At 44.1% G+C, this 57,671-nt stretch carries 43 protein-coding genes and 1 riboswitch (2 of these 44 cut by a window edge); of the genes, 21 read left to right on the top strand and 22 right to left on the bottom strand.

The window, feature by feature from the left end; translation table 11 throughout:
* Window positions 1–217, top strand: partial view of a methylenetetrahydrofolate reductase [NAD(P)H] gene (metF, locus tag QZZ41_RS09845; RefSeq protein ID WP_295071204.1) — the final stretch only. It extends 662 nt beyond the left edge of the window; 217 of the gene's 879 nt are visible here — the last part of the coding sequence; its start codon lies beyond the left edge, outside the window; its stop codon occupies window positions 215–217.
* 176 nt (window positions 218–393) lie between these two features.
* On the opposite strand, the gene QZZ41_RS09840 is transcribed toward metF, so the two are convergent.
* The gene (locus QZZ41_RS09840) at window positions 394–1,812 is read right to left on the bottom strand and encodes a GGDEF domain-containing protein (protein ID WP_295071201.1); all 1,419 of its coding nucleotides are present in this window, start codon (window positions 1,810–1,812) and stop codon (window positions 394–396) included.
* A 291-nt stretch (window positions 1,813–2,103) separates the two neighbouring features.
* Between QZZ41_RS09840 and QZZ41_RS09835 the strand changes: the two genes are divergently transcribed.
* The 3 genes from QZZ41_RS09835 (at window position 2,104) to QZZ41_RS09825 (ending at window position 5,946) form a co-directional block, all read left to right on the top strand.
* The gene (locus tag QZZ41_RS09835; RefSeq protein ID WP_295071200.1) at window positions 2,104–3,324 is read left to right on the top strand and encodes a hypothetical protein; all 1,221 of its coding nucleotides are present in this window, start codon (window positions 2,104–2,106) and stop codon (window positions 3,322–3,324) included.
* Entirely contained in the window at window positions 3,324–4,586 is a 1,263-nt protein-coding gene (locus tag QZZ41_RS09830) for an SGNH/GDSL hydrolase family protein (protein WP_295071198.1), read from the top strand. Before QZZ41_RS09835 ends, QZZ41_RS09830 begins: the two co-directional genes overlap by 1 nt.
* 211 nt (window positions 4,587–4,797) lie before the next feature.
* Window positions 4,798–5,946, top strand: coding sequence for a leucine-rich repeat domain-containing protein (locus QZZ41_RS09825; RefSeq protein WP_295071195.1), 1,149 nt, complete (start codon window positions 4,798–4,800; stop codon window positions 5,944–5,946).
* 53 nt (window positions 5,947–5,999) lie between these two features.
* Here the strand turns inward: QZZ41_RS09825 and QZZ41_RS09820 are convergent, their stop codons facing one another.
* The 4 genes from QZZ41_RS09820 to QZZ41_RS09805 form a co-directional block, all read right to left on the bottom strand.
* Window positions 6,000–6,560 (bottom strand): manganese catalase family protein, encoded by a 561-nt coding sequence (locus tag QZZ41_RS09820; RefSeq protein WP_295071192.1) that lies wholly within the window; start codon window positions 6,558–6,560, stop codon window positions 6,000–6,002.
* A 3-nt stretch (window positions 6,561–6,563) separates the two neighbouring features.
* Complete coding sequence (locus QZZ41_RS09815) at window positions 6,564–6,812, bottom strand: spore coat protein CotJB (RefSeq protein ID WP_295071170.1); 249 nt, start codon at window positions 6,810–6,812, stop codon at window positions 6,564–6,566.
* Window positions 6,809–7,066, bottom strand: coding sequence for a spore coat associated protein CotJA (locus tag QZZ41_RS09810; RefSeq protein ID WP_295071167.1), 258 nt, complete (start codon window positions 7,064–7,066; stop codon window positions 6,809–6,811). The genes QZZ41_RS09815 and QZZ41_RS09810 overlap by 4 nt, the downstream gene beginning before the upstream one ends.
* Window positions 7,067–7,244: 178 nt before the next feature.
* Window positions 7,245–7,721, bottom strand: coding sequence for a small multi-drug export protein (locus QZZ41_RS09805; RefSeq protein ID WP_295071164.1), 477 nt, complete (start codon window positions 7,719–7,721; stop codon window positions 7,245–7,247).
* A 384-nt stretch (window positions 7,722–8,105) separates the two neighbouring features.
* Between QZZ41_RS09805 and QZZ41_RS09800 the strand changes: the two genes are divergently transcribed.
* The 5 genes from QZZ41_RS09800 (at window position 8,106) to nadE (ending at window position 14,529) form a co-directional block, all read left to right on the top strand.
* Window positions 8,106–9,563, top strand: a complete 1,458-nt coding sequence (locus QZZ41_RS09800; RefSeq protein WP_295071159.1) for a penicillin-binding transpeptidase domain-containing protein — start codon at window positions 8,106–8,108, stop codon at window positions 9,561–9,563.
* 166 nt (window positions 9,564–9,729) lie between these two features.
* On the top strand, window positions 9,730–11,199 hold the full coding sequence (locus tag QZZ41_RS09795; protein WP_295066474.1) for a penicillin-binding transpeptidase domain-containing protein: 1,470 nt from the start codon (window positions 9,730–9,732) through the stop codon (window positions 11,197–11,199).
* A gap of 630 nt (window positions 11,200–11,829) precedes the next feature.
* Window positions 11,830–12,903, top strand: coding sequence for a hypothetical protein (locus QZZ41_RS09790; RefSeq protein WP_295071156.1), 1,074 nt, complete (start codon window positions 11,830–11,832; stop codon window positions 12,901–12,903).
* A gap of 205 nt (window positions 12,904–13,108) precedes the next feature.
* On the top strand, window positions 13,109–13,714 hold the full coding sequence (gene thrH, locus QZZ41_RS09785; protein ID WP_295071153.1) for a bifunctional phosphoserine phosphatase/homoserine phosphotransferase ThrH: 606 nt from the start codon (window positions 13,109–13,111) through the stop codon (window positions 13,712–13,714).
* A 65-nt stretch (window positions 13,715–13,779) separates the two neighbouring features.
* The gene (gene nadE / locus QZZ41_RS09780; protein ID WP_295071149.1) at window positions 13,780–14,529 is read left to right on the top strand and encodes an NAD(+) synthase; all 750 of its coding nucleotides are present in this window, start codon (window positions 13,780–13,782) and stop codon (window positions 14,527–14,529) included.
* A 358-nt stretch (window positions 14,530–14,887) separates the two neighbouring features.
* Here nadE and QZZ41_RS09775 read toward each other — a convergent pair whose 3' ends face one another.
* The 3 genes from QZZ41_RS09775 to QZZ41_RS09765 all read right to left on the bottom strand — a co-directional run bounded on the left by QZZ41_RS09775 (window position 14,888) and on the right by QZZ41_RS09765 (window position 19,007).
* Window positions 14,888–15,346 (bottom strand): leucine-rich repeat domain-containing protein, encoded by a 459-nt coding sequence (locus QZZ41_RS09775; protein WP_295071146.1) that lies wholly within the window; start codon window positions 15,344–15,346, stop codon window positions 14,888–14,890.
* A 216-nt stretch (window positions 15,347–15,562) separates the two neighbouring features.
* On the bottom strand, window positions 15,563–18,298 hold the full coding sequence (locus tag QZZ41_RS09770) for an FtsX-like permease family protein (RefSeq protein WP_295071143.1): 2,736 nt from the start codon (window positions 18,296–18,298) through the stop codon (window positions 15,563–15,565).
* Window positions 18,299–18,302: 4 nt separating this feature from the next.
* Window positions 18,303–19,007: an ABC transporter ATP-binding protein gene (locus QZZ41_RS09765; RefSeq protein WP_295071139.1), complete on the bottom strand. Its 705-nt coding sequence runs from the start codon at window positions 19,005–19,007 to the stop codon at window positions 18,303–18,305.
* A 229-nt stretch (window positions 19,008–19,236) separates the two neighbouring features.
* Between QZZ41_RS09765 and QZZ41_RS09760 the strand changes: the two genes are divergently transcribed.
* Window positions 19,237–21,834, top strand: a complete 2,598-nt coding sequence (locus tag QZZ41_RS09760; RefSeq protein WP_295071134.1) for a discoidin domain-containing protein — start codon at window positions 19,237–19,239, stop codon at window positions 21,832–21,834.
* Window positions 21,835–22,311: 477 nt separating this feature from the next.
* Here QZZ41_RS09760 and QZZ41_RS09755 read toward each other — a convergent pair whose 3' ends face one another.
* Genes QZZ41_RS09755 through rbr form a run of 4 tightly spaced genes read right to left on the bottom strand, consistent with a single transcriptional unit; the run spans window position 22,312 to window position 25,665 of the window.
* Window positions 22,312–23,088 carry a TraX family protein gene (locus QZZ41_RS09755; RefSeq protein ID WP_295071130.1) on the bottom strand — a complete coding sequence of 259 codons (777 nt, stop codon included), beginning with the start codon at window positions 23,086–23,088 and terminating at the stop codon, window positions 22,312–22,314.
* Window positions 23,089–23,105: 17 nt separating this feature from the next.
* A complete protein-coding gene (locus QZZ41_RS09750; RefSeq protein WP_295071126.1) occupies window positions 23,106–23,540 on the bottom strand; it encodes a hypothetical protein in 435 nt (144 codons plus the stop codon).
* Between the two features lie 4 nt (window positions 23,541–23,544).
* The gene (locus tag QZZ41_RS09745; protein WP_295071122.1) at window positions 23,545–24,297 is read right to left on the bottom strand and encodes an EFR1 family ferrodoxin; all 753 of its coding nucleotides are present in this window, start codon (window positions 24,295–24,297) and stop codon (window positions 23,545–23,547) included.
* A gap of 30 nt (window positions 24,298–24,327) precedes the next feature.
* Window positions 24,328–25,665 (bottom strand): rubrerythrin, encoded by a 1,338-nt coding sequence (gene rbr, locus QZZ41_RS09740; RefSeq protein WP_295071118.1) that lies wholly within the window; start codon window positions 25,663–25,665, stop codon window positions 24,328–24,330.
* 143 nt (window positions 25,666–25,808) lie between these two features.
* Window positions 25,809–25,912: riboswitch (TPP riboswitch) on the top strand.
* A 278-nt stretch (window positions 25,913–26,190) separates the two neighbouring features.
* Between rbr and thiD the strand changes: the two genes are divergently transcribed.
* The 5 genes from thiD (at window position 26,191) to QZZ41_RS09715 (ending at window position 32,856) form a co-directional block, all read left to right on the top strand.
* A complete protein-coding gene (gene thiD, locus QZZ41_RS09735) occupies window positions 26,191–26,994 on the top strand; it encodes a bifunctional hydroxymethylpyrimidine kinase/phosphomethylpyrimidine kinase (protein WP_295071115.1) in 804 nt (267 codons plus the stop codon).
* Window positions 26,995–27,029: 35 nt separating this feature from the next.
* On the top strand, window positions 27,030–28,343 hold the full coding sequence (gene thiC, locus QZZ41_RS09730; protein WP_295071112.1) for a phosphomethylpyrimidine synthase ThiC: 1,314 nt from the start codon (window positions 27,030–27,032) through the stop codon (window positions 28,341–28,343).
* 530 nt (window positions 28,344–28,873) lie between these two features.
* Window positions 28,874–30,433: an NAD(P)/FAD-dependent oxidoreductase gene (locus QZZ41_RS09725; protein ID WP_295071100.1), complete on the top strand. Its 1,560-nt coding sequence runs from the start codon at window positions 28,874–28,876 to the stop codon at window positions 30,431–30,433.
* Complete coding sequence (locus QZZ41_RS09720) at window positions 30,433–30,915, top strand: GtrA family protein (protein WP_295071098.1); 483 nt, start codon at window positions 30,433–30,435, stop codon at window positions 30,913–30,915. Before QZZ41_RS09725 ends, QZZ41_RS09720 begins: the two co-directional genes overlap by 1 nt.
* Window positions 30,916–30,963: 48 nt before the next feature.
* The gene (locus tag QZZ41_RS09715) at window positions 30,964–32,856 is read left to right on the top strand and encodes a hypothetical protein (RefSeq protein ID WP_295071094.1); all 1,893 of its coding nucleotides are present in this window, start codon (window positions 30,964–30,966) and stop codon (window positions 32,854–32,856) included.
* Window positions 32,857–33,112: 256 nt separating this feature from the next.
* Here the strand turns inward: QZZ41_RS09715 and QZZ41_RS09710 are convergent, their stop codons facing one another.
* A complete protein-coding gene (locus QZZ41_RS09710; protein WP_028518466.1) occupies window positions 33,113–33,313 on the bottom strand; it encodes a DUF1858 domain-containing protein in 201 nt (66 codons plus the stop codon).
* A gap of 130 nt (window positions 33,314–33,443) precedes the next feature.
* Between QZZ41_RS09710 and QZZ41_RS09705 the strand changes: the two genes are divergently transcribed.
* The gene (locus QZZ41_RS09705; protein ID WP_295071089.1) at window positions 33,444–34,007 is read left to right on the top strand and encodes a TetR/AcrR family transcriptional regulator; all 564 of its coding nucleotides are present in this window, start codon (window positions 33,444–33,446) and stop codon (window positions 34,005–34,007) included.
* A 203-nt stretch (window positions 34,008–34,210) separates the two neighbouring features.
* On the opposite strand, the gene QZZ41_RS09700 is transcribed toward QZZ41_RS09705, so the two are convergent.
* The 6 genes from QZZ41_RS09700 to QZZ41_RS09675 form a co-directional block, all read right to left on the bottom strand.
* Window positions 34,211–34,900 carry an ABC transporter ATP-binding protein gene (locus QZZ41_RS09700; RefSeq protein WP_295071086.1) on the bottom strand — a complete coding sequence of 230 codons (690 nt, stop codon included), beginning with the start codon at window positions 34,898–34,900 and terminating at the stop codon, window positions 34,211–34,213.
* Between the two features lie 13 nt (window positions 34,901–34,913).
* On the bottom strand, window positions 34,914–37,382 hold the full coding sequence (locus QZZ41_RS09695; protein ID WP_295071083.1) for an FtsX-like permease family protein: 2,469 nt from the start codon (window positions 37,380–37,382) through the stop codon (window positions 34,914–34,916).
* A 3-nt stretch (window positions 37,383–37,385) separates the two neighbouring features.
* Window positions 37,386–39,416, bottom strand: a complete 2,031-nt coding sequence (locus QZZ41_RS09690; protein ID WP_295071081.1) for a M13 family metallopeptidase — start codon at window positions 39,414–39,416, stop codon at window positions 37,386–37,388.
* A gap of 186 nt (window positions 39,417–39,602) precedes the next feature.
* Complete coding sequence (locus QZZ41_RS09685) at window positions 39,603–40,328, bottom strand: MerR family transcriptional regulator (protein WP_295071078.1); 726 nt, start codon at window positions 40,326–40,328, stop codon at window positions 39,603–39,605.
* A 107-nt stretch (window positions 40,329–40,435) separates the two neighbouring features.
* Window positions 40,436–41,305, bottom strand: coding sequence for an AraC family transcriptional regulator (locus QZZ41_RS09680; RefSeq protein WP_295071076.1), 870 nt, complete (start codon window positions 41,303–41,305; stop codon window positions 40,436–40,438).
* 77 nt (window positions 41,306–41,382) lie between these two features.
* On the bottom strand, window positions 41,383–42,018 hold the full coding sequence (locus QZZ41_RS09675) for a GyrI-like domain-containing protein (protein WP_295071073.1): 636 nt from the start codon (window positions 42,016–42,018) through the stop codon (window positions 41,383–41,385).
* Window positions 42,019–42,162: 144 nt separating this feature from the next.
* Here QZZ41_RS09675 and QZZ41_RS09670 point away from each other — a divergent pair, with 144 nt between their 5' ends.
* The 3 genes from QZZ41_RS09670 (at window position 42,163) to QZZ41_RS09660 (ending at window position 49,051) form a co-directional block, all read left to right on the top strand.
* Window positions 42,163–42,858 (top strand): GTP pyrophosphokinase family protein, encoded by a 696-nt coding sequence (locus QZZ41_RS09670; protein WP_295071070.1) that lies wholly within the window; start codon window positions 42,163–42,165, stop codon window positions 42,856–42,858.
* Window positions 42,859–43,112: 254 nt separating this feature from the next.
* Window positions 43,113–47,402: a glycoside hydrolase family 2 TIM barrel-domain containing protein gene (locus tag QZZ41_RS09665; protein WP_295071067.1), complete on the top strand. Its 4,290-nt coding sequence runs from the start codon at window positions 43,113–43,115 to the stop codon at window positions 47,400–47,402.
* Window positions 47,403–47,623: 221 nt separating this feature from the next.
* Window positions 47,624–49,051 carry a family 16 glycosylhydrolase gene (locus tag QZZ41_RS09660; protein WP_295071065.1) on the top strand — a complete coding sequence of 476 codons (1,428 nt, stop codon included), beginning with the start codon at window positions 47,624–47,626 and terminating at the stop codon, window positions 49,049–49,051.
* Between the two features lie 86 nt (window positions 49,052–49,137).
* On the opposite strand, the gene QZZ41_RS09655 is transcribed toward QZZ41_RS09660, so the two are convergent.
* A complete protein-coding gene (locus QZZ41_RS09655; protein WP_295071062.1) occupies window positions 49,138–49,572 on the bottom strand; it encodes a thioesterase family protein in 435 nt (144 codons plus the stop codon).
* A gap of 182 nt (window positions 49,573–49,754) precedes the next feature.
* Between QZZ41_RS09655 and cls the strand changes: the two genes are divergently transcribed.
* Window positions 49,755–51,287, top strand: coding sequence for a cardiolipin synthase (cls, locus tag QZZ41_RS09650; protein ID WP_295071060.1), 1,533 nt, complete (start codon window positions 49,755–49,757; stop codon window positions 51,285–51,287).
* A gap of 320 nt (window positions 51,288–51,607) precedes the next feature.
* Here the strand turns inward: cls and QZZ41_RS09645 are convergent, their stop codons facing one another.
* Entirely contained in the window at window positions 51,608–53,503 is a 1,896-nt protein-coding gene (locus QZZ41_RS09645; protein WP_295071057.1) for a GGDEF domain-containing protein, read from the bottom strand.
* A gap of 444 nt (window positions 53,504–53,947) precedes the next feature.
* Complete coding sequence (locus QZZ41_RS09640) at window positions 53,948–57,316, bottom strand: glycoside hydrolase family 97 catalytic domain-containing protein (protein ID WP_295071054.1); 3,369 nt, start codon at window positions 57,314–57,316, stop codon at window positions 53,948–53,950.
* A gap of 216 nt (window positions 57,317–57,532) precedes the next feature.
* Between QZZ41_RS09640 and QZZ41_RS09635 the strand changes: the two genes are divergently transcribed.
* Window positions 57,533–57,671: the beginning of a hypothetical protein gene (locus QZZ41_RS09635; RefSeq protein ID WP_295071051.1), read on the top strand. Its footprint extends 224 nt past the window's final position; 139 of the gene's 363 nt are visible here — the first part of the coding sequence; the start codon lies at window positions 57,533–57,535; its stop codon lies beyond the right edge, outside the window.

Raw genomic sequence — 57,671 nt, 5'->3', positions numbered from 1 at the left:
ACTGCCAAAGAAATTCGTCCGTGTACTTGAAAAGTACGAACACAATGAAACAGCTCTCCGCGATGCAGGCATTGCCTATGCTATCGACCAGATAACCGAGATTATTGCTGAGGGCGTTGACGGTATACACCTCTATACCATGAACAATCCCTACATCGCACATAAAATATTCGATGCGGTACAGTCGCTTATATCTGTTGGCTCACTCAGCAGATGATACCTTTCCATTTTATAACTGACAACTACAACTCCTATTCAACCACAAAAAAGAGATCAGGCTCATAACGACCTGATCTCTTTTTGTATACAGATAATTAGCCTTTAGCCATGAGCCATTAGCCGAAGGCGACACATTTGCTAAGGGCTAACGGCTCATAGCTAAGGGCTTTCAACTTACAGATAATGCCTTCTTCTGTCCTTGTCGGGGTGTTTGCGGTAATACTCCTTCTTATCAATATACATTATCTCATCTGCTTCGTGCATAGCTTTGCGGATATCATATTTTCCCGTACAGAAAACCGTACCTACTGCAAAGCTCACATCTGAGGTACTGTTTGCAAAAGCGCGAAGCTGTGCAGTACACTGATCCAGTTTTTCCTGCGTTATATCCGAACACAGAACTATGAACTCATCACCGCCTGCACGGTATACATCATAGTCACTGTATGCGATCTTTAACAGTGCTGCCGCCTTGCTCAGTACTTTGTCACCTGCAATATGTCCCTCGGTGTCGTTTATGATCTTCAAGCCGTTGAGATCGGCAAAGACCACACCCATTGTCTCAGGCAAATTTTCAGCACCCGAAACGTATTTATCAACACGATTATTCATGGTATTTCTATTATAGACCTGAGTTAACCCGTCAATTGTACTCTTTTCTTCAAGCTTTGATATAAGCTGATAATTGGCTATGACCGCACCGAACAATACAGATGTAAGACCGAGTATCTCCTTTATCTGAAAAAGCCTATCTATATCGAAGTCAGCCGCCCATATAAACCCGACAATATTGAAATTAAAACGGATAGCATACAGAATAATACTGCTTATATTGCTTAAAATTAGAGATTCATACCATACCGGATCACGTTCTCTGATAACACTCAGATCATCCAGCATCAGACAATCGCTGCCGCCAAGATCGTCTTTCCATGCAAGAGCTACCTCATAAGGAGTACGATTCATATCTTTTGCTATTTTTTCAAGTATCTGATTGTTTAAGCCTCCCTCGTTTATGAATGTGCATTTATGATCACTGTTATCGACCATATATATGGAACATAGTCTCGAACCGCAAAGCTTTCTCAGCTCACCCATAGTATCCGCAACTGATTTTATGAAATCCTGCGTCTCATGGAGTTTTAGACTTATACTTATAACTGCTTCAGAAACATCCGACGAACTTTTTGACATTGCGGTAGGATCTATCTCCTTTGAGCGGTTCATTATATACATCAGATATACTGTTCTTTTTTCTTCATCGTAACTTTCGCCTTCTGCTCCATCAGGCGGTGAGATAGGAAGATAAAATCCTTTAATCCAGAATCCGTGAGCATTTACGTAGGAATAGAGGGGAATATTTTCACTGCCGCATTTATAACAGAACTCTTCATGATTAATCTCTGAATAATAAGTACGCCACGGAATTCCTGGATAAAACTCAGGTGCACTCGGATTACTCGCAAGCACCTTCGCATTCCGTTGATTTACCTGCATGATGCGGAGCTCGCTGAAACTGCCGTCAGACAAAATATCAAATGAATATATACTTACTAATCCGTTAAAGCTGTCAATGCCTTTCAGGTATTCCATATCCACATCTCCTTTTCCGATAAATAATATCACTTTTTACTTATTATATCACATTTTGGTTTTCTTTTCAAGCTATTTATATTAAAACAATTCCGAATTACAGATTTTTTCGGCTCATACCTCGCTGATTTTCGGCTATTTTTGCTGATTTAAAAATAAAAATGTCTATTTTCTTAACATTATATCAAACCTTGACAATGGTATATAATTATGATATAATGATAGCATAATTTTTGGTAAATCAGTAAAAATTTTGTTTGCTTTAAACATTTTAGCAAAGGATGAGATATATTGAAGTTAAAAAAAATATCGTTTATTTTGCTTATTTCAGCCGTAATGTTCAACATCTCAGGCTTAAAAACATACGCAGCCGAAAAAACTCAGGACGGCATAAAACTTGTCATATCTGCTGACAAAACAGACTATGACGAAGATGATAAAATAGTCGCAAGTATTACCCTTGAAAACAACAGCGGCAATGATATAACAGATGTTACGCTTGAAGGCGCAGTTCCAGATAAATTTCACCTTTCGGACGAAAGCAAGGCTGTACGCAGAACTACTTACCTGATGTCGGGAGACTCTGTAAGCTATGATATCGAACTAATTCCCGATAAAAAGGAAGCCAAGCCAGCAGACAAAAAAGAGGAAAAAGCTGTCGTTACCGAAAAAAACGAGGTGCAGGAATTAAAAAATCCGGAAAATGCCGCTTTGAACAGTGATAAAGAAAACAGCACCAAAGGTAATAAAAACGCTGTTTCTATGGCTGAGATAATCATAGTGGGCATACTTCTCCTTGCAGTCAGCGGTGCAGTTGTCCTGCTCGTGACCAAAGGCAAACACAAAGGCATTATGATACTGGTCTGCATAACAGCAGCAGGATCTTTAGCTCCAGAGCTAAAGGCAAAAGCCGTTGAGACCGAAAACTATAACTTATCGGTCAGCGAAACTGTAACCGTTGCAGGTAAAAAGTACGAGTTGACCGCAGTGGTGAGATACACTATGTACAAACCCGATATGCAGGCAGCTGTTGAGGAATATTATGAGGACAATTCCGAAGAAATAGTCTCCATTGAAGCTGTTGAAGAAAATGATTCCGTTTTCAGTGAAAAAGAAGCCATAAAATTCATGTTGGAGCGCGGTTTTACCGAATTTCCGCTGAAATATGATTACAACATCGACGGAACATATACCGATGAAACAGAAGCATCTGCTGAATCAGACGAAAAGCACCCTATGTACATGACATATTTCATAGCCGAGGACGGTGCAGTATGGTCGGTATTCATCGTAGGCAGGACTATCGCTGCAAATCCTGCTTCCTACAATCTTGAATCCGATCTTGAGTCACAAGTCCTCGTCTCAGAGACAGATACACTTACAAGCTATACGGAAATGGGCAACAAATTCTATCAAACAATACCGAAAGAATCCGCGGTCACATTAAAGGTCGTGGATCAAATAACAAGCCAAAAACTTAATGATCTAACGTATGAGGAGGTAATCAATTAATGAAAAAAGATCTGATGAAAAGGTTTGTAACAACAGCAATGGCTTCCGTAATGATGTATTCGGTACTGCCCGTAAGTGCATCTGCCAAAGGAACAGACGGTTCAACTATCGTAGTATCTCTTGGCGATTCATATTCATCTGGCGAAGGTATCCCCGAATTCTACGGACAGAACAAGAAATGGGAAGAAAAAGTTTACGATGAGGACTGGCTTGCTCACAGATCAACAAAAAGCTGGCCCGGACTGCTCCAGATCCCGAATATCGCAGGAACACTGAGTAATTATAACGTAAAGGAGAAGAATTCTTCAAAGTGCAAATGGTATTTCGGTGCAGTATCAGGTGCCGAGACAAAGCATTTCAGCAAGGAACGTCAGAAAAAAAGCACATACAAAAGGCTCTCCTTGTTCAAGACATTGAAGACTACATCATATCTGCCAAAGCAGCTCGATGTTTTCAACAAGGTCAGCGGAGATGTTGATTATGTTACTTTGACAGTCGGCGGAAACGATGTTAAATTTGAGGATATAATCACAACTTGTGCAACAGGAAGTACATATCTCCATTTCGGCAATGACAAGCTCAAGATTGAGAAAATGTTTGACGACCTCTGGGCATCATTCGATACCACAAGAGCAAATATCAAGGAAGTATATACCGATATACAGTCCAAGGCAGGTGCTCAGGCTAATATCATCGTAGCAGGCTATCCAAAGCTCCTCGACAAGGACGGCAAGGGCGTTCTTATCAGCGAGAAGGAAGCTACTATCGTAAATCATAACGTTTCAGAGTTCAATAAAGCTATCCGCAGCATCATAAATGAATGCCAGGGACAGGGTATGAATATCCACTTTGTTGACGTTGAGGCTGAATTTGACAAGGACGGCGGACATCAGGCTTACTCCGACAATGCATGGATAAACAAGATAATACTTGTAAAACAGTCAGAGGATCTGGATCAGAGCGGTCTCGGAAGCCATTATTCCGTACATCCTAACGAGGAAGGCGCAAAGGCTTATGCAAGATGCGTAAACGCTAAGATCAGAGAGATTGAGAACAACAAGAACAAGAAAAATACACGCAGTGTTACTACTGCTCCTGTTGTTACTGAGATAACAACTGAGGCAGCACTGACAACTGTAGTAACAACTGCAGCTGAAACTACTGCTGTGATAAGCGAAGAAAATATCGCTGTAACAGAGACAACTGCTGACGAAGCTGAGATCACTACAGAAGCAGCTGAACTTGTTCAAGAAGCAGGCTGATATATAACATTAAACTGTGCCTTTATGAATTAAGGGCACAGTTTTTTCATGTGGGATACTAAGTCAATTAAATCTGTAATCAACTATTTCATAAGCACGGGAATATATTTTGTTGTTAATTAACAAAATATTTGTTGACTTATGAATAAAAATGCGATATAATGATATAAACTCAGAAATAAAATACACGACTGAAAGAAGGCGGATAACAATGTATGTACAGGGTAAATGCTACAAATGCGGCGGATTTCTTGCTGTTGACGATACAGAGGACGCATCTGTCTGCCCGTTCTGCAATAAAGCTTTTATCGTTAAAAAGGCTATAGCCAGCTATAACGAAGATTCAGCGGATAATGCAGATATTGCAAAAACCTCTTATACTTCTGACAACGACTTCGTTGTAGAGAGAAGCGTTCTTATCCGCTATAATGGTTATACAAACAAGGATATACGAATACCTGACGGAATTTCAGTTATCGGAGAAATAGCTTTTCAAGGCATGAACAACATAGAGTCGGTATTTATCCCCGAGGGGGTCGAGATAATAGGTGAAGGAGCTTTCTCAGGCTGTAAAAACCTGCATACTATACATATTTCAGACGGCGTTGAAACTATTGATATAGATGCATTCAACGGCTGTGTAAGTCTGAAGGACATAAAATTCCCCGACAGTGTCAAAAACATCGAAGCAGGTGCTCTTGCAGGCTGCACAAGTCTTGAATCCGTCAATATCCCGAAAGGTCTCGAACTCCTGCCGTGGAGGATATTTGAAGGCTGTACAAGCTTGAAGTTCATAAGTATCCCGCCAAAAGTAAAGACTATTGAGGACTACGCCTTTGCGGAGTGTACAGGACTGGAAAGCGTCAGCTTTGAAAGTATGCACCCTGACGGTGATCCCACAACAGGTCTTAAAAGGATAGGCATGAACGCTTTCAGAAACTGCACGGCTCTCAGCAGCATAAATATCCCCGAAACACTTGAATATATCGGCAATCAGGCTTTCAGAGGCTGCTCGGGAATGAAAAAAATACTTATCCCCGACAGCGTAAAAGCTATATATCCCTACGCTTTTGCCGATTGTACAAGTCTTGAACAGGTCACCTTTGCAGGCGATACCGAGCTTTATAAAGGAAGCAATCCCTATAAATACGGAAAAAATCCTGCTACCTTTTTCAACTGTCCGAAGCTTCTTAACGTTACCTACAGCAAGGTGCAGAAGAATTACTGGGCATTTCCTGCGTATTCCAAATCTCAGGAGCCTAAAAACATGGAAAACGGACTGTGCAGATACTGCGGCGGCGAATTCAAAGGCGTTTTCGATAAAGTCTGCTCTGTATGCAAAGCACGTAAGGATTACTAAGCAGCAATAATATATCCCCTTAAACGAGCAGTATTTGCCGTTTAAGGGGATTTTTACTGTATCGTATTGTTGCAGCATGAACGAAGCGGTTCACCAAACCGCTGGTAATGAACTATCTCACGCTCACGCAAAAAGCGGATAGGGTCACGGACATCAGGATCATCTGCAAGACGAAGTATATTGTCGTATGTGGTGCGGGCTTTCTGTTCAGCTGCCATGTTCTCACTAAGATCGGTTATCACATCGCCTTTTGACTGGAAATATGCCGCCGTAAACGGAGTTCCCGAAGCTGCAACAGGGTATATTCCCGTAGTATGATCCACGAAATAAGTGTCAAAACCGCTTGCCTTTATCTCCTCCATAGAAAGATCCTTTGTAAGCTGATAAAGAATAGCCGATATCATCTCGAAGTGGGCGAGCTCCTCAGTTCCCACATCAGTCAGTAATCCCTTGATCTCACCATAGGGCATGGCGTATCTCTGGTTAAGATATCTCAGCGATGCACTAAGCTCACCGTCAGGACCGCCAAGCTGCGATATAATTATCTTAGCGAGCTTTGCGTTTGGAGTTTTTATATTTACGGGATATTGAAGTTTCTTCTCATACTGCCACATAGTTTATCTCCTTTCCCACGGCCACGGATCATCTATCCACGACCAATGCTGCATATCGTTGTTCTGTTCGGGAGTCAAAGGTCCGAAGCGTCTGTTGTACTCATCAACGGCGTTCTGACGAAGCTCCTTATACTTACTGAACATTGCAAGAGCGCGCTGACAGTTCGGGTGAGTATCGAGATAGAGATTAAGCTCTTTAAGGGTAAAATCGTATTTTTTGATCTTATTAAGAAGTATTCTCCGTTCATTCATATTTTGTCGCCACCTCCCGAAAAAGGCAGGTCAAGGTCAGGAAAAAGAGTTCCCCTGCTCAGAGCCTTGTCATCGTCATAGGTCTCTCCCCACTGCTGAAATGGAACGTATGCCATAGCAAGAGGAGTATTCCTCGGAAAGCGTGATATACCGCCGTTCCCATTGGTATCAGCTCTCATATTCACAGAACTCATGGAAGCTTCACGCTCACGGAGTATCATGCCTTCCATATCGTCAAAAAGATCGAGTTTCATAGTTTAGTCCTCCTTTCTGCTGCGGAGAACCGTGCGAAGGTCCTCCGCACATTTCATAATATGAGATATGCGGCAGCAGTGTTACAAAAAGCCCGAAAGCATTTTCAGCTTTCAGGCTTTATCACAATACAAAAAACCGCAGCATTGTGACGTTCATCAAAATGCCGCGGCATATTTTTTAACTCTTGACTGCTGCAAATGCACCGAAACCAAGAATTGTTGCAATTGTAATAATAATAGCTGCAAGTATAACTCCGAGTGTTACAGCAAGCATTGTCTTTTTGAAGTCAACTTCGAGGAAGCTTGCTGCAAGAGTACCTGTCCATGCACCTGTACCCGGAAGTGGGATACCAACAAAGAGAAGCAGTGCCCAGAATATACCCTTTCCTGCTTTTTCATTGAGCTTTTCGCCGCCGCTGTGTCCCTTTTCAAGACACCATGTAAAGAACTTGCCGATCCCCGGTTTGTCCTTGCCCCATTCAAGTATTTTTCTTGCAAAGAGGTAAATAAACGGCACAGGGATCATATTTCCTATCATACATATGATAACTGCATGATACCACTTTACTCCCATACCAACGCCCAGAGGAATACCGCCTCTCAGCTCCAGAATAGGTACCATTGATAACAGAAATGTAAAAATATATTTTTTCATATCAGATCTCACTTTCTCTAATAATCACATACAGTTTATATTATCTCATATAATTCGGAAATAGTCAAGTATTTTCCAAAGATTTTTTCAAAGCTGTTGACTATCTTAGTACTTTACGATATAATAAATAATTGTAATAATGATTGGATCAGGAAAGTATTATCATAAAACCAAGCCTTTAGCCTTTTGCCCTTAGCTTTTAGCCAATGTGTCGCCTTCGGCGAATAATTTAAATAATGTGAGCGTAAGCGAACACTTTCGGCTAATGCCTAATGGCTAACGGCTCATGGCTTTATTACAAGATTTTTCTTTTCTATCTCAATTTACAGTAAAGCCGTAAGCTGTAAAAAACTGACGGCTCATAATACAATAAGGATTGATATAATGAATAAAAGAAATATGGCAGCACTTGCTGCTTCAATAGCAATGTCCTTTTCATTTGCTTCCTGTTCATCTTCTTCCGTAGGACAGGCAAATATAAGCGACACCACCACTGCCGAGACCACCTCGGCTACAGAAGCTTCTTCTGCGAAAACCACCACATCTGCGACTGAAAAAGCCACAGAGTCAACACCTGCGGCTACTGCCGTAAAGGGCAATATCTACGACTGCAAGGGCAATCTCCTTGCTTCTACGGCTGAGGACGGCAAACGCCGCATCTACGCCGATGCATATGCAGTATCCTTTGCAAATATCCTCACTACCATGTCAGACGGATATGATACAGCCTTTGAGGATATACTCACAACTCCTGCCGATGGAAATATGGGCAAATCCATACAGCTCACCCTTGACGGAGATATACAGAATCAGATATACAGCTACATGGAAAGCAACAATATAGTCGGCGCGGCAGTAGTTCTCCGTACAGACGGCTCAATTATGGCGCAGGTCAACTACCCGTCATACGATCCGCGTACCATTGACGACCAGAAATACGATGAAGAGCTTGCATGGGGCGAAAACGGAAACAAGGCATTCTCCAACTACGAACCTGGTTCGTGCTTCAAGATAATGTCTGAGGTAATTGCAGACAAGCACGGTGTATACTCCCTGCACGATGACGGCACATGGGACTTCGGCAACGACCACCCTATCGTAAACTGGGATCACGAAACAAACAAGGCAAGCTACCCTATGGAGCGTTCTCTCAGCTCAGCATTTATAAATTCCAGCAATATCTTCTTTGCAAAAGCGTTTGATACTATCGGTGAAGAAGCTGTACTCAGCGATCTCCAGACAATTTTCCACTTCGGCAAAGACGACGCATACGATATACACTGCGATTTCGGCGATCTGAGCAACAATATCGAAATAGAGGACATCGACGACCTGCGCAGAAGTGCATTCGGTCAGTCAAAGGTGCTCACCTGCCCTATCTTCCTTGCCGCTCTCGGCAGAGAAGCCGTATTCGGCGATATGGTAACACCTTTCGTACTGAAAGCAACTGTTGATCCTGCTGACGGCAGAACAAAGACAGGCGACGGCTCAAAGGCATATGACGTTATCGCTTCTATCCCTGTTGAATGTCGTGACAATCTCCTCAACGGTATGAGCGGTGTTGCCTCTGATGTAGGCGTATACGCAAATGGTAACTACAATTTCTACGCAAAGACAGGTACAGCCGAGGGCTGGAGAGGTGATTACCTCTATATTACAGGCTGTGCAAAGAACAACAACGGCACAGGCTCGGAGACATACGACAACTATGATAACTACGGCGAAACAGGTTCATATGTACTGGTAATGGAGGTGCAGAATCCACAGGCTCACGGCTTTGAATTTGCATCTCAGTCCGCAGGACTTTACAGCGGTATCCTGAACATCGTTGCAGGAAATTAAAAACGTTTTTTAAGATATTCCCTTTTGTATTTGCAGAAGGGAATTTTTTTATATTCTTTTTTAAAACGTATTGACGAAAAGAGAAAAAAAATGTATAATAAAAAAAGAGAGATTTCCCACTGATTTAAAGTGGAAAAAGCTAATATATACAAGGACGGTAATCATAATGATTTTCAGGGGAAGATGGCTTATTCCGCTGCTTGCAGCAGCGGCGGTATTGTCGTTTCCGTCCTGTTCAGCGGAAGTAGGAAAAGTTACGATAAACCGCGACTCTGATTCAAGCTCACAGCAGGAAAACATCGGGGCACAAGCCGCTACGACAACAGAGGAAACAACAACGACCACTACTACAACAACACTGGTATACAGAGGTAATATCTACGATACTAACTATAACCTTATAACATACGGCACTTACGCCGACGAAAACCAGGATCAGCGTTTTTACGGCGAAGGCTGCGGTTATTCATTCAGCAACTTAATAAGTGCGGCATCGGCAGGCTTAGACGATGTTTTCGGTGATATTCTGCGTACAAATAATCCCACACCCGTTGACGGGAAGGCTAACGTGGGACAGTCGGTACGCCTTACTGTAGACGCAAATGTTCAGAACGCACTTTCAACATATATGGCAAATATGGGCATGGCAGGCTCAATAGTAGTAATGAGAACAGACGGCTCACTGCTGGCTGAGGTATCCTATCCAAACTATGATCCTGAGCTGTTCGATGCCGACCCGTCATACGGCGAATGTCTTATGGGCGGTACTATTGCAAACAAGGCTTTCCAGAACGCTTCACCCGGCTCATGCTTCAAGATAATGTCAGAGGTAATTGCCGACAAAAACGGCATAACCACTCTTTACGATGACGGCACATGGGTAGACAGCGGTGCTACTATAGTCAACTGGGATCACGATACGGGATATTATCCTGTTCCAGAGAGAACTCTGACATCTGCATTCGTAAATTCAAGCAATATATTCTTCGCCAAGGTATTCGACACACTCGGCGCAGAACAGGTGCTTGCAGACCTTAACGATATATTCCATTTCTGCGACCCTATCCAGTGCGATTTCGGACCTATCGAGAACAATATCGAGATATACTGCCTTGATGATCTGCGCAGAAGCGCGTTCGGACAGGCTTATGTCCGCACCTGCCCCATATACCTTGCAGCTCTCGGCAGAGAAGCGGTATTCGGCGATATGGTAAAGCCGTTCATCATGCAGCAGGTGGTGGATACCAACGATCCGTACACCCAGACTGTCAAGGGAAGTACTCCATATGAAGTACTCGGAAGCATACCAGAGAACTGCCGCGGCAATCTTCTTGAGGGTATGCGCGGAGTAGCAAGCAATCTCGGACTTTATGTCCCCGAAAATTATGAGTTTTACGCTAAAACTGGCACTGCTGAAACAGGTGCAGGAGATTATCTGTACATAACAGGCTGCCTTAAAAACATTTATGACCGCACAGGCGAAAAGATCACTTATTCAAACTATGATGAATACAAGGCAAGCGGTTCATACATAATTGTTATGCAGCTGCAAAATCCTGCGGCTTTCGGATTTGATTTTGCCAGCCAGACAGGCTATCTCTATCAGGGTATAATCGACACCGTGCTTGCTTACTGATTATTAAAACGCCATATACAACAAAATAAACCAATATAGACGTATAGCCCCGATGCATTGAACTCCTTCGGGGCTAATTTATTGCATGACTCACCACATAACTTGCTGAGCGTATGAACGGGATTCCAAAGGGACTGTGTTCCTTTGGCGGAGTCCAGAGACGGCGTCTCTGGTCGCTGTTCCCAGCTTTTAAAGAACAGCGAAATAATACGAAGGCGCATCGCAAGGGTGAATTCCGAAAACAATCCAGTGAATTGTTTTCGGAAGAGGGTGACTCCCCACGGGTGGGGAGATGTCGCAACGCGACAGAGGGGACGGACCCGATTAGGGGGCCTTGCAAGAGAAGGCGTCCCTATAATAGGACAGAGGGTACGTGCAGCTGTTAGCTGCGGCGTTCCCTACAACATTCTATTTCCAGTTATTTCATTGTTAACGGGCGGATAATATCCGCCCCTACAATGGAACGATTATGGTGCAAGCGGACTATTGTTAAAAGGTTATACCCCCCGTTAAAAGATAATTATTTCTTTAAACTGTGAGAGCGCTGATATTTTCAAACGTCTAATAAGTGAAAGGCTAAAATGTGCAGCATTTTACAGCTGCCCGTCATTATTAAGAGGAGGTCTTACTATGAAAAAACGTAGATTATTATCGTTTATCTCTGCGCTTACATTAAGTCTGACATCATTGTCATTTACTCCTGCATATGCTGTTGCGGAGGACAAAACCGCTGTAACGCAGACGACTACCACAGTCTCGACTGAAAACACGCAGGACAAGTCATACTGGATATTCTACAAGGATATCGACACAAAGGAGATCGACGAAAGATCCCACGGCAATTACGATTTAAGACTTGAACTCATCAAGGCTGCATATGCCGAAGCCTCGGCAAAGATACTCAAAGAACTGGGAGTAGAAAAAAACTCCGATGTATTCTGCTCAAGCTTTACTGCTACGATAGTATGTCCGCTTACCGATGAGCAGTACGCAAAGGCTCAGAAGTCCGAAAACATCGAGCAGATAACAGTTTTCAGCGACTTCACTCTCGAACCTCAGACAGAACTTACCGACAAAAACAGCATTATCGAATTCTTTACCACAGACAGCGAAGGCAAGCCGTTTTTAGGCGATGATGTAAAGATCGACGCTGTACTTAACAGCGGCAAAAACAAAGATACAGACTATCTTATAATATACGGACTTTCCGACAAGAAGGAGATATCTCCGATAGTAAAAAAGCTGAATACAGACAGCCGTTTTTCATGGGGTACACCTATCGACATTTTCAGCGGCGGTATATTCTATACTACAACCACGAAGCCTGTAAAAAACAATGTGCAGCTCATAGTATTTGTAAATGATACTCTCCCGGGATTTACAGGCTACGATATCGCAAGATATTCCGAGGAAGTTGGATTTGACGCAAGACCGTATATAATAAGCCGCGGCGATACCGACGGCGACTGTAGTATTGATGCCGTTGATGCTTCAAATATCCTTTTGGCATATGCAAGATCACAGGTATCAGACGATTATGCACTCACCGCAGACGAGATAAAGAAAATGGACGTTAACGAAAGCGGCACAGTCGATGCAGTTGATGCTTCTATAGTATTATCCTATTACACAGACATCGCTACAGGCGGCAGCAGTATGCTTAAAGACTTCGTAGAAGAACATTACTATATATTGAAGAAATAGCCGTTAGCCGAAGGCGACACATTGGCTAATAGCTAACGCCTAAAGGCTAAAGGCTATAATCCGGTTCTCCCCCTTGGAGTTTACTCTGAGGGGGAAATTTCTTTCTGTACATCCTTGTGAAAAAAAGCACGTTTTATTCTTTACAAACAGTAAGAAACGTAGTATAATAAGAAAGTAATATCTTAATTCAACGGAGGAATTCATTATGTATATAACTTGTCTTGACCTTGAAGGAGTTCTCGTTCCAGAGATATGGATAGCTTTTGCAGAAGCAAGCGGTATCCCCGAACTGAAAAAGACTACCCGTGACGAGCCTGATTACGATAAGCTTATGAAATGGCGTATCGGCGTTCTGAAGGAGCACGGTCTCGGACTCAAGGAAATTCAGGACACTATCGCTAAAATAGACCCTATGCCGGGCGCAAGGGAGTTCCTCGACTCTCTCCGCGAGCTTGGTCAGGTAATAATCATCAGCGATACTTTCACACAGTTTGCTGCACCTCTTATGAAAAAGCTGGGCTGGCCAACTATCTTCTGCAACAGCCTTGAAGTTGCTGACAACGGCGAGATTACAGGCTTCAAGATGCGCTGTGAGAAATCAAAGCTCACAACAGTAAAGGCTCTTCAGTCAATAGGCTATGATACTATTGCAAGCGGTGACAGCTACAACGATCTCGGCATGATAGAGGCAAGCAAGGCGGGCTTCCTGTTCAGAAGCACTGAGCAGATAAAGAAGGATCACCCTGAGCTTCCTGCTTTTGAGACATATGACGAGCTTCTTGACGCTATCAAGAAGGCAATGGCTGACTAATACACAAAAGGGCGGCAATTGCCGCCCCTAAAACTAAGCTTCTGAATGATTATGGAGGTATTAAAATGAGCTACAGCTTTAATGCAGAAAAAGTGACCAATGATGTAGTACAGTGGGTACGCGACCTGTTTGAAAAGACAGCTACTCCCCAGACTAATGCCGTTATCGGTATATCAGGCGGCAAGGACAGCTCAGTCGCAGCTGCTGTCTGTGCAAAGGCTCTCGGCAAGGACAGAGTTATCGGAGTACTCATGCCGCAGGGTGAACAGGCTGATATCGCATACAGCCGACTGCTGGTAGACACTCTTGGTATAAAGAGTTACACTATCAATATCGGTGATACTGTAAGCACATTCATGGCAGAACTGAAAAAGCACGTTGAGCCTTCAAATCAGGCTATAGTCAATACTCCTGCACGTATCAGAATGACAACTCTGTATGCAGTTGCGGCTTGCCATAACGGCAGAGTTGTAAACACCTGCAATATGTCTGAGGACTGGGTAGGCTATTCGACTAAATTCGGCGATGCAGCAGGAGACTTCTCTCCACTTTCCGACTTGACGGTTACCGAGGTATTACAGGTTGGCGAGTATCTCGGACTTCCAAATGAGCTGGTACACAAAGTGCCTATCGACGGTCTTTGCGGAAAGACAGACGAGGAAAATCTCGGCTTCACATATGCTATGCTGGACAGATATATACGCGGACTTGATGACCTCAGTTCCGAACCTGCAATAAAGGAGAAGATAGACAGACTTCACAAAGCAAATCTTCATAAGCTCCAGCTTATGCCGAAATTTGAATTCAAACCATAAGCCATATACAAAAATATAAGCCATAGTATTTCTGATTGAGAGATACTATGGCTTTTTTAGTCTATAGTTATTAGTGCATAGTGATTAGTGATTAGAATTTGTAGGGATATCCGTATTTAATTCGGAATTAGAAATCGTAAGGACGACCATTGGTCGTCCGCACCTTACGATGCGAATTACATGAACGTACTGTAGGGGCGAGTTCCGCTCGCCCGTCAATCCCGATGAAACTGCCCGTGTCGAGAAGCGACCACCCTTTTGATGATACACGGACGAGCAAGGGTGCAGCGTCACGCTGCCTCAGCTCAAAAAAACACCCCGCCCATTATTACGGACGGGGGTGATTGTAGAAGTCATTTTATGAAGCAAGTGTTTTGTTTAGGCTGATAACCTTATGGCGAATCTTCTGCCATCTTTCATTATCGAGCTCACCTTTGAGACCAAATCTGTAAACCTTGTCACCATGTACTACATTTACATGATAAAGATTATCACAGCCTGCAAAGGCGAACTTGCCTATCTCTGTCAGAGATGAATGGATAGTCAGGTCACTGAGATTCTGGCAGCCCCTGAATGCATACCAACCGAGATGCATGGTACTTTCAGGTATTTCAATACTTCTGAGGTTTTTACACCCACTGAAAGCTGTATCAGAAATGACCTGAACAGTATCGGGAACGAGAATTCTGACAAGATTTGTGCAGTCGCAGAACGCTCCTTCGTCGATTATCCCTACATTATCGGGAATGAAGATCTCAGTAACGCCTTTTTCGTCCTTGTACCTTTTAAGTACGCCTCTTCTGATCTTGTAATTCATTAAATTTCTCCTTAATTGAATCTAACAGCGATCCATAATCCCCTGAACTCTTTTAGTTCATTATTATTATAGCACAAAAACGATAAAATGTCAATATACTGTCATTTCAATTTACTGCAATTCGTTAGAGTTGTACAAAAAAACTCTCCCCTCTTTGCGGGGAGAGTAAATTTCAACTATTGGTTTAAGCAGCATCTGAACATGGTTTAGCTTAATTTATTCTATAGATTTAAGTGACTCTGCCATGTTGATCTTTTCCAATTTAAGCTCCATAAACAGGTCAACGACAAAGGTGAAAAGGAATGTGAGAATTACGCTGTATATAAAGCTTTTCGGCAGTATCCTCACGCTGAAATCCACCATATCCACCCTTATCTGCGCCATAACGAAGCGATGAACGAACACGCCAAGTACAAGTCCTATTGTCGTACCGATAGCGGTAAGGGCGATATTTTCACGAAGCACATACGACGAAGTCTCGCGCCTGAAAAAACCCAGCACCTTTATGGTAGCTATCTCGCGTACACGCTCGGTTATGTTGATATTCGTGAGATTGTAAAGTACGATAAATGCCAGACCTGCCGCACAGATAATAACAACAAGAACTATATAGTCAAGGCTGCTCATCATCTTGCTAAGTCTTTCTTTAAGAGTGTCAAACAGCATAACAGCGGTTATATTGCTGCTTTTGGAAAGTGCCGCGGAGGTTTTTGACGGGTCCGCACCGCTTTTGAAATTGAAAAATGAATAGTTCACGGGGAGCTTCTCACCAAGCTGCTGTTCCATAGTATCTCTGCCCATGAACACAAGGTTGTAAACGTGATTTTCAAAGACTCCTCTTACCTTTACTTCGAGCTCGCGCATATTTTCATCGCGCAGCTTCATTTTGTCGCCAACCTTGAATCCGTAACGCTCAGCGATACTGTGGCTTACTACAGCTTCACCCTCAGCAGGCGGTACAAGTGTACTTCCGTCCATGCCTTTGAATAAGAAGTATTTGTCCATACCCTCAAAGCTTTCGACAGCATTGACTGTAACGCTCTTGACCTTTTTCCCGTAGAGAAGGTCCCATGTTCCCGTATACAGCATAGTGTAGTCGGCTGTGTTTTCCGCAAGGACATTTTTCAGTTCTTCGGGTATCTCATCTCCAACATTTCTGAGAGATGCCGAACCGTCAGCTACTTGTATGTCACCATACTGCATTTCGGCAAAGCCTGCGATAGAGTCCTTGATGCCGAAGCCTGTCACAAGCAGGGCTGTACAGCCGCCGATGCCCAGTATCATCATAAAGAAACGCTTTTTGTATCTGAAAATGTTTCGTATTGAGACTTTGTGCAGGAACTTCATGCGCTTCCAGATAAAGCCAATATATTCAAGGAACACGCGCTTGCCTGCTTTCGGAGCTTTAGGGCGCATAAGTCCTGCGGCTGTTTCAGAAAGCTCCATACGGCAGCTGAACCATGTTGTGCCCACCGAGCATATCAGCGATACTGCCAGTGCGATAAGAGCGAGTTTTTTGTCGAAGAGGTAATGCATGGGCAGTTTAATGTACATAAGCTCATAAGTCTTCCAGATTATTTTCGGGAAGAGATATGTTCCTGCTCCGTAGCCCAGTACACAGCCAATGAGGGCTGCAAGACCCGAATAGAACATGAACTTGCCCATTATAGTGCCCTCAGAGTATCCTAAAGCCTTGAATACGCCTATCTGAGTACGCTGCTCTTCAACCATGCGGCTCATTGTTGTCATACACACCAGAGCTGCCACAAGTATGAAGAATACAGGGAATATCCTTGCCACCTGCGCCACTATCTCAGAGTCGTTCTCAAAGCAGGCGTAGCCGATATTGGTATTTCTGTCAAGGACGTATATCTCGGGCTTTTTCAGCTTTTCAAGGTCAGCTTCGCCCTTTTTTATATCAGCCTCAGCATCGGATATCTGCTTCTCATAGTCAGCAAGTGAGCTTTCGTAGTCCGCAAGTCCGCTTTCGTATTCGGCAAGACCGCTGTTATACTGCTCCATACCCGAAGCGTACTGCTCGGGCATAACATCTTTTATCTGTTCAAGCTGTGCAAGCTGTTCATCGAGCTGAGCCTTCGCATTATCGAGGTCAGCTTTGGCGGAGTCAAGCTTTTCGCGTCCTTCCGTACGCTTGCTTTCAAGCTCATTTTTTCCGTCATTGAGTTTGCTCTCAGCTTCGGAATAAATATCATCATAACGCAGGTCTGTACGAGACTGCGCTATGCTCTCCCACTGCTTGTCCCTGCCGTCCATGAAGCTGTCGTACTCATCGGAATATATTGTATAGTCCTGATCGAAGCGGATATATGCTTCGGTATACACATCAAGGTCAAAGGCTTCCTTTGGCAGTAAGATAAACAAGTTTATCTCGCCGTTTCCCACCGATGTCGTACCTCTTTCAAAATTGATGTACATTGACGACTCAGCAATTCCCACCACAGTAAATGTACTGCTTTTAAGCGCGTTTTTCACGCTGTCTGAGTTTTCATCGGAAAGAGTAAAAGACGTTCCAACAGGAAATCTGTCCTTGTTCCTGTCAATAATACATTCATCGGGAGCCTGCGGCATTCTGCCCTCTGTAAGTCTTATGCCGTTTATATTCTCCGTGAGGGAATGTGCTCTGAAAACATATTCATTTGTACCTGCTGTAAGTATATCAAGAGTGTACGAGCCCTCAGCCGCTCTCACCTCGGGACGGCTCTTAAAGTCCGCGATATCCTCTTCCTGCCACCCAAGAGAAGAGATAAGACGATAGTCATAGAGCTGTTTCTCTTCGAGGAATCTGTTGACTGTATCCACCATTGCAGGAGTTGTTATCCTTACGCCCGTAAAGAAGCCTACTCCGAGAGCAATGATAGCCATTATGGCAAAAAATCTTCCGAACGTTCCCCGTATTTCGCGGAGAGTTGTCTTTCTTACTGCCGAACCCATAGCGTCACCACTCTATATCTTCGATATCAATAATATTCTCGTTCAAACGAACACTTGATACCGTTCCGTTCTTGACCTTGATGATACGGTCAGCCATTGGAGTAAGTGCCTGATTATGTGTTATGACAACAACAGTCATGCCGTTTTTGCGGCAGGTGTCCTGTAAAAGCTTCAGTACAGCCTTTCCTGTTTCGTAGTCAAGAGCTCCCGTAGGCTCATCACACAGCAGAAGCTTGGGATTTTTTGCAAGAGCACGGGCAATAGCCACTCTCTGCTGCTCGCCGCCCGAAAGCTGTGCAGGGAAATTAGCCTTGCGCTCGGCAAGTCCCACCTGTTCAAGTACTTTCCCTGCATCAAGAGGGTCGCGGCATATCTGTGCGGCAAGCTCCACGTTTTCGAGTGCAGTAAGATTCTGCACAAGGTTGTAGAACTGGAAAACAAATCCCACATCATAGCGTCTGTAAGCCGTAAGCTTCCTTTTATTCAGCGCGGATATCTCCGTACCGTCAAGGAAAACGCTTCCCGAAGTAAGTGTGTCCATACCGCCGAGGATATTGAGTATAGTAGTCTTTCCTGCACCCGATGCACCGACTATCACACAGAATTCCCCTTTATTTATCTCGAAGTTTACGTCGCTGAGAGCATTTATCTCTACCTCGCCTGTCTTATAAGTCTTTCTGACATTTTTAAACTCAACGTAAGAACTCATATTTGACCTTTCTTTTTCACTGAAACAATAAGCCTCTGCACGGCTTCACATATAGACTTGTAATGTAAATTATAACATATATCACCGATTATGTAAAGCAGACAGACGGACTAAGCTTTATTAAATCAATTTACATCATATTTTCACCATATCCCTAAAAATATCTGTTTACAAAATGCAGATTATTGTGTATAATATATACAATGAATTTAGAAAGGGGTAAAGCCTTATGAAGATATTCAAGCGGATATTCTCAACGGCTGCCGCAGCAGCTGTTCTATCGACTGTTACAGCAGTAATGCCTGCTCAGGAGGCTGCCGCTGCTACAATCGTAAGTGTTTCACCATATGACGTATATGACATAAACGGAGGTATATTTGAAGGTTGGGGCACTTCTCTCTGCTGGTGGGCAAACAGAGTCGGCTACTCGGATACTCTGGCACAAAAGGCAGCAGATACATTTTTCAGTCCCGAAGGACTGGGGCTCAACATCGCACGTTTCAATATAGGCGGCGGCGATGATCCGTCTCACACTCACATAACACGAACAGACTCAAATATGCCGGGCTATACAAAATACAATAACGGCAATGTGACCTACGACTGGACTGCCGACTATAATCAGCGCAATGTGCTGCAAAGATGTATCAAAGCCGCAGGCGATGACATGATAGTGGAGATGTTCTCCAACTCTCCGCCCTATTATATGACCAACAGCGGATGCAGCTCAGGTGCAAAGGACTCCAATAACAACAACCTCCGCGATGACAAATACACGGATTTTGCGGAGTACCTTGCGGAAGTAACTGCCCACTACGAAAAGGACTGGGGCATTCACGTACAGAGCATAACTCCTATGAACGAGCCTTACACCAACTACTGGGGCGCATACAGCAACAAGCAGGAGGGCTGCCACTTCGATCAGGGCAAGTCTATGGACACTATCTATCAGGAGCTTTCCAAGTCACTGAATAAACGCGGTCTCAATGATATCATCATAAGTGCAAATGACGAGTCAGTTATTGATACACAGATATCTTCATGGAACAATATGTCAAATACCACAAAGGCACTTATCGGACGTATCGACACTCACACCTACGGCGGAAGCAAACGTGCAGAGCTCAAAGAAACTGCAATAAAGGCAGGACGCAACCTCTGGATGAGCGAGGTAGACGGCGGTTCAACAGCAGGTACAAATGCAGGCGAAATGGGTGCAGGACTATGGCTGGCAAACCGCATAACCCTTGACCTCAACGAGCTGAATTCCTCGGCATGGATACTCTGGCAGGTCATAGATAACCACATCTCCTCTGTGGGCATGAACGGAAATAAGGATAAAGGCATGGTAAATACTCAGGGCGGCTACTGGGGACTTGCTGTTGCAGATCATGACAATAACAATATTATCCTTACAAAGAAATACTACTCTATGGGACAGTTCTCACGCTATATCCGTCCCGGTATGACAATGCTGAAATCCAGCAACAACTGCGTCACAGCCTTTGACAAGGAGAACAACAAGCTTGTCATCGTTGCAACAAATGACGGTTCATCAGACAAGCAGATAGTTTTCGACCTCTCAGGCTTCGATACAGTAGGTTCAAAGGCTCAGCCTATACGTACAAGCAATTCCGAGTCATGGAAGTCGCTGAATACTATCGACCTCAAGGGCAATGCTCTTGAAGTTACCCTCGCAAAGCAGTCAGTAACTACTTACATCATCGAGGGAGTCAAAGGCGGTGCGGCTCTTACCGATCAGATAGCTATATCTTCGTCCATGCTCAGCGGTTCCGACTCATGGAACAGCGACTCCTCAACAAACTTCACAAAGGCATTTGACGGCAGTACAGCTACTTACTTTGACGGCGTCAGCGACGGCTGGGTACAGGCTGATTTAGGTGAGCTCTACGACATAACTGCTCTGGGATATGCTCCAAGAGGCGGCTATGAGTACCGTATGACTGACGGAAGATTTCTTGCTTCTCAGGACGGTACTAACTGGTCGGAGATATACGTTGTAAAGGACAAGCCCTCATCGGGTATGCACTACGTAACGGCACTTTCAGGCGATACCACAGCCCGTTATATCCGTTATGAAGTCCCCACGGGAGCACCTAAGAACGAGTACAACAAGGACAGTGCGTACTGCGCAAATATCGCAGAGATAGCTCTGTTCGGAGTTCCTCACGGACAAAGCTCCACACGTCCTAAGTATGATAAACTTGAACCCGTTACGGGTACGGGAAGCGGCTCATGGAAGGACACTGCTTCCGTAACATTTGAAAAGGCTTACGACGGCAATATGAATACTTATTTTGACGGACTGGAAGGCGGATATGTTCAGCTTGACCTTGGAAAAGTCTGCAATATCGGCACTATCGCATACTGCCCGAGAAGCGGCTATGAAGCGCGAATGATAGGCGGATTTTTCAGTGTTTCCACTGACGGAACCAACTGGAAGAAGGTCTATACCATAGAAAATAAGCCAACTTTCAAGATGAACTATACAGACGAATTTGAAAAACTTTCCGCAAGGTATGTACGTTACGAAGTTCCCACAGGCGCACCCACAAGTCCCCTCAATAATGACGATGTGTACCTGTGCAACGTTGCGGAGATAGCAGTTTACGGACTGAGCAGCACCGTGGTCAAAGGCGATGTAAACAATGACACTTCTGTGAATGTTGCCGACCTTTTAATGCTGCAAAAATTCCTCCTGGGAGCTGAAAAGGAAATAACCGCGGACAATGCAGACATGAACCACGATTATACAGTAGATGTATTCGACCTTGTTTTGCTCCGCAAGCTCCTCATAAGTCAATAAGCATAAAAAGGCACTCGACTGAGTGCCTTTTCATTTTACTTCTGAGCATTGTATTTTTGCTTGCTATAATAAATCAGCATTTTACGCAATAACTTGCCGAGCGTATGAACGGGATTCCAAAGGGACTGTGTTCCTTTGTCAGAGTGACTCCCCATAAAATGGGGAGATGTCGCAACGCGACAGAGGGGACGTACCGGTTAGGTCAGAGGCAGAGCCTTTGGTCGATGTTCCCAGCTTTTAGATAACAGCGAAATAATACGAAGGCGCATCGCAAGGGGTGAATAAAAAAACAGTCCAGTGGACTGTTTTTTAGAGGGTGACTCCCTGCTGTGCAGGGAGATGTCCGTAGGGACAGAGGGTACCGAACCCGATTAGGGTCGCCTTGCAAGAGAAGGCGTCCCCTATCTGGCTGATAATATCCGCCACTACAACGGAACGCCGAGGCGGCGTTCCCTACTAATGGCTAAAGCCTAACGGCTAACTTATAGAGACAGCAACTATCCATATTATCAGGTAATGGAGCGGATAGAAGCCGTAGAAGAACCATTTCGCCAGTGTGGGGTGCTTGCCCTTTCTGCCGTTATAGAATACTGTCATGCACAGATAAGCCAGAATGAACATGAGCATCATTACTGCTATCTGAATGATAAGCCTGTCAGTTGGTACTTCGCCGAGACTGAACAGATTAGGCAGGAAATGCAGGCACATAAGGATCATATAGGCTATGCACCTTGCCTTTGGTTTCTCACGGAAGATGTGCAGAAACAATATGAACAGCACTCCGAAAACGATCCAGTCTGACATTATAAGCACTGTCATACCGTCACAGAGTATCACCAGCAGTATCCTCTGCCAGAGCTTGTATTTGCTCTCCCAAGCCATAATGGCAAGGAGTCCGAAAAACAATGTAAATATAACATTGGTATGCCACCAGCCGCTGAACTTATTGCAGCACAGCCAGTCAAAGGGCTGAGTTATACAGGCGAATATCAGCAGCCTTTTCGCGTACTTTTTTCTGTCGTGAGTGTACTTGTAGCCGTCTGCGATAAAGAAGAACATTACAGGTGGACAGAACAGCGAAGTGTATATAACTATGTACTCCCACATGGGAAGTGTATAGTAAGCGTTGACATCTCCGTACTTATACTGCACAGCCCAGCCGATAAGATGTCCCCAGAACATGATGAATATAGCCAGACACTTCATCATGTCGCGGTTGAATATTTTGTATTTTTGTTTTGCTGATTCTGTCATAAAAACATTTCCTTTATTTATTTTTCCGAATAGTCCGAGAATGTTACCTTGTAATCGTAGTTTATTCCGTCAAATACCGTATACATTGACTTAACTTCGGAACATCTGTCAAATCTTGTGCTGCACTCATTTCCGTTATAAGTCCATACTATACCGTCAGTACTTACTGACTTTATTTCAGCAATGACATCATATGGATTTTTGTCAAGCTGCTCCGTTACCCAGTGACCGTCTTTGGTCTCGTAGAATATATCTCCCGATTTTATGCTAAAGGTCTCGTCGAATTCGCCTTCACCGAGGGAATGTCCGTCCTCACCCCAGCCGCTGTAATGTGAATATACCGCCATTTTACAGCTCGGGTTAACTTTCTTATCGGGTCCATTTTTGCCGCAGCCTGACGCAGATATCATAACTGCCGCAATGATAACGGATATTGTTTGCTTTTTATGCATTTTATCATACCTTTACATTTGGATTTGTGTACTGCCCGTGCTTTTTAGTCGCACCTTTCCAGAACTGTATGGCAAACTGAGGACAATGGTGCAGACAGCGGAAGCAAAGTGCGCACCTGTCTCTTACCCAGACAGGCTTGCCGTCACGCATTTTTATAGCATTTACGGGACATTTCTTCGCACAAAGTCCACAGCCGTTACAGTTATCATCAACGGTAAGATTTTTCGTGCTTCTCACCTTTGCGAACACTTTGTCCGTTATCGGATATATGGCATAAGGAGTTCTCAGCCGTGTAAAATTTCCTTTCTTTCTGTGGAGTATCATAGCAATAGTCCTGTCGATATTGACCTCAGCCTTTTCATTCTGCTTTGCAACCTTTTCCGGATCGGAAAGGTCAAAGGTAACAGTCCAGTTATCGGGCATTTTGATATTGTAAGCCGCACTGAGCCTTATGCCCTTTTCTCTCAGTATATGGCGAGTTTCCTCCGCACTGCAACCGGGAGTAGTACCATAGGTGGAAGCCACGAAGATATAGTGGCTTCCTCTTCTGCGAAGCTTCAGATTTCTCAGGAAAGCCCTTACAGGTATGGGCAGTGCCCACCAGTGAGTAGGAGTTACTATGCCTAAGCACTCGTCCTCTTTCAGGGTTATATCATAGCATTTCTCTTCAATGGATACCGCCCTGTCGCCAAGTGCGTCAGCGATACGCTCTGCGGCATATTTACTGTTTCCTGTAGCTGAAAAATAAACGATCATACCCTCATTCCCCTTTTATGTCAGATATTATCAGTAGTTTTCTTTTCTTACCTCGAAATAGCTCTGCGGGTGGAAGCAAACAGGACAGACCTCGGGAGCTTCCGTGCCCACTACGATATGTCCGCAGTTCCTGCACTCCCACATAGTAACGCCGCTCTTTTTGAATACTTCCATAGCCTCGATGTTATGGAGCAGAGCACGGTATCTTTCCTCATGGTGCTTTTCGATAGCACCTACGCCGCGGAACTGCTCTGCAAGGTCGTGGAAGCCCTCTTCATCTGCTTCCCTTGCCATTCTCTCATACATATCCGTCCACTCATGGTTCTCACCGTCAGCTGCCTGATTGAGGTTCTCAACTGTAGTACCTATGCCGCCCAGAGCCTTGAACCAGAGTTTGGCGTGTTCCTTTTCGTTCTCGGCAGTTTGCAGAAAAAGTGCAGCTATCTGCTCATAGCCGTTCTTCTTTGCAACAGAAGCAAAGTAAGTGTACTTGTTTCTTGCCTGGGACTCTCCTGCAAAGGCTTCAAGGAGATTCTTCTCGGTCTTTGTGCCTGCGTATTTATTTCCGCTGCTTTTTGCAGGTGCTGAGCTTATAAGCTCGAACTGGTCTGCACCTACACCGCAGATAGGACATTCAAAGTCAGCAGGTACTTCATCGCCAATATACTCATAACCGCATACGGTGCATCTCCATACAGTCTCGCCGCTTTCGGTCTTTCCTACGGGTACAGCGTCATTCTTAGGAGCACCTGTTACCTTTTCAAAATCTGCCTTTCCGTGCTTGCAGATAGGACAGACAAAATCGTCGGGCAGCTCCTCGCCCACATATTCGTATCCGCAGATAACACATCTCCATATAGTCTGACCGTCGGAAGTAGTTCCCACAGCTTCGGGCTTTGGCTTGATATTGCTCTGATAGTATTCATATGTAGCGGAAGGAGCATCGCTGAGAACTTCCATATCCGTAACATCGGCAATAAACATGGTATGTGTACCGAGATCTATACTGTGCCATACGGAACATGAAAGGAATGCATTTGTGCCCTTTGTTACTATCAATGTGCCGTTTTCTGCACGTTTGCAGTCGGAAAAGTCCGCGAATTTATCCACATCTCGTCCCGACTGGAAGCCGAAGTGCTTGAAGAGTCCGAAATCAGCATCTGTACTGATGACAGAAGCGGTGAATTTACCTGTTTCAAGTATCATATCGTGAGTAAAATTAGTCTTTGCCACTGTCAGGCTGACTCTGTTGGGTGTAGAAGTCACCTGTGCCAAAGTATTGGTTATACAGCCGTTATCCCTGCCGCTGCTGTTTGCGGTAACGACGAAAAGTCCGTAGCTTATTTTATACATTGCTTTCTTGTCCATGACAGATACCTCCAATTGTTTCATATATTGATAAAGTGATATGCATTTCATATCTTATACTAATTTTACCAAAGACTTTGAAAACAATCAAGTATATTTTGTTAATATTTTGCCTTCTTGACTTTTTCGGTCAATGTGGTATAATATTCATAAAAGGGAGCTTGTGAACAGGCTGAGAGGGAGTTGTAAACTCCGACCTTACCTGATTTGGATAATGCCAACGTAGGGAAATACTTATGTGATGTAGGTGTGTCTCTGTGCAGGCACACCTTTTTTGCAGCGTGACGCTGCATAATTGTCACATTCATTTGCAAGGGACGTCGAGAACGCCGCCCCCTGCAAATGCGCTGTAAACGAAGTACAATTATCGTTTTTGATAAGTGTGAGCGAGTTTATGAGCGTCAACGCGGCAAGCGGTCAAGCTGGCTCAGCTTGAGTGGGACATCGGGGGCACCACCTTGTCTCGCTATATAAAAATTAATGCTGGGACGTAAAGTCCGAAATTACTGCAAAGGAGAACTGCAAATGAGAACAGCATTAACGATCGCAGGAAGCGACTCCTGCGGAGGCGCCGGCATTCAGGCGGACATGAAGACCATGACCATGAATGGTGTTTTTGCCATGAGCGCGATAACCGCGCTTACTGCGCAGAACACGACCGGCGTAACAGGTATTATGGAGGTATCGCCTGAATTTTTAGCCATGCAGATCGATGCTGTATTTACTGATATTCGTCCCGATGCAGTAAAGACAGGCATGGTTTCCTCCGACAAGCTTATACGCACTATAGCTGAAAAGCTTCGCGGATACAAGGCTGAGAACATAGTTGTAGACCCTGTTATGGTAGCAACAAGCGGTTCAAAGCTTATCGCTGACGAGGCTGTAGAGACTCTCAAAAGCGAGCTTCTCCCAATTGCGACAGTCGTTACTCCCAATATCCCCGAAGCGGAGATACTGGCGGATATGAAAATATCCTCACAGGACGACATGATAACAGCTGCAAAAGTTATCGGTGAGAAGTACGGCTGCGCTGTGCTGTGCAAGGGCGGTCACAGTCTCAATGACGCAAACGACCTGCTGTGGGATAATGGCTGTACTGCATGGTTCAAGGGAAAGCGCATAGACAATCCCAACACTCATGGTACAGGCTGCACACTTTCAAGTGCTATTGCTTCTAATCTTGCAAAGGGCTTCACTCTTGAAAAATCAGTGGAACGGGCTAAAGACTATATCTCGGGCGCACTGGCTGCAATGCTCGATCTCGGAAAGGGCAGCGGTCCAATGAACCACGCTTTCGCTCTTACGGGTGAATTTGCAAAGGAAGCTTGATTCAAATCAAAAATAATTTATCGGAGGAAATAAACATGAAGAATTACTACACACAGATGGAAGCGGCTAAAAAGGGCATAATCACTCCCGAAATGGAAATAGTCGCTAAGAAGGAATATATCGACGCTGAGGAGCTTCGCGCACTCGTTGCAAAGGGTGAGGTTTGTATCCCCTGCAACGTAAATCACAAGTCCATATCTCCCGAGGGTATCGGTACAAGAATGCGTACAAAGATAAACGTTAATCTCGGTATCTCAGGCGATGCAAAGAACTATGACGTTGAAATGGAAAAGGTGGACATGGCTCTCAAATTCGGCGCAGAAGCTATCATGGACCTTTCCAACTACGGCAAGACAAATACTTTCCGCAAGGCTCTCATCGAAAAGTCACCTGCTATGATAGGTACTGTTCCTATGTACGATGCTATCGGCTATCTTGAAAAAGACCTTCTTGAGATAACTGCCGAGGACTTCCTCAGAGTCGTTCGTGCTCACGCAGAAGAGGGCGTTGACTTCATGACTATACACGCTGGTATCAACCGCCGTGCAGTTGAAGCTTTCCGCAGAGACAAGCGTAAAATGAACATCGTTTCACGCGGCGGCTCACTTCTCTTCGCATGGATGATGATGACAGGCAACGAAAACCCATTCTACGAGCACTATGATGAAGTTCTCGATATTCTCCGCGAATATGACTGCACTATCTCTCTCGGTGACGCACTCCGTCCCGGCTGTATAGACGACTCCACAGACGCAGGTCAGATATCAGAGCTTATCGAGCTTGGCGCACTTACCGAAAGAGCATGGGCTAAGGACGTTCAGGTAATGGTAGAGGGACCGGGACATATGGCAATGAACGAGATAGCTGCAAATATGAAGATACAGAAGCGTATCTGCCATAATGCTCCTTTCTACGTACTGGGACCTCTCGTAACTGATATCTTTCCAGGCTATGACCACATCACTTCTGCTATCGGCGGTGCTATCGCTGCTGCAAGCGGAGCTGACTTCCTCTGCTATGTAACTCCTGCCGAGCACCTGAGACTTCCCGATACAAACGATGTTAAGGAAGGCATCATCGCAAGCCTTATAGCTGCTCACGCTGCTGATATCGCAAAGGGAATACCTCATGCTACAGACCGCGATAACGCTATGGCTGAGGCTCGTCACGAAGTTGACTGGGACAAGATGTTCGAGATAGCTGTTGACGGTGAAAAGGCTCGCGCATACTTCGAGAGCACTCCTCCTGCTGACAGACACACCTGCTCAATGTGCGGAAAGATGTGCGCTGTAAGAACTACAAACATGATACTCAACGGCGAAAAGGTCGAATTCTGCACTGAAAAATAAGAGTTATTAGTGGTTAGTGCTCAGTGTAGAGACTGCCTTACAATGCAAATAACGATATACACTTGAAGGGGCGGATAATATCCGCCCCTACTTGCATCGTAAGGCTTACACGGGCGAGCGGAACTCGCCCCTACAGCACGTTCATGTTTCTTGCAATGTTTTTACGGGCGCACGGAATGCGCCCCTGCAAGATTACTGCTTTCACTAACGGGGAAAAAAGTGCCTTTTTTCAATGGAAAACCATTGAATTTCAGAAAAAAATATTATATCTTCGTAGACAAGCACAATTATCATTGTTCGTTTTTGTAGGATATGCACTGCTAATAGCTAATGAGCATAAAAATCGCACTTTTTACTTGATTATTATTTTCAGATGTGGTATAATGTAATTTATAGTATTGGCTTTTTCAGCTGATTAAAGCTTTAATAAGGGAAAAAGCCGTTTTTCAGTGAGAGTTTCTGCAAACTTTTACGTCTAAATTATGTAGTATATTTCGGAGTATCAGTCTCCGCGGAAAGGAAATACAGGCATGAAAAAAGTTATAATCATCGGTGCAGGACCTGCGGGTCTTACAGCCGCATATGAGCTTCTTAAAGACGGCTCGGGAGAGTACGAAGTAACTGTCCTCGAGGAAACAAACGCTATCGGAGGTATCTCCAAAACTGTAAATTACAAGGGCAACCGCATGGACATGGGCGGTCACCGCTTCTTCTCAAAGATACCTGAGGTAAACGCATGGTGGAGCAATATGCTCCCTGTACAGGGTTCACCTTCATCTGACGATAAGTTCCTCAAGAGACACGTAAACGTTGAGGCAGGCGGTCCCGACCCTCAGAAGGAAAACCGCGTAATGCTCAAGAGACACAGAGTTTCACGTATCCTCTTCAATGACAAGTTCTATGATTATCCTGTATCTCTCAAGCCTGAGACTATCAAGAACTTTGGTTTCTTCACAACTATCAAGGTAGGCTTCAGCTACCTCAAAGCCGCTATACACAAGCGTCCCGAGAACAACCTTGAAAACTTCTACATCAACTGCTTCGGCAAGCAGCTTTACTCAATGTTCTTCGAGTACTACACAGAGAACCTCTGGGGCAGACACCCAAGCGAGATCGACGCTTCATGGGGTGCTCAGCGTACAAAGGGACTTTCTATCGTAGGCATCATCAAGGACTTCTTCGGCAAGCTCTTCAAGGTAAAGAACCGTAAGGTAAATACTTCACTTATCGAGGAATTCAAGTATCCTAAGCTCGGTCCCGGACAGCTCTGGGAAGTTACTGCCGATGAAGTAAAGAAGCTTGGCGGTACTATCATCATGGAAGCAGGAGTTAAGAAGCTCCACAAGGACGCAAACAACAACCTTACAGGTGTTACATACGTTAAGGACGGTCAGGAGATCACTCTTAACGGCGACTGCGTAATTTCATCTATGCCTGTAAAGGATCTCGTTGCAGGTATGAACGATGTTCCCGAAGATGCAGCACGTATCGCAGCAGGTCTCCCATACCGTGACTATATGACTCTCGGTGTTCTCGTTCCGAAGCTCAAGCTCAAGAACAAGACTACTATGAAAACTGTGGGCAATATCGTGCCTGACTGTTGGGTATACGTTCAGGACAGACGTGTAAAAATGGGACGTTTCCAGATCTACAACAACTGGTCACCTTACATGGTAAAGGACCTCGGTCACACTGTATGGGTAGGTCTTGAGTACTTCGTAACTGAGGGCGACAAGTTCTGGAACATGACAGAAGAGCAGTTCTCAGATTTCTGCGTAAAGGAAATGGTAAAGCTCGGTCTTATCGACAGCGCAGACGAAGTTATCGATACACACATGGAAAAGGTAAAGAAGGCTTATCCTGCTTACTTCGACACATACGAGGAAATGGACAAGCTCATCAGCTACCTCGACACTATCCCGAACCTCTACTGTGTAGGACGTAACGGTCAGCACAGATACAACAATATCGACCACTCTATGGTGACTTCATTCGAGGCTGTAAAGGCTATCAAGAACGGCAGCACAGACAAGACTGCTATCTGGAACGTCAATACAGAAAAGGAATACCACGAGGAGAAGCAGAAGTAATGGACGAGATCAAGCAGATATTCCGCGATAAGCAGTTCAAGAAGCTGTTTGTCGGCGATACGGACAATACTCTGATACAGTTTTTCCGCTATCTTTTCGTCGGCGGACTGGCTTTCGTCGTAGACTTTGCACTTTCATATATACTGTTCAGATTTGCTTTCGGCGAGCAGAAGGAATACGGCTGGGTGGCAAATTCCCTTTCGTTCATTGCAGGTCTTGCAGTAAACTATCTCATAAGCACCTTATGGATATTCAAGAATTCAAAGGTCGAGAATAAGCTTGTGGAGTTTTTGAGCTTCGCAGCTATCGGTGTTGTGGGACTTCTCATAACTATCGGCATCACAAAGCTTTTCGAGGTGTGGATCGGTGATAAGACAAGCCTCTTCCAGATCATAGCAAAGATAGTTTCAACAGCAGTTTCGTTCCTCTGGAATTTCTTCGCAAGAAAGATACTGCTCTATACCAAAAAAGATAATAAATAACAGTTCGGGCAGCTTTTGCTGCCCGTTCACGTATTGTGAGGTAATATAATGGATAAAGATATCGAGACAACACTTCCCGATACCGATGATACCGCAGCAGCTGAGATACCCGTGGTTGAAACTGAGGATATGACAGAAGCACAGACGGAAAGCACTGAAAATGTCATTGACCTTACTGAGGAAACAGTCTCACCTGCCGATGACGTTCCGACAGAAGCTCCTGTCGAAAATACAGCTGCCGTTTCTGATATGATAACGGAAAATACTGATAAGAAAACACATATCAGAAAAAATTTCGTAGCAGGTACCCTGCTTTTTAGCTCATCATTTTTTGTATTCGTATGCGCTGTTATGGCAGCAGTATATTACATCGTTTTTGCAGCAAGATACGAATTTCACGCGGACTGCACCGACACTATACTGTGGGCAAATGCCTCGGTTGAAAGCGGCAAGCTTTACGACCCCAACTTCACTTACGCCTGCTTCCTGCCGTTCAGCACAAGTACTCTTATGATACCGCTGATAAAGATATTCGGCTTATGCATGACCGCTCATATAGGCGGTATGCTTTGCTTCTTCATTCTCCTTACCTTCTTCATGCTGCTTATGATAAGAGAGATAACAGGCAGTACTCCCGCAGGATTTTTCGGTACAGCTCTTTTCCTCTCCATAACTCTTGTAACGCCAAAGCTGAGAGAGATATTCTGGGGACATACTATCTACTACTCCCTGGGCATACTCTTCCTTGTTATAGGTGCTTTTCTCTATTCAAGGCTTTTGTCAGTGGGAAGCAGGGAAATCAAGCTGAGAAAAGAAGGCAGGAACGCAAAGGGTGCTTCACTGCACAAGCTGCTCATATTCCTGTGTCTGTGCATATTCATGCTGCTTACGGGAATGGACGGTATAACAGGCTTTACTCTGTTTGCACTCCCCTTTGCAGGTGCCATATTCATTGAACAGTTCATCAACAAAAAATACAGCATTTTAAGCGGCAGGACCGCTCTTGTAACTTTCCGTGCTATTTTTTTCATGATAATGGCAATTGCGGGAAATCTCATAAACGAACTGCTTCTGGGAAATCTACAGGCACGTTATCAGGACGCAAACTCGGAGTTTTCGGAAATGGGAACATGGATAGCTCATCTTCAGAAGCTGCCCCTCGCATGGCTTAGACTCCTCGGCGTTGAAGATATGCCCGATATTATGTTTACGGATAAACAGGGTATCCCCAACCTTATATATATCATATCCGCTCTCATGATCACTGTGCTCCCTATCGTCGCTACTGTCTGCTATAAAAAATACGGAAACGACCGCAAGGGCAGAATGATGCGCATATGGGTGTGGATGCACTGGGCTGTGACAGCTGTAGTGCTTATGGGCTATATCTGCGGTGTCCTTGCTGTTGCAGACTGGAGACTCACTCCTGTGGTAGGCACTTCTCTTATCCTGAGCGTACTGTTCGTATGCTGGGCTGTCTCTGCAAAGGCTGACTGCTCAAGGTTAGTATCACTGCTCATTATACCTGTATTCGCCGCAGGTGCTCTCAGCGTGTCAAATGTTATGAAAATGCCCAAGGACGGCTATAAGCAGAACACATGGTATCAGCTCTCGGACTTTCTTTACGACCACGGTCTGACAAAGGGCTATTCATCTTTCTGGAACGCAAACTCAGTTACCCTTATATCAGGCGGAAAAGTAAAGGTAAGCGATGTATACATCGATGAAACAGGTGTGTCAAGGCGCAGATATCAGTCATCAACAAAATGGTATGAGGACGATCCATTACAGCAAAAGTACTTCCTCATACTTGAAGGAAATGAAAGAAATGATTTCATGTCGTCCGAAGCCTATAAAAACGATACTCCGCAGTATTCATTCGTTACAGAGATCAACTTCACAAAATACACGATACTGGTCTACGATCACAACATAGTATAAAAATAAAGGACACTTGAGGTAAGCCCCAAAGTGTCCTTTTTGTTTGCAACCAAATACAGATATTACTGTAAATTGAAATAGGGAAAATGTTAAGCCCTTAGGCTTTAGCTATTAGCCAATGTGTCGCCTTCGGCGAATAATTTAAATATTGTAAACGTAAGCGAACTCTTTCGGCTAATGCCTAATTGCTAACGGCTAATGGCTGTGTTTAATGATAAGCCAGAATAGAAATAATACTTCCCTAATTCAATAATTATTATTCAGCAAGCTTCTGGTTGATAGCGTTTACAAGCTCGTCAGCATTTACGCCGTGTACCATTGCAGCTTCTTCGATAGTCTCGCCCTGAGATGCAGGACATCCGAGACAGTGCATACCGATGCTGAAAAGAATTGGTGATACGTCTGTATCAAGCTGGAGAAGTTCGCCGATCTTTGTATCCTTAGTAACCTGTGCCATAGTTTTGACCTCCGTAAAATTCACTTAAAGGGGCTTGACAAATGTCTACTCCTTTGTTATAATATTATCATACTCTTTGACATTTGTCAACGAGCTTCACTAAACTTTTACAAAGCGAGGTAGTTTGTCAATGTATCAGGGCAGCAATAAATCAGCTTTACTTTCACAAAAGCTTATTTCCGAAGCACTTTTAAGACTTCTTGAAGAAAAGTCTTTCAACGACATAAGCGTAAGCGACCTTTGCCGTGAAGCTCAGGTATCACGCCAGACATTCTATTCCCTTTTCGGAACAAAGGAAAACGTAATATTATACGAGCTCAGCCATAACTGCTGCTTTCTTCCCGAAGAAAATGCAACTTCATGTCATTCCGCTATGTTCCGCAGCTTCTGTGAGGGCTACAGCCGCTATATCATCGACAAACGCCACATAATATCACTGCTCGTTCGCAACGACATGATACATTTCCTCTATGATGTGCAGTACAGATCTCTTATGGACTGCAAATACTTCATCAGCGATGTTTCCGATGAAAAACGAATATTCATAGTCGACTTCATAGCCAGCGGCATGAACAGTATCGCTAAGAACTACATACTCACAGGTGCAAAAGCCGATGTGGACTTCATCAAAAAGCTTATGTTCAGCCTTTACGGCGGACTTTACTTCAAAAATGCCAGCAATGAAACAGCATAAAGAAAAAGGGACTTTTTAAAGTCCCTTTTATTATTATACAGTCTGATATTTACTGTGTAACAGAGCCGTTAGCCATGAGCCTTTAGCCGAAAGTGTTCGCTTACGCTCACATTATTTAAATTATTCGCCAAAGGCGACACATTTGCTAACAGCTAACGGCTTAGCTTCATGCTAAACAAGAATTAAGGTAGTACTTCCCTAATTCATTCATTATTATTCTGGATATTTGTCATGCCGTTTACGAGCTCTACGACTCTGTCACCGTAAGCTGCACACTTATGGGAATGAGTTACCTGTAGTATAGTTATTCCCTTTTCCTTGTTTATTTTCGAGAATAAATTCATTATCTCAGCACCTGCCACTGTATCAAGATTTCCTGTTGGCTCATCGGCAAGTATTATCTCGGGATTACCGATTACCGCTCTTGCTATGGCAACACGCTGCTGCTGACCGCCTGAGAGCTGTGCTGGCTTTGCCTTGCGCTTCTCAGTAAGACCTGTTATTTTCAGTATCTCGTCAAGCTGCGCTTTCATCTCTGACTTGCTCTTTCCCTTTACGCTTGACGGAAGCAGGATATTATCCTCAACGTTAAGGTTCTGCACAAGATTGTAGAACTGGAAGATAAAGCCTATCTTTTCAAGTCTCAGCTTTGACATATCCTTTTCTTTCATCTTTGAGATGTCATTTCCGCAGATCGAGATACTTCCTTCAAACCTTCTGTCAAGTCCGCCGATAAGGTACAGGAGCGTAGATTTACCGCTTCCCGAAGCTCCCATAAGAGATACGAATTCACCCTTTTCAACATTCAGAGTAGCTCCCGAAAGCACCTTTGTAAGCGACTCGCCTTTTCCGAATGTTTTATATACATTATTAACTTCTATAAGATTAGCCATTATACATTCTCCTTTATTCGTATTTGAGCTGTGAAACTATATCCATCTTCTTGAGTGCTCTTATTGGGAAGAGTGAAACAAGTGTAAAGACTGCACACAGGATAAGTGCGTACTTAATGCAGGCAGCTACAGATATCTCAAGAGGTATGAACATCTCAAGCTGTTCCATGATACCCATGAATATATGTGACATGAATATTCCTATGGGGACTGCTGCAACAAGTGCGATAAGCGCAGCAATAAAGCTTTCAATAAGGAACATCTTTGACAGCTTCTTACGAGGCATTGCTACAGAAGTCATTACTGCACATTCACGCTTACGTCCTTCAAGTCCTATGAGCTGGTTGCTGACTACACCGATAAAGGTAAGTCCTATACCGATACAGATAAGAAGTGTCAGTATCATATTCAGCGATGCACGTTCAGTAGCAAGATACTGATCGAATTCCTCGTGAGTATATATCTCGTTTATATAATCGGCAGAATGATCCTTTATGGTATCCTTTAACGCCTTTGCGTCATTTCCTGTAACAATAAGGTTTGACGGATAGTCACCGAACAGCTCCTTATAGTGCTTCTCAGAGATGACTACGCTCGTTCCCGAGCCTGCATAGTAATCGTATTCTATCCTGCCTGCTATCTTCAGTTCTTCCTCAACAGGGAGGTATCCGTCCGAATTGAAGTTTATTTTTATTGTATCGCCTGTTTTGAGCCCATGCTTTTTCATAAGCACCTTGTCGAGCAATACTTCTCCGTCACCAACAATTTCAGGATTTTCCGAAAAAGCATCAAGCAGCTCATATCCGCCGTCTTTCCAGCCATATACAGCTATCTGAGTCTCTTTCTCATCATTGTTTATCTTTGCGTCGTCCCACGTGAAGTAGATGAGCTCTGATTTATCAACGCCTTCAAGGTCCTTAACGTACGAAAGGTATGAAGCTTTTGAACCACCGATCATCGCTATAACATCGCTCTTGAAAACACTGTGATTATACACAGCCGAGATAGAATTTGTAAATATATAAATAACCATTGCAAGTGATGCAGCTGTAACACAGAGAACAGAGCTGCCGACTGTACATTTCTTTGCACCTGCTTCAACAGCTGCAAGTCTTGCTATAGGGAAACCAAGCTTTTCAAAAAGCTTTTCCAGCAGTCTTGCCGCAAAACGGTAAATGTAATTGTAAAGCAGTCCTACTGCGGCGATGAAGCAAACAAAGCATATCATACCGCCCCAGAAATGATCCTTGAAGAAGTATGTCACGGCAGATACAGCAAGCAAGCCAAATCCGATATATGTACCTGTTCTGCTGGGACGATACTCAGTATCCTTTGTATCAAAGATGATATCACGGATAGGTGTCTTTACTGCCTTTATTACTTCCTTTATGGGACAAAGGCACTCTACTATCATTGCACCGAGAATAACGCCGATAATGACTATAAGCTTTGCCTTTGGCACATCGGGGTGTATCGTATCCTCTCCGTTTGAACTGAAAGTGAACATGGAGTCAAAGAACGGCTGTTTTGCATATGAATAAAGCACGACACCGATCACACTGCCGATAAGTCCATAGAGGATATTCTCGAAAAGAAGAGCAACTGTAGTGATACGGGAGGATATTCCGAGACTTCGGAAAGTACCAACTACCGACATCTTGTCAACGATCATACGCTCGCATACGGAGACAGTTACGAATATTACAAGAAGCATACAGATAGCAAAAAGTACAAGGAATATTCTTGTTATAGAGCCTATCTGCTCGTTGAGCTCTTCGTTGTCGAAGAAGTTATCAACTTCAGCTGTAGGGTACTTTTTCTTGAAGAAATCCTCTGCTTCCTTTACCTCTGAGTCATTTTTAACATCGACGAAAGCCATCATTATCTCGGGCTCATCAGCTATTACAAGATCTTTCATATCATCAAGACTGATAGCAATTCTGCTGGCAACATCAAAGATACCCTGCTTCTTTTCAACACTGCTTACAGTGAACTCTACAGGTATATCTCTTTCACCGTGAAGAACTATCTTGTCTCCCTTTTTGTAGCCGAATTCCTTGGAAAACTCCTCAGATATAGCTGCCTTTTTATCACCCAGCTCAAGGTCGTTCTTGACAAGCTTCATCTTCTTTGCCTGAGCTGCGTCGATAGCAAATATATTTACCTGCTTACGGCGGACATAGGATATATCCATATCAAGGTGTCTGTCAAAATAACAGCTGCCGCCGCTGAAATACATGATATCACAATCGGGAGCTCCGTCTGCAAAGCCTTCCTCGATAGGTGACTTTGTGGATATAATAAGGTCGGTGTTGCCTGCCATATTGGCAAACATACTCTTTACCATTTTATCAAGTGAACCGCTCATGTCAAAACAGAGCATAGCCGTAAAACTGCACACTGCAATACATATCAGAAGCAGGATAGTTCTGAGCTTATGTGCCCATATATTCTTTAATGTATGTTTAAATATCAATCTCATCGCTTACCACCTGCTTACCCTTTCCTCGGGAGCAACGTACATTCCGTCACCCTCCTTCAAGCCGTACACCTCATTGAACTTTTTGTTCGATGCAAGTACAGCATTAACACGAGTCTCAGCAGGACTGTGCTCGTCAAGTTCCAGTGCTTTTATGCCGTCAGAGTCCACCATAAGAGTAGCCCAGCTTTTAGCGTAGCTCTCAAAGAGCTTTTTCAGTTCTTCCTTGTCGTCAATGAGATTAGTTACACATTCGACACCGCTAAGGTCGGCGTAGTTCTCACCGTTTGTAAGCTCTCCGTCAACATGGAATACCTCCATGATAGTGTATCTGCTGTAATACTCGGCAAGCTTATCCGCACGTTCTTCAAGTATCTGCTTATCCTTTTCGCCCAGCCAGTCAGGGTTATAAATACCGTCAGGATCGTAATTGATGCAGTTAGAGTCAAATGCATGACCTATCTCATGTCCTATGACTGCACCAAGCGCACCGAGATTTTCAGCACGGCTGCCATTTGGGTCAAACATCGGCTTCTGCATAATAGCAACAGTGATATTGATAGAGTTGGATATCTGATACTGTGCATTTACCTCAGTAGCGAGCATAGTTGACTTTGTTTTGTCAACTTCCTCAGACAGTTCTTTTATAGTATCTGCAACACTCTTTTTGCGTATATTATTTGCCGTCTCATACAGGTTCTTTCCGATAAGCTCAGCGTCCTTCGCATCTACCTTATGAGGCTCGGGAGCAGTAATAAGAATTATGTTATGGAGCTTTTTCAGCAGTGCCTTTCTTGTATCGGCTGTGAGCCAGTCGGCATTGTTTATAAGCTCATCATAGCTGTCTATGATATCGTCAAAAAGCTCATGGATACCCTTGTCAAGCTCGGGAGTATAAAATCTCTCCGCATATACCTCGCTTATCTGATAAGCAAGATTACGCTCTACTATAGTCGCAGCCTGATCTTCCTTAGTTTCCTTGCTTTCGGGAGCATACTCCTTCAGTATCTTATTGCTGTCGGAAATAAATTCACGTCTGTCATAAAGATAAGTTGTAAATATATATGTTTTCCACTTCTCCAGATTTTCATCTGTTATAAGAGAATTTATAGCTTTCAGCTGTTCGGGATCACAGATATAGATACCGTCAGTGCTGTTTTTGACATCCCCCAAGAACATTTCCACAACAGAGCCGTCAAGATTTGACATTATGCTGTCAAGCTCTTCAAAGGTAGACATGGGTATCTTTGAGATATTTTCAAGAGTCTCCTTTGTTTCAAAATCCGTATGATGAGCTATTTCCAGACCGAGATACACCATTTGCTTGCCCTTTTCATCGGCTTCTTCATAGTCATCGCCCATAACTCTGTGCATATCTCTTGCTATATTATTAGCTTCCTTGCACTTTTCGGAACTGTCGTTTATATCTTCAAGGCTCGTTCCAATAAAAGACTTTTCAGGTGCAATATACAGAGAATTCCTTGAACTGTCTCTGAAATCATTCATGACCTCAAAACCGAATAAAGAACTTGCTTCACTGTTACGCACCAGTTCGCCCCATATACTGAAAAGCTCCTGTATGTTGCCGGCTGCGAGTATCTTTTCGCAGTTGTCCATTACTTCTTTATATACAGAACCGTCGTCCTTATATGCCTTTGCCTGCTGATAAAGGTCATGGATAAGCTGTTCGTTCGTACCTTTTGCGTATTTCTCGCTGCTTTCGCCTATCTCCTTTATCATATCGGGGATTATATCTCTGTTATCATCGTCCTCAAAGCCAGACATATAGTTCTCGCCGTATGGTATCTCAGCGTTCATGAGCTGATCGTAGTTGACATAACCGTAAAAATCGTCCTCAGCTTTTGGCTTCCCCTTTTTACTGTCTTTAACGCTGTCAGCGTCTTTCTTTTCATCGCTTTCCTCTACGGCAGTTTTGGTGTCATCGCTTTCGCTGCTCTTCGATGATGAACAGCTTGCACAGCTTACCGCAAGCATACCCGCAAGAAGAAACGAAAAGACTCTAAGCTGTTTCTTCATTTTCGTCCTCCAATAATTACTATGGCATATAAAAAACAAATACCACGATATATATTATACATTCAACGAAAATCCTTGTCAATTAAATAATTCTTAAATAAGTCTTAACTGCGCATAAGAATTTTTATTTTTTTCTTTTCACGTAAAAAAGCGGAGCTGTAAAAGCTCCGCTTTCTTATACTGTTTTTACATATCTCCGCAGTACACTGCAATAGCCTTTGCTGCAAATTCTGCTGTGCCATTGCCGCCTGCATTGTTGATATTATCTCTGAACTCTCCGTCGGCTGCGTACATCTTGCCAAGTCCGCTGAGTATCTCATTGGTACAGGTGTAAAAATGCTCGGTTATAAAGCCTTGCAGCTTCTTCACCATTGCCTGCGCTTCATTGCTTTCGTGACTGCCCTCTTTAAGCTTTCCGAACTCAGCAAAAAGCTGCATAAAGTCCTCCATTACCTGCTGATTTTCCTCGGCTGAACGCTTCTTCTGTGAGAACTCCTCATAAGCCTGAGTATTGCCCCACTTTTCCTTTGCGCGTTGTGTATATTCGTCGATCTTTGATGTGTCAAATGCAGTAAAATCCACTGCTCTCACTCCTATCACTTTTATTCTCCGAGCGAAGCTTATGAGGTCGTCAAGTCTTTTCCTTTTCAGTTCCAGCAGCTCTATCTGCTGCTCAAGAGCCTGCTTACGGTCGAAATCGGGACTGCTCACTATGCGCACTATATCCTTCAGCGGAAACTCCAGTTCGCGAAAAAGCAATATCTGCTGAAGTCTTTCCAGTGCCGTATCGTCATACAGCCTGTATCCGCCCTCGGTATGTGACGCAGGGGGCAGCAGCCCTATCTCATCGTAATATCGCAGAGTGCGTATACTCACTCCCGTCAGCTCACTGACCTGCTTGACTGTCATCATTTTATCCACTCCTCTCGTGTGATCTCAGTATATACCATGACGTAACGTGAGAGTCAATAGTATTTTTCAACTTTGTAGGAACTCACAAAAATCGCACTGCTGTTTTATCAGTCCTGCTCAATAGGTATCCATATCTGACTTCTGTAATCAGGAGAAGTCATATCGCCGTCGGGATAGGCTTCTATATCCATTTCGTATGTGGGCTTATATCCTGATGTAGGGAAGAACTCCGAGCACATTTCATGCCAGAGATGCTGTATGGCATCAGGCATAGGACCTACACACTCGGCTATCACCCATTTTCTTGCAGGGATAGTATTCACACTGTATCCTTCGGGAGCAACTGTATCGGGAGCACACTGAACAGCAATTCCGTAATCAAAGCTTTCGTCATTGGTGTGTCCGTTTCCGTAACAAGTACCGAATACATAGCTTTTGTCCGATGCATGAGCAAGCAGCGTATCTATTATGCCTTCCTTGTTTGCTCTGCCCCAGAATTCGGGGATAGTGTTCAGATTCTGAGCACCTGCCACCGTGTGACGCTCAACCTTTTCAAGTACCGTAAATGCTTCCTTTTCAACTATTCTGTAATCCATAGTATTACCGCCTTTCAGTATTATCTGCACTCTGAGGCGTGAGAACGACCTGAGACCTGCTTTCATCTGCCTTGCCTCCGTAGGTGTAACGCCGTGAAAGGCTGTAAAGGCGCGGGTAAAGCTGTCGGGCGAGCTGTAGCCATACTTCAAAGCTATATCTATGACCTTTTCATCTGTAGAAACAATATCGCTGCCTGCGAGAGAAAGCCGCCTGCTGCGGATATACTCTCCCAGCGTCAGACCGCATAAAGCTCCGAATATACGCTGGAAATAGAAAGCCGAACAAGCCGCGCGCGCTGCGATATCATTATAGTCCAGCTCCTCGGTGATATTTTCCTCGATGTAGTCGATAGCACTCTGTATGCCCTCTGCCCAGTTCATAGTCATTCCTCCTCTTGGTGTGATATCATTGTACCATAAAGGCGGTACGCTGTCCCGACAATTTATGCACTTTTGTGTCAGCCGCGCTTTTTCACAGGGTGACGAATAACTGTTTTCAGCTTTTCGGGTGCTGTTTTTCTCGGGTCTGAAAGGTATATCTCATGGTGCTTGCGGCTGTCTGAGATGTCGATATCATAACCCAAGCCGTCAGCATAGCTGTCCATTGCTTCGACTGTTGCAGGCTCGTCGTCATAAGAGCCCATATGCATACACTGAACACAGACTCCCTCATCAAGGGTAATAAACTCAACTTTTGAAAAGTCCGTTTTTTTCTTCACTGTTGCCTGCTCCACAGCCCAGTCAAAGTCCGCCTTTGTTACAAAATCGGGAAGTCTTATCATAGCTGTCCACTTTAGTTCGCTCTTGCGGCTGTAGTCGATACCGACTCTGCCCTCCTGCTCCCACAAGCCCTCAAGCGGAGGTACAACATAGTCGAAATAGCCGTTGATACGGTGGTCGGTCTTTTTGCTCATCTTGATAGTATATGCAATTCCGTACAGCATCTCTAATGCCTGCTTATACTCGCCGCCCTCTTCGTTAGGGTCGCCTTTCCCGCAGACTGCGATAAAGTTCATTGACGGTATCTCAACAATCTGCGGCTGATTTTTCGGCATATAGTATTCCTTGTATTCCTTTTTGTAATCGAAAGCCATAGCTATGCTCCTTTCAGAAATATATACTGATTATATCACAGCGGACGCTTCTGTGTCAAACAAATGAAAAAGCATAAACTACGATTGACCTTGACCTGCAATAATGGTATAATAATATCATCAATATAGATGTGAGGTAAGATAATGGATCCCAAAAACGAAATAATCCGAGACCTGCGTGAGCTCACGGAAGCAGAAATGTCAGAAGCGGAATTCCTGCGTTCAGTTGAAAATAACATGATACCCATGCAGCAGTTCTTTACATATTACAAGTGCGCCATAATGGAGATAGAGACTAAATTCCGCGTACTCAACGAGCAGTTCTCACTGAACGGCGAAAGCAATCCCATAGAGTTCATACAGTCGAGAATAAAGAGCTACGGAAGCATATACCGAAAGCTGCTTTCAAGGCATATCCCGAGAAATATCGAAGCTATCGAAAACAACATAAGCGATATCGCAGGAATACGTGTGGTATGCTCATTCGTACAGGATATCTACAGACTGGCAGACTGCTTTTTGCAGCAGGACGACATCACCCTTATCGAGAAAAAGGACTACATAGAAAAACCTAAGGCAAACGGATACAGAAGTCTGCATCTCATCGTAGCCGTACCCATATTCCTTGAAAATGAAAAGCGTCTTGTCAGAGCTGAGGTGCAGCTGAGAACTATCGCTATGGACTTCTGGGCAAGTCTCGAACACAAACTCCGCTACAAGAAAAATCTTCCCCCGTTCAAGCTCAATCTTCTCGCGGACGAGCTTAAAAAATGCGCAGATCAGAGTGCAGAATGGGACGGACGTATGCAGGATATCAAAAATATAATCGAAAATGACTGAAATCCAGACCATTCTCATGATATGAGAGTGGTCTTTTTGGTAATAAGCAATACAAAATTAAAAAATCGTTATATTTTACACTATTTTTTCAGAAATTCAGTTGCAATCCGCTCATTTTTATGCTATATTATACACAATAAATGGTTATCAACATCAAAGAGTTATTTGTTTAACACAATAAATCATAGATGTTATAATCAAAATAAAAGATATTGCATTTCAGGGGAATTATTAAAACAAGGAGGAACTTAATTATGAAACGACGTATTGTGTCAGCTATCGTAGCTGTCATGACTGCCGCCACATCACTTGGTATCACAGTGCCGCAGAAAGTTTCAGCCGTTACCTTTACAGGAAACGAGTGGACAGGAAAAAACGGTGCTGAAGATGTATTTCAGGTGAACCGCGAAGCCGCATCATGCAACCCTGTGCCCTATCATTCCACAGAGGCTGCCGTAAACGCAGTATGGGACTATAACGCACGGGAGGAGTCGGAGTATTTACAAATGCTCACAGGCAAGAATGAGGACTGGGATCTTGTAGTAGTACAGAACTCTCAGCAGGCAAGCTCTCATATCAATGCAGGCTGCTTCAATCCCGATTATCAGCCTTCGGCAGAACACGGCTGGAAAACAGTGCAGCTGCCCAAGAGCTGGACTCGTCAGGGCTTTGACTTTTCTATCTACACCAATATTGGTGAGCCGTGGCAGGCTAAGTACGACAGCAATGTACCTGCGCCTCAGGCTCCCACAAACTACAATCCTGTAGGACTTTACCGCAAGAAATTCACTGTGGACAGCGCAATGCGCAAGTCAGGCAGAAGAGTATACATCGAGTTTGACGGCGTAGAGTCCGCTTATTATGTATATGTAAACGGTACTGCTGTCGGCTACAGCGAGGACACTTTCAGCCCTCATCGTTTCGATATCACAGACCTGCTTACTGACGGTGAAAATACACTTGCAGTAGAGGTACATAAATTCTGTGACGGTACATGGTTCGAGGATCAGGATATGATCTATGACGGCGGTATCTTCCGCGATGTTTTCCTCGTAAGTGCTCCCGATGTACAGATAAGAGACTATACCGTCCGCACAGACCTTGACGATAGCTTCACCAATGCCGACCTTGAGATATCAATGGATATCTCCAACCTTACTGGCAACTCAAAGAACGGCTGGAGCGTTATTGCCGAAGCCTATGACGAGGACGGAAACAATATCCTCAGCGGTGCTTCTGCAAAGATAAATGACCTTGCTGCATCAACAGGAAAGGTCTGTACAATAAAAACAGACGTTACAGCTCCGAAGCTGTGGTCTGCTGAAAAGCCGAATATTTATGCCCTCGTACTGAAACTTTGCGACGCTCAGGGTGAAGTACAGGAGATACTGTCCACACAGCTGGGCTTCCGTGAGATAAACTTCACTTCCGCTCAGGTGGACGGCTCATACAACGTCACCACAAAACGCTGGCAGCCCATAACTATAAACGGTAAGCGTCTGCTCCTCAAAGGCGTAAACCGCCATGATACAGACCCATTCTACGGCAAGGCTGTGCCTCAGGAAACTATCCGCGAGGACGTTTCCCTTATGAAAAAGAACAATATCAATGCTATAAGAACCTCACACTACAGCAACGATTCGTACCTTTACTGGCTCTGCAATAAGTACGGTATGTACGTTATGGGTGAGACTAATCTGGAGTGTCATGCACTTCAGGACGGTAAAAATAACAATACAAAGTCTCTGTTCTACGAACTTGCTATGGACAGGACCGAAACTTCATACAAGCGCCTGAAAAACAATCCTGCCATCGTTGCATGGTCTATCGGAAATGAAATGGGCTATACAGGCAATGCAAACGATGCAGGCGGAATGTTCCGCGATATGATCTGGTATTTCAAGAAGAACGATCCAACAAGACCTGTACACAGTGAAGGTCAGGGCTTCGGCATGGGCGTTGATATGGGAAGTAATATGTACCCTGGTTCAGACGTTATCGGCAATAACGCAGGAGATGGAAAAATGCCTTACGTTATGTGCGAATACGATCATGCTATGGGTAACTCCGTCGGCGCACTCAAGGAATACTGGGACGCTATAAGACGTGCCGACAATATGATGGGCGGCTTCATCTGGGACTGGGTAGACCAGTCGAGAGCTGTAAATCTTCCCAATAACAGCTGGGATTACTACTCAGAGTCGTATGCTCACAAAAACCTTTACTCCGATGAGATAAAGGGCAAATACTACGGCTACGGCGGAGACTGGGGAGACTGGCCAAACGATAACAGTTTCTGTGAAAACGGTCTTATTAGTCCTGACAGAAATCCTCAGCCTGAGCTTGCAGAGGTAAAGTATCAGTATCAGAATTTCTGGTTCAGTGCAGATGCTTCTCAGCTCGCAAAAAATGAGATAAGCGTATACAACGAGAATAACTTTGCAGACCTCAGTGATTTTGATGTTTCATGGTCACTTCTCAAGAACGGTATAAGCATCAGCAGCGGTACAATTGATGATGCGCAGGCTAAGCCGCTTTCAAAGAATACTCTAAAAGTACCATTTACGATACCTAAGAATATCCTTGCAGGCGATGAATTATATCTCGATATCTCCGTAAAGGTGCGCAATGGCTCAGACCTTCTCCCTGAAGGTACAGAGATATCCTATGCTCAGTTCCCTATCACAGCATCAGGCAAGGTAGCCAAGTACGATACAGGCAGCGAAGCAGTTACAGTAGTCGATACTCCCGATAGCTACGTTCCTACAGGAAAGGGCTTCAACTTCGCTATAGACAAGTCAACAGGTCTTATGAAGTCTTATACATACAACGGTGAGATACTTATCTCAGACGGTCCTGCTCCGAATTTCTGGCGCGGCAATGTTGAGAACGATACAGGCTGGGGTGCAAGAGACCTATTCGACTCTAAATGGAAAGACGCTATGAAGGGCGCACGATGCGACAAGATAGACGTATTGGATGGCGATAATGGCGAAAAGATCGTGATATCCCATCTCACTCTCACAAATGCCGGAAACACAAAGGTCGATATCACCTATACTATCCACTGCAACGGCAACGTTACTGTAGGCTTTGATGTCAATGCAGCAAGTGCCGGCCTTGGCAACTTCATACGTGTAGGTTCTATAATGAAGCTCCCCGAGGGGGCAGAGAAGGTAAGCTGGTACGGCAACGGTCCTGTTGAGACTTTCAATGACAGAAAGACCAACGGCAGAATGGGTGTTTGGAACAGCACTGTTTCAGAAATGTTCTATCCGTACCTCAAGGCTGACGACTGCGGCAACCTTACCGATGTCAAGTGGATATCAGTAAAAAACAGCAGCAAGGACTCAAGTCTCCTTATTGCTGCCGATGGAACAGTGGAAGCAAGTGCGCTCCACTTCACTCCCGAAGATCTCCAGAATGCAGACCACCCATACAAGCTCCGTCCCAGAAGTGAGACAATGTTAAGCGTTGACTACGGCTCAATGGGTACAGGAAGTGCTACCTGCGGACAGGGTACACTTCCAAAATACCGTCTGCCGTCAGGAAGACCGTACAGTTGGTCATACACTATTATCCCTATAGCTTCATCAAGCTCTGACAGCACCATAACCGACACAGCTGCAAAGCTCCGCTCAAACGGAACAGTGATACAGGATAAGAGCAGCAATGCTTTACAGGTTCCGATAGGATCAGATGCCAAGCTCACAAATTCAGCTGACGGAAACTACGTATCAGGCGCAGTTACCATACCGTCATGCAGCAAGCTTGAAAGCGCACTTGAAGGTAAAAACTCATTTACAGTTGAGGCAAATGTAGTTCCCACAGGCTCGCAGCAGTACAATATGTTCGCAAGCAAGGGCGATTACTCATTCGGTCTCAGAGCAGAACCTTCCGTACTCTATTTCTTCATCTATGCAGGCGGAGAATGGAACAGCGTCAGCGCTTCAATAGGTTCAGACTGGATCGGCAGGAAACATCAGGTTGCAGGAATATACGATGCAGAAAACAATATGATAAGAGTATATTGCGACGGAAAGATGCTTGCCGAAAAGGCAGCAAACTCAGCAGGTGTTGCACATTCGGGATATCCGCTGACTCTTGGTGCCTGCCCCGAAACAGGCAGAAATTCACAGGCTAATTTCTACGAAATGAGAGTATACAGCAAGGCTCTTACGGCTTCTGAGCTATCATCACAGAACACAACTTCTCCTGCTTATGCTGCCGACAGCGAATATGTTCAGCTCTGGCTTGACTTCGACAATATCGCAGAAGCACCGCAGGATATACCCGATGAAGATATACTCTACGGCGACGCAGACTGCGACGGCGAAGTTGCAATGAATGATATAGTTCTTATAATGCAGTCATTGGCTAATCCTAACAGATATGGTCTCACAGGTACAGACGACCACCATATCACCGAACAGGGACAGCTCAATGCAGACGTTTACGAAAACGGCAAGAGCGGCATCACAAACAATGACGCTATGCAGATACAGAAGTATCTCCTCGGACTTGTAAAGTCCCTGGAACCATAACGAAATAATCACCTCTCCTATACAGCCAAGCCCGAAAGCGACCTCGGAAACGCTTTCGGGCTTGGTTTATTTCACTGTATGATGAAATATGTCAGCATATCTGCACATTTTATTACATCACCAGTTTACCATAAATCAGTGTATTTTGCTATAAATTTTCGCTGTAAAAAGTTATAATAATGCCATAAGAGAATAAACCTCACATTTAAGGAGGAATAAACATGAAGAATTACAAGGCTTTATCTTTTATCGCAGCTCTTGCAATGATGGTTTCAGCAGCAGGCTGCGGAGATAAAAACGAAAACACTGATAACGCAAAAGCACCTGAAACTACAGCAGCCGCTGATACAACTACACAGGCTGCCGCTTCCGATGAGACAGAAGTGCCCGAGATAGATGGCTACGACCTTATCTGGAACGATGAATTCAGTGCTGCTGCACTTGACGAAAGCAAGTGGAACTACGAGCCACACGAACCGGGCTGGACCAATGAAGAGTTACAGGAATACACAACCTCAACAGATAATGTGTTTATCCGTGACGGCAAGCTGGTCATCAAGGCTATCAAGTCCGAAAAGGACGGCAAGGACTACTACACCTCTGGTAAGGTAACAGGTCAGAACAAGACAGATTTCACTTACGGTAAAGTAGTCGTAAGTGCTAAAGTCCCCGAAGGACAGGGCTTATGGCCTGCTATCTGGATGATGCCAAAGGACGAGAGCTACTACGGACAGTGGCCTAAGTGCGGCGAGATCGACATTATGGAAGTACTCGGAAATAATGTAAGCACTGCATACGGTACTCTCCATTACGGCGAACCTCACGGCGAAAAGCAGGGCACATGGAACCTTACAGGTCAGACCTACGCTGACAGCTTCCATGAATTCTCTGTAGAGTGGGAGCCGGGTGAGATACGCTGGTATATCGACGGAAATCTTTACAATACAGTAAACGACTGGTTCACAGCAGTTCAGGGCGAGGACGAAAAGCCTTATCCTGCACCATTCGATCAGCCATTCTTCGTTCAGATGAACCTGGCAGTAGGCGGAACATGGCCTGGTAACCCTGACGAAACCACAAACTTTGACAATGCTGAATTCGAGATAGACTACGTAAGAGTTTATCAGAAGCCCGAATACGATACAAATGTTAAAAAGCCCGAAAAGTCTTACCGTGAGCCACTGGAGGACGGCAACTACATCTACAACGGAGATTTCTCAGAGGCAGAGGATCTCACTGATGATGTAAACTGGAAGTTCCTGCTCTTCAACGGCGGTGTAGGTGCAGCTGAGATAAAGGATAACATGATAGTTATCACCTCAGAAAAGGAAGGCACAGAGGATTACTCTGTACAGCTGGTACAGCCTGATATCCCGATGATAAAGGGCCAGAAGTACAAGCTCACATTCGATGCATATGCAGATGAGGAAAGAGAAATTATCACCTGCGTTTCTGCTCCCGAAGCAGGTTGGATAAGATATTTCGAGGATACAAAGCTTACTGTAACTCCAGAAAAGCAGACATTTACCTATGAATTTGAGATGAAGGAAAAGGACGATCCAAAGGGACGACTTGAATACAATCTCGGCCACAGAGGTTCAACTGCTACAGTGTATATTTCAAATGTAAGAATCGAAGAGATAGCTTGACCTCTATCAAAACAAGTCTCCACCGACTAAAAGCATCTTCGATACTCTAACATAAAAAAGCTCCCTACGTGGGAGCTTTTTACTTTTTATTCTTTTATCTCATAACCGTTATAGTCACTGAATACTTTATATATATCAGGATAGTGGATCTTTGTTCTGAGCGGTCTAAGCTCAAGATCGGTAAAACAGTGCGAAGAACTGCCTTCAACGCAGATCTCACCTGTTTTTCTGCTTATAATTTTATATTCAAGATGCAGTGTTGTACCGTTAAACTTTATGATTTTTGGGTATACTGCAAATGGCTCATCAAAGCAAAGAGGACGCTTGTACCTGCACTCCACAGAAAGCACAGGCATATATATACCCATTGCTTCTATCTGTTCAAAAGGCATTCCTGCTTCGTTGAGAAAGTGTATTCTTGTTTCCTCGAATATCCTTATATAGTTTGAATGGTGTACCACACCCATCTTATCTGTCTCATAGTAATATACATTTCTTTCATATGGTCTGATATTATTCATATACATCATTCCTTTCATCGTATCTGAGCAGCGTGTTATCTAATACGCCGCTATCGTTGCTATTATAAAAAAAATATGATATAATAATGTGAGCGTAAGCAAACTCTTTCGGCTAATACCTAATGGCTAATGGCTAACGGCTTTATTACAGTGATCTTTATATCATCATCAGGAGGTGGAAAATGAAGATAAAAAAACTTCTAAGCAGTATCCTCAGTACAAACGCTGCATTCGTTATACTTCTGCTATTTCAGATCGCATTTTTGATGCTTGCTGTAGCAAGTCTCGGAACACGTTTTTACTTTGTATACTTCATTCTTATTATTCTTGACATAATACTTGCCATATATATCACCAACAAGAACGAACCTATCTCCTATCGTTTCGCATGGATAGTAATTATCAGTGTTTTCCCTCTTATGGGCGGTATATCCTATCTCTTCATAAAGCTTTCACAGCAGTTTCCCAAATCCCTTGATATGCGAAATCAAAAGCAGACAAAGGAACTGCTTGTTCAGGATAATGACATAATGAACGAGCTGTCTGCCATGTGTCCTGATGCACTCAATCTTGCAAGATATGTTTCGGACTACGGTATGTACCCCGTTTACAGAAATCTTGATGCGGAATATTTTCCGCTTGGCGAGGTACAGTTTGAAAGACTTGTTAAGGAAATAGAGTCCGCAAAGCATTTTATATTCCTTGAGTTTTTTATAATCACCGAGGGATATATGTTTGATACCTTATCGGAACTTCTAATTAAGAAAGCTGCTGAGGGATTAGACGTAAGGCTTATGTATGACGGCATTGGCACAGGTATGCTCAACTCCGTCAAGCCATTCCGCAACCTTGCAGAACACGGCATAAAGTGCAAGGTATTCAATCCTTTCCGCCCCATGATATCATCGGTGCAGAACAACCGTGACCACAGAAAGATCGTTATTATCGACGGTCATACAGCATTTAACGGCGGTACTAATATCGCCGATGAATATATCAACCGCAAGGAGCGTTTCGGACACTGGAAGGACACGGGTATAATGATACGCGGACAGGCAGTGTGGAATTATACGGTCATGTTCCTACAGCTCTGGGAAAAGGCTGAAAACAGCGAATTGCAGAAATTCAGTCCGCATATGCCACAGTATCTTTCCATGCTGAAAGATGACGGCTTTGTGCAGCCGTTTTCCGATTCACCACTTGATGAAGAACCTGTGGGAAAGCGTGTATATCTCGAACTTATCAATAATGCCCGAGAGTACGTATGCATTACAACGCCCTATCTTATCCTCGATGAGGAAATGACAAATGCTCTCGGATTTGCTGCGAAGAAAGGTGTCAATGTAAGAATAATCACTCCGCATATCCCCGACAAATGGTATGTTCACATGATAGCGTGGAACAACTACGCCCAGCTTACTGCACTCGGAGTAAAGATATACGAATACACCCCAGGTTTTATCCATGCAAAGACCTGCGTTGCAGACGGCAAGACCGCACTTATAGGTACTATCAATTTCGACTACAGGAGCTTCTATCTGCATTTTGAATGTGGAAGCGTATTATATGAATGTTCCGTCATAAAAGAAATGGTGCGGGATTTCAATGAAACTGCCGAGCTTTCACAGCTCATAACTATGGAGGACTGCAACAACCGTTCAATGTTCAAAAAAATCGCAGGAGCTGTACTCAATATGTTCGCTCCGCTGCTGTGATAATATACGCCCCGATGTATGACCGCAGTACTTGTATAAAAGCTTATATTTATTTATCGGGGGAACCCTTTCTGAGGAAAGGTTTTCCCCCGAACCCCTTTCCAAAGACTTTTATCTGATTTTTTCCCGGATAGGGCGCGACCTGTATACTTGCAAGTCTTTTTATTTTACATACGCGCCCTATCCGGGAAAAAATAAAAACAGAAGTTTTCGGGAGAGAGTTTGAGAGAAGCCCCTTTTTCAAAAGGGGTTCTCTCAATAATAAGCATAAATTTCTGTATGAGTATAACGGTTATGCAACGGGGCGTTTTGTCATCACATCAGTCGTGTCTGAGGTAGCGAGAAGTTCTCTTACGCTTTTTCCTCTCGTACATTATTTCATCAGCCTGTGTTATAAGGTTGAAAAGTGAAGTTTCGTCATTGACCTCGGTAACTATAGTGCCTATACTTGCATCAAGCTCGTAAGGCTTATGGATAAGTCTGTTCATGTTTTTGAGCTGAACATTGAACACGCTTTCAAGTGCATCAATATCCTCATCACAGGCGTTATCACCGAAAATAATGAACTCATCACCGCCGAAACGTGCGCATATCCTGCCGCCGCGGCAACACTCCTTTATAACGTTTGCAAGCTGCTGGAGAGCGAAATCGCCCTCTTTATGACCGTAATTGTCATTTACGGGCTTCAGACCGTCCATATCTATAAACGAGATAAGGAATTTACTGTTAGTGCCCTGACTCTTTTTCAGCAGTTCATCAGCTGCTCTGATAAATCCGTTTCTGTTATAGATGTTGCAGAGCGGATCAATAACATAAAGTCGGTCAAGCTCCTTTATCATGCTGTTCATATGCAGGAGCTTGCGGATATTTTCGATAGAGTTGCTTATATTAAGCATGAGGGTATGGCAAAGCAGGCTCTTTGTTGGGAAGCTGCTGTTTACAAATATGTAGTATCCCAGACAGTTTTCACGGAAGTGAAGCGGCATAAAGTAACTTATGTTTCCGCCGTTTTTCAGTGGAACAGGGTGCATATCCGCAGTCGGGAACTCCTTTACGGGCAGGTTTGTTCCGTCTTCCAATACCAGCGGAGCACTCATTTTTGCAGTATACCCCTTTGAAACAGTACTTTCAGATGCGACCTCGTCCCAGTTAGTGCATAAACAGATACAAAATCTATCGCATTTTATATCACGTATAAAGCAGGCAACAGTACGCAAATTGCCGTCAAGATCGTCTTTTTCGGCAAGCTCAGTAGTCATTCGGTTGAGGAGAGATATATCTCCCCTGCATTTGTTGAGAAGCTTATATGCAGATGTCCTGAATTCATCAAGATCATTGAGCTTTTTACTTTTACAGCCGCAGCTCTCATTGAATACAGGAACCGCCTCAAAGACAGTGTCATCATCGTGTTCTTCGCCCTTTGCTACCTTGACAAGTATCTCGCAGGCTTTATATCCTGCTTCTTCGAGAGGACGTGATACCGTTGTAAGCGCAGGGACATGATGCTGAGCGTTATAAGTGTTGTCAAAACCTGTTACGATTATATCATTAGGAACATTATAACCGAAATTGCCCAGTTCTTCAATAGCGGCAAGTGCCATTGCGTCATTAGCACATATTATAGCCTGCGGACGAGGCATTCCCGAGCTTATGAACTGATCTACGCCCTTTTTGCCGTCAGCAGCTCTGAATTCTCCGAGATATACGCGGTCATTATCAACAGGGATAGAATGAGCGTCCATAGAGTCGTAGAAAGCGTTAAGTCTTGCAGAAGCCTCAGGATTTGCAATAGGACCTGATATGTAATTTACGAGCGTGACCTTATGCTCATCGAGGATATGATCCACAAGTGAACGCATAGCTTTGTAATTGTCTATGCTTATGTTATAGAATTCGGGATAGTCATCACAGTCAAGGACAGTTACAGGGATACCCGAGTCTTTTACTTTTGAAGTGATCTTTTCCTTTTCGAGAGGATCACTGATAGTATTGGTAAGAAGTATCATTCCGTCAAACTTCTTATAATTGATAAGATTGAAAATATTGTATTCGCCTATATCAAATTTCCTGCTTGAGAGGACTCCGCTGAATGAACAGAAACAAGAAATATTAGCTCTGTACCTTTTTGCACATTTTTTTATACCTTCTAAAACAGCGTTCTGATACTCTTCGTCGATTCCCGCAACAATAACAGCTATTTCAATTGGTCTATCCATTATTGCACCCCTTTTTGTAAATAAGTTGAATATTAAACCGAGATTTGTAATACTATATTATAACATAAATATCGGAAAATATCAATATCTCAGGCAAAAAATATTCATATTTTAAAAAAAATACTGTGATCACCTGCTGCCGCTCCGATACAGGAGTATTTATTTTTATCATTGAGAAAATATCGCGGAAAACTCTCATAAGAAAGCTTTCCGCGATAATAATAATGATTGAATCAGGGAAGTATTATCTTTATTTTCATTTATCATAATACCAAGCCCTTAGCCTTTTGCCATTAGCCAATGTGTCGCCCTCGGCGAATAATTTAATAATGTGAGCATAAGCGAACTCTTCCGGCTAATGCCTAATGACTAACGGCTCATGGCTGTATTACATAGTTTTTCTTCCCTATTTCAATTTACAGTACTGTTTATAAAGCTTTGACCTCACTTTGAAATGATTTTTTTGCGGAACTTTATAAGGTCATAGATATCTATTATCTCGTCCTTATTAAGGTCTGCCGCAGTGAACTGCTGCTTATTGAATGAAGCTGCTCCGAGAAGATATTTCTGCATGAGAACAAGGTCAGCCACACTGAATTCGCCGTCAAGATTTACGTCACCTTCAATATCCTTAACAGGTATAGCTACAGCTATTCTGTCAATTGAAGGTCCGTAGCTCTTATCGTTATAGAGCTTGATAGTATTTACGCCCGCTTTCAGCTTTACTGTAGTATCGGCAGCAGCTATTCCCGACCAGTCGTTTTTGTTGGCATACAGACCGTCAAGAGTTGTGGCATATGAGCCGTTTACGTCTATTTTCAGACTTCTTCTCTCACCTGATACATAGTATATCCTGAGCTTGTAGTCCCCTGCCTTGTCCACAGTTACATTGTCGAATGTAATGTAGTTTGAGCCGTTTCCGCCTACATAGCCAACATATGCATTGCCTGAGCTGTATTTGCCGTTTTTATCGGCAGTAACAGAAGCCTGTCCCGAAAGCTTTGCATTTTCAGCTTCGTAGAATTTGAAATTGCTGTACGGAGTCGTAAGCTTCATACCGCTCTTGGTTATCTTCATGGCAAAACCGCCATTTGCCAGAAGCTGCTGCTCAATAACGCTGTCCCTGGTAAGGTCCTCGATTATCTTGACCTCTATCTGGCTGCCGTCCTTATTATCGCCGAAGAGATAAGCGGTATATGTTCCGTCATCGTCAATGAGCTCGGAAAGCTTTACTGTGACCTTTCTTGCCGACAGCGTGGAAGCTCCTACGTACCAGTTGCTGCCGCTTCTTCTTGCTGTAACGTTGAACTGCATGGGGTAGCCGTCAAGGACTTTCATGTCGTCCCATGCAACGGGAACATCATTGAGGAACGGAAGAGCCTTATTGCCCTGATAGGTGTATACAGAATGTGCGAAGTGCTGTATGCCGGACTCGATAGTAACAACGTCAGCCAGAGCAAAGCCTGCTGTAGCCTTAATACCGTATATTGGTATACCTGTAGGTGTGAAGTCTGCCGAGCCTACTACATTTCTTGTGAATGTATAGGAAACGCGGTTAGCCAGTGCAGGAGCGTCAAACCACTTGTAATACTCTGTTCCGTTTACAGCTTCGTATGAAACTATATTAGGATATGTTCTGCTCTCGCCGCGGGGAATAGTACAGCCGTGGAAGAGCACCATGAGATGATTTTCAGCAGCTATCTTTGCGCAGAGATTCATCTGCTTCATAGTCTCCTGAGTATCGCTCTCATAGTAGTCTACCTTGACGCCGCTTACGCCAAGACCTCTTATGCGCTTAAACTCACGTACTATAGTTGCTTCATCAAGCAGCGAGTAATACGGATATGCAGGATTGCCCTTGCTGTCCTTATAGCCTGAGTGTCCCTTATTGTTAACACCATACCAGAGATAGATGCCTATGCCTTTCTCTGCGCCGTACTCGCAGAGCTCCTTGACCTTAGCTTCACTGTCGTCCCAGAGAGCCCAGCCGAAGTCGAGACATACGAAGTCCCAGCCGTTTTCTGCCGCAAAGTCGATATAGTCCTTCTGAGTATGATATTCAACAGGCGAATCGCCGCCGCTGCTCCACCATGACCATGCTGTTTTACCTGGTTTTATCCAGCTTGTATCCTCTATTACCGAGGGAGGATTAAGGTTGAGTACAAGGTCGCTGGAGGACATCCGGTCAAGGCTGTCACCGATAACTACTGCTCTCCAAGGAGTATGGAAAGCACTGCCCATTGTTATGCCGCTGACCTTTACGCCGCCCTTGAATCGCAGGCTGTGATAATCACCAATGAACTGCAAAGAACCTGCACAGTAAGGAGCGTCCTCATTGAAAACGCTTGCCTCTGTGACAGTTACCCAGTACTTATCGTTGATAACGCCTGTATACGGGCAGGAATAGGTAGCATTCGTCTCGTTAGCCCTGTCTCTTGGGAGCTCGACCATGTCCCACTCATAGGTGGCATTTGGCCAGTTGCCCCAGAACTTGCTCTTGCTTGGGAAGATGACCTGACTGGTCTCCTCCTTTATTGAAGCACCGTGGTCAAGGGCATATCTGAAGCCCATGCCGTCATCATAAACACGGAAATAGACTGTCAGTGTGGAACTGCCCTTTTTCAGCGGAAATGATATTTCCTTGTAGTTGTCTCGTATTTTAGAATGTTTGCCGTAAGGCATTGAGTAGGTCTCGTCATGCTCCACGATTGCAGCTGCAGGAGCTGTCTGCGAAAAGCCCGACGACAGATCCTCGGTAGTAGTTACAAGTCCAAGCTTTGAGGGCTCGATGACTGTGCCCCATGTACCATTGCTCTGCTTTCTTACAGAGTAGTAATAGCTGCCTCTGCTGTCTTTCCAGAATTTTGTTACCAGAGTACCGTCGGGAGAAACAGTTTCGTACTCGGGAATGCTTGTAAGAACTGTGCCGTCACGGGCTGTAGCATTTTCCTGCTCGGGAACAGCCTCGCCCTCGGTTATGGTATCTTCCTCGAATGTGTAAAGATACAATGGATCATTTGGAAGTGCTGCTGCCTGCTGTGCCGTAAGTGCATAGCCGTAAAGCGCAACATCGTCTACGCAGGCTTTTATATCGTTGTCGGAATACACCGAATGACCGATAGAATTATAGATATAAGACGGCAGGACTCCCTCACTGAAAAGACTGCTCATGGTATCGGTGAGAGTATCCGCATCACTTATGCTTTGCAGCTTGCCGTCAATGTAGAATTCAGCCTTAGTCTTTGAATATACAGCCGTAAGCTCATGCCACTTTCCGCTGTCGGGAGCAGACTGTACATCGAATATAGCTCTGTGCTTGTCATCGTTCTCGGTAGTTGTTCCCTTGCCCACGAATATACTTGTTCTGAAAGCCTTCTTGTCTTTCAGGTCGATTGATATATCGGGCGAAGAATAGCTGGGTGCTGCACCTGCTCCGAATGGTACGGGTGAAAACTGATAAAGCCTTGTGTAGCTCTCAGCCTCACTGTCCAGCTTATACTTCAATGAAAAGCTGAAACCGTTCTCACAGCCCTTGCCGAACATCGCAGGAAGCTGTAACCAGCCGCTGCCGAATGAGTCGCCGCGCAGATCGAGCACATCTGACTTCAGGGTACTGTCGTACACTACCGCCGCGCTGTCGCCCTTGATAACGGCATCGCCTGCGGCTGAGCCTTTATTGGCTACGACTGCATTTGAGTAGGTCATTGCTGTGTTTGCTGCGGTGCTCCGCGGTATTATCTGTACCGACGGCTGTATCAGTACACATAATGCCGCAGCTGTACTGATAGTTTTTTGGATCAAGTTTTTCCTCATTTTAATACCCTCTTTCTATATTATTAAATTACCACTTTATGGTATAAAGTGCATAATAATACTATTATCCCATTCTATATTTTATCTATTTTTTATATTATACATCTATTTTTCACCCATTTCAACCCCAATATCACAGATGAGGTGGATATTTTGCCCGAAATACAGTCTTTACACCATTTTACAGATGTGGTAAAATATCAGAGAGGTGATAAAATGGATATTTCTTACATACATGAACCTACAGACCTTCAGTGCGGTCAGGCTGTACTGGCTATGGTACTGAAAAAAACTCCCGAATACATATGCGAATACCTTGATAATGACCGTGAAACAGACCTGAAAGAAATGAAGC

It is taken from the genome of Ruminococcus sp., from assembly GCF_016283395.1.
The sequence above is the reverse complement of the archived record's forward strand: the minus strand, read 5'-3'. Positions and strand labels throughout refer to the sequence as shown.

What these genes read in the sequence shown, in the direction of transcription:
- QZZ41_RS09840 (WP_295071201.1), bottom strand. Translation starts at nt 1,812, where the DNA reads ATGGAATACCTGAAAGGCATTGACAGCTTTAACGGATTAGTAAGTATA.
- QZZ41_RS09830 (WP_295071198.1), top strand. Translation starts at nt 3,324, where the DNA reads ATGAAAAAAGATCTGATGAAAAGGTTTGTAACAACAGCAATGGCTTCC.
- QZZ41_RS09825 (WP_295071195.1), top strand. Translation starts at nt 4,798, where the DNA reads ATGTATGTACAGGGTAAATGCTACAAATGCGGCGGATTTCTTGCTGTT.
- QZZ41_RS09820 (WP_295071192.1), bottom strand. Translation starts at nt 6,560, where the DNA reads ATGTGGCAGTATGAGAAGAAACTTCAATATCCCGTAAATATAAAAACT.
- QZZ41_RS09815 (WP_295071170.1), bottom strand. Translation starts at nt 6,812, where the DNA reads ATGAATGAACGGAGAATACTTCTTAATAAGATCAAAAAATACGATTTT.
- QZZ41_RS09810 (WP_295071167.1), bottom strand. Translation starts at nt 7,066, where the DNA reads ATGAAACTCGATCTTTTTGACGATATGGAAGGCATGATACTCCGTGAG.
- QZZ41_RS09805 (WP_295071164.1), bottom strand. Translation starts at nt 7,721, where the DNA reads ATGAAAAAATATATTTTTACATTTCTGTTATCAATGGTACCTATTCTG.
- QZZ41_RS09800 (WP_295071159.1), top strand. Translation starts at nt 8,106, where the DNA reads ATGAATAAAAGAAATATGGCAGCACTTGCTGCTTCAATAGCAATGTCC.
- QZZ41_RS09795 (WP_295066474.1), top strand. Translation starts at nt 9,730, where the DNA reads ATGATTTTCAGGGGAAGATGGCTTATTCCGCTGCTTGCAGCAGCGGCG.
- QZZ41_RS09790 (WP_295071156.1), top strand. Translation starts at nt 11,830, where the DNA reads ATGAAAAAACGTAGATTATTATCGTTTATCTCTGCGCTTACATTAAGT.
- thrH (WP_295071153.1), top strand. Translation starts at nt 13,109, where the DNA reads ATGTATATAACTTGTCTTGACCTTGAAGGAGTTCTCGTTCCAGAGATA.
- nadE (WP_295071149.1), top strand. Translation starts at nt 13,780, where the DNA reads ATGAGCTACAGCTTTAATGCAGAAAAAGTGACCAATGATGTAGTACAG.
- QZZ41_RS09775 (WP_295071146.1), bottom strand. Translation starts at nt 15,346, where the DNA reads ATGAATTACAAGATCAGAAGAGGCGTACTTAAAAGGTACAAGGACGAA.
- QZZ41_RS09770 (WP_295071143.1), bottom strand. Translation starts at nt 18,298, where the DNA reads ATGGGTTCGGCAGTAAGAAAGACAACTCTCCGCGAAATACGGGGAACG.
- QZZ41_RS09765 (WP_295071139.1), bottom strand. Translation starts at nt 19,007, where the DNA reads ATGAGTTCTTACGTTGAGTTTAAAAATGTCAGAAAGACTTATAAGACA.
- QZZ41_RS09760 (WP_295071134.1), top strand. Translation starts at nt 19,237, where the DNA reads ATGAAGATATTCAAGCGGATATTCTCAACGGCTGCCGCAGCAGCTGTT.
- QZZ41_RS09755 (WP_295071130.1), bottom strand. Translation starts at nt 23,088, where the DNA reads ATGACAGAATCAGCAAAACAAAAATACAAAATATTCAACCGCGACATG.
- QZZ41_RS09750 (WP_295071126.1), bottom strand. Translation starts at nt 23,540, where the DNA reads ATGCATAAAAAGCAAACAATATCCGTTATCATTGCGGCAGTTATGATA.
- QZZ41_RS09745 (WP_295071122.1), bottom strand. Translation starts at nt 24,297, where the DNA reads ATGATCGTTTATTTTTCAGCTACAGGAAACAGTAAATATGCCGCAGAG.
- rbr (WP_295071118.1), bottom strand. Translation starts at nt 25,665, where the DNA reads ATGGACAAGAAAGCAATGTATAAAATAAGCTACGGACTTTTCGTCGTT.
- thiD (WP_295071115.1), top strand. Translation starts at nt 26,191, where the DNA reads ATGAGAACAGCATTAACGATCGCAGGAAGCGACTCCTGCGGAGGCGCC.
- thiC (WP_295071112.1), top strand. Translation starts at nt 27,030, where the DNA reads ATGAAGAATTACTACACACAGATGGAAGCGGCTAAAAAGGGCATAATC.
- QZZ41_RS09725 (WP_295071100.1), top strand. Translation starts at nt 28,874, where the DNA reads ATGAAAAAAGTTATAATCATCGGTGCAGGACCTGCGGGTCTTACAGCC.
- QZZ41_RS09720 (WP_295071098.1), top strand. Translation starts at nt 30,433, where the DNA reads ATGGACGAGATCAAGCAGATATTCCGCGATAAGCAGTTCAAGAAGCTG.
- QZZ41_RS09715 (WP_295071094.1), top strand. Translation starts at nt 30,964, where the DNA reads ATGGATAAAGATATCGAGACAACACTTCCCGATACCGATGATACCGCA.
- QZZ41_RS09710 (WP_028518466.1), bottom strand. Translation starts at nt 33,313, where the DNA reads ATGGCACAGGTTACTAAGGATACAAAGATCGGCGAACTTCTCCAGCTT.
- QZZ41_RS09705 (WP_295071089.1), top strand. Translation starts at nt 33,444, where the DNA reads ATGTATCAGGGCAGCAATAAATCAGCTTTACTTTCACAAAAGCTTATT.
- QZZ41_RS09700 (WP_295071086.1), bottom strand. Translation starts at nt 34,900, where the DNA reads ATGGCTAATCTTATAGAAGTTAATAATGTATATAAAACATTCGGAAAA.
- QZZ41_RS09695 (WP_295071083.1), bottom strand. Translation starts at nt 37,382, where the DNA reads ATGAGATTGATATTTAAACATACATTAAAGAATATATGGGCACATAAG.
- QZZ41_RS09690 (WP_295071081.1), bottom strand. Translation starts at nt 39,416, where the DNA reads ATGAAGAAACAGCTTAGAGTCTTTTCGTTTCTTCTTGCGGGTATGCTT.
- QZZ41_RS09685 (WP_295071078.1), bottom strand. Translation starts at nt 40,328, where the DNA reads ATGATGACAGTCAAGCAGGTCAGTGAGCTGACGGGAGTGAGTATACGC.
- QZZ41_RS09680 (WP_295071076.1), bottom strand. Translation starts at nt 41,305, where the DNA reads ATGAACTGGGCAGAGGGCATACAGAGTGCTATCGACTACATCGAGGAA.
- QZZ41_RS09675 (WP_295071073.1), bottom strand. Translation starts at nt 42,018, where the DNA reads ATGGCTTTCGATTACAAAAAGGAATACAAGGAATACTATATGCCGAAA.
- QZZ41_RS09670 (WP_295071070.1), top strand. Translation starts at nt 42,163, where the DNA reads ATGGATCCCAAAAACGAAATAATCCGAGACCTGCGTGAGCTCACGGAA.
- QZZ41_RS09665 (WP_295071067.1), top strand. Translation starts at nt 43,113, where the DNA reads ATGAAACGACGTATTGTGTCAGCTATCGTAGCTGTCATGACTGCCGCC.
- QZZ41_RS09660 (WP_295071065.1), top strand. Translation starts at nt 47,624, where the DNA reads ATGAAGAATTACAAGGCTTTATCTTTTATCGCAGCTCTTGCAATGATG.
- QZZ41_RS09655 (WP_295071062.1), bottom strand. Translation starts at nt 49,572, where the DNA reads ATGAATAATATCAGACCATATGAAAGAAATGTATATTACTATGAGACA.
- cls (WP_295071060.1), top strand. Translation starts at nt 49,755, where the DNA reads ATGAAGATAAAAAAACTTCTAAGCAGTATCCTCAGTACAAACGCTGCA.
- QZZ41_RS09645 (WP_295071057.1), bottom strand. Translation starts at nt 53,503, where the DNA reads ATGGATAGACCAATTGAAATAGCTGTTATTGTTGCGGGAATCGACGAA.
- QZZ41_RS09640 (WP_295071054.1), bottom strand. Translation starts at nt 57,316, where the DNA reads ATGAGGAAAAACTTGATCCAAAAAACTATCAGTACAGCTGCGGCATTA.